42 protein-coding genes (1 of these 42 cut by a window edge) are annotated in these 57,671 nt (G+C 39.5%); 15 read left to right on the forward strand and 27 right to left on the reverse strand.

All coding sequences use genetic code 11. From position 1 onward, the window contains the following. Window positions 1–30 precede the first annotated feature (30 nt). From PL9631_RS21155 to PL9631_RS21165, 3 genes are all read left to right on the forward strand, one after another. Window positions 31–1,542 (forward strand): AAA family ATPase, encoded by a 1,512-nt coding sequence (locus PL9631_RS21155; protein WP_083624285.1) that lies wholly within the window; start codon window positions 31–33, stop codon window positions 1,540–1,542. A 61-nt stretch (window positions 1,543–1,603) separates the two neighbouring features. Continuing rightward, window positions 1,604–2,062: an SH3 domain-containing protein gene (locus PL9631_RS21160; protein WP_083624287.1), complete on the forward strand. Its 459-nt coding sequence runs from the start codon at window positions 1,604–1,606 to the stop codon at window positions 2,060–2,062. A 186-nt stretch (window positions 2,063–2,248) separates the two neighbouring features. After that, window positions 2,249–3,244, forward strand: a complete 996-nt coding sequence (locus PL9631_RS21165) for a hypothetical protein (RefSeq protein WP_083623413.1) — start codon at window positions 2,249–2,251, stop codon at window positions 3,242–3,244. Between the two features lie 17 nt (window positions 3,245–3,261). On the opposite strand, the gene PL9631_RS21170 is transcribed toward PL9631_RS21165, so the two are convergent. The 6 genes from PL9631_RS21170 to PL9631_RS21195 all read right to left on the reverse strand — a co-directional run bounded on the left by PL9631_RS21170 (window position 3,262) and on the right by PL9631_RS21195 (window position 16,280). Beyond that, the gene (locus PL9631_RS21170; RefSeq protein WP_083623414.1) at window positions 3,262–7,611 is read right to left on the reverse strand and encodes a transporter substrate-binding protein; all 4,350 of its coding nucleotides are present in this window, start codon (window positions 7,609–7,611) and stop codon (window positions 3,262–3,264) included. A 312-nt stretch (window positions 7,612–7,923) separates the two neighbouring features. After that, window positions 7,924–9,840 (reverse strand): N-acetylmuramoyl-L-alanine amidase, encoded by a 1,917-nt coding sequence (locus PL9631_RS21175; protein ID WP_197046484.1) that lies wholly within the window; start codon window positions 9,838–9,840, stop codon window positions 7,924–7,926. A 202-nt stretch (window positions 9,841–10,042) separates the two neighbouring features. Continuing rightward, complete coding sequence (locus PL9631_RS21180) at window positions 10,043–11,716, reverse strand: mechanosensitive ion channel family protein (RefSeq protein ID WP_083623415.1); 1,674 nt, start codon at window positions 11,714–11,716, stop codon at window positions 10,043–10,045. Window positions 11,717–11,769: 53 nt separating this feature from the next. Further along, entirely contained in the window at window positions 11,770–13,995 is a 2,226-nt protein-coding gene (locus tag PL9631_RS21185) for an ATP-binding protein (protein WP_083624290.1), read from the reverse strand. 382 nt (window positions 13,996–14,377) lie between these two features. Beyond that, window positions 14,378–15,649: a phosphoribosylamine--glycine ligase gene (purD, locus tag PL9631_RS21190; protein ID WP_083623416.1), complete on the reverse strand. Its 1,272-nt coding sequence runs from the start codon at window positions 15,647–15,649 to the stop codon at window positions 14,378–14,380. Between the two features lie 172 nt (window positions 15,650–15,821). After that, the gene (locus PL9631_RS21195; RefSeq protein ID WP_083623418.1) at window positions 15,822–16,280 is read right to left on the reverse strand and encodes a hypothetical protein; all 459 of its coding nucleotides are present in this window, start codon (window positions 16,278–16,280) and stop codon (window positions 15,822–15,824) included. Between the two features lie 295 nt (window positions 16,281–16,575). Here PL9631_RS21195 and PL9631_RS21200 point away from each other — a divergent pair, with 295 nt between their 5' ends. From PL9631_RS21200 to PL9631_RS21210, 3 genes are all read left to right on the forward strand, one after another. Then, window positions 16,576–17,016, forward strand: a complete 441-nt coding sequence (locus PL9631_RS21200) for a KGK domain-containing protein (protein ID WP_083623420.1) — start codon at window positions 16,576–16,578, stop codon at window positions 17,014–17,016. Window positions 17,017–17,254: 238 nt separating this feature from the next. Continuing rightward, the gene (locus PL9631_RS21205) at window positions 17,255–17,857 is read left to right on the forward strand and encodes a hypothetical protein (protein WP_083623421.1); all 603 of its coding nucleotides are present in this window, start codon (window positions 17,255–17,257) and stop codon (window positions 17,855–17,857) included. A gap of 261 nt (window positions 17,858–18,118) precedes the next feature. Further along, window positions 18,119–18,343, forward strand: coding sequence for a DUF4327 family protein (locus PL9631_RS21210; protein WP_083623423.1), 225 nt, complete (start codon window positions 18,119–18,121; stop codon window positions 18,341–18,343). A gap of 159 nt (window positions 18,344–18,502) precedes the next feature. On the opposite strand, the gene PL9631_RS21215 is transcribed toward PL9631_RS21210, so the two are convergent. From PL9631_RS21215 to PL9631_RS21275, 13 genes are all read right to left on the reverse strand, one after another. Continuing rightward, entirely contained in the window at window positions 18,503–19,714 is a 1,212-nt protein-coding gene (locus PL9631_RS21215; RefSeq protein ID WP_083623424.1) for an FHA domain-containing serine/threonine-protein kinase, read from the reverse strand. 107 nt (window positions 19,715–19,821) lie between these two features. After that, entirely contained in the window at window positions 19,822–21,852 is a 2,031-nt protein-coding gene (locus tag PL9631_RS21220; RefSeq protein WP_083623426.1) for a serine/threonine phosphatase, read from the reverse strand. Between the two features lie 129 nt (window positions 21,853–21,981). After that, the gene (gene recJ, locus PL9631_RS21225; RefSeq protein WP_083623427.1) at window positions 21,982–24,360 is read right to left on the reverse strand and encodes a single-stranded-DNA-specific exonuclease RecJ; all 2,379 of its coding nucleotides are present in this window, start codon (window positions 24,358–24,360) and stop codon (window positions 21,982–21,984) included. Between the two features lie 4 nt (window positions 24,361–24,364). After that, window positions 24,365–25,174, reverse strand: a complete 810-nt coding sequence (locus PL9631_RS21230) for a PD-(D/E)XK nuclease family protein (protein WP_083623429.1) — start codon at window positions 25,172–25,174, stop codon at window positions 24,365–24,367. Between the two features lie 33 nt (window positions 25,175–25,207). After that, window positions 25,208–26,863: a hypothetical protein gene (locus tag PL9631_RS21235; RefSeq protein WP_083623431.1), complete on the reverse strand. Its 1,656-nt coding sequence runs from the start codon at window positions 26,861–26,863 to the stop codon at window positions 25,208–25,210. Between the two features lie 112 nt (window positions 26,864–26,975). Further along, a complete protein-coding gene (locus PL9631_RS21240) occupies window positions 26,976–28,337 on the reverse strand; it encodes a DCC1-like thiol-disulfide oxidoreductase family protein (RefSeq protein ID WP_083623433.1) in 1,362 nt (453 codons plus the stop codon). 150 nt (window positions 28,338–28,487) lie between these two features. Beyond that, on the reverse strand, window positions 28,488–28,997 hold the full coding sequence (locus PL9631_RS21245; RefSeq protein ID WP_083623435.1) for a hypothetical protein: 510 nt from the start codon (window positions 28,995–28,997) through the stop codon (window positions 28,488–28,490). A 117-nt stretch (window positions 28,998–29,114) separates the two neighbouring features. Then, window positions 29,115–30,473 carry a DCC1-like thiol-disulfide oxidoreductase family protein gene (locus PL9631_RS21250; RefSeq protein ID WP_083623437.1) on the reverse strand — a complete coding sequence of 453 codons (1,359 nt, stop codon included), beginning with the start codon at window positions 30,471–30,473 and terminating at the stop codon, window positions 29,115–29,117. 57 nt (window positions 30,474–30,530) lie between these two features. Continuing rightward, complete coding sequence (locus PL9631_RS21255) at window positions 30,531–31,040, reverse strand: hypothetical protein (RefSeq protein ID WP_083623439.1); 510 nt, start codon at window positions 31,038–31,040, stop codon at window positions 30,531–30,533. Window positions 31,041–31,098: 58 nt separating this feature from the next. Beyond that, window positions 31,099–32,400 carry an NAD(P)/FAD-dependent oxidoreductase gene (locus PL9631_RS21260; protein ID WP_083623440.1) on the reverse strand — a complete coding sequence of 434 codons (1,302 nt, stop codon included), beginning with the start codon at window positions 32,398–32,400 and terminating at the stop codon, window positions 31,099–31,101. 369 nt (window positions 32,401–32,769) lie between these two features. Then, a complete protein-coding gene (locus PL9631_RS21265) occupies window positions 32,770–33,696 on the reverse strand; it encodes a glycosyltransferase (protein ID WP_083623442.1) in 927 nt (308 codons plus the stop codon). 15 nt (window positions 33,697–33,711) lie between these two features. Further along, a complete protein-coding gene (mraY, locus tag PL9631_RS21270; RefSeq protein WP_083623444.1) occupies window positions 33,712–34,818 on the reverse strand; it encodes a phospho-N-acetylmuramoyl-pentapeptide-transferase in 1,107 nt (368 codons plus the stop codon). A 68-nt stretch (window positions 34,819–34,886) separates the two neighbouring features. Then, a complete protein-coding gene (locus PL9631_RS21275) occupies window positions 34,887–35,126 on the reverse strand; it encodes a DUF3134 domain-containing protein (RefSeq protein ID WP_083623446.1) in 240 nt (79 codons plus the stop codon). 152 nt (window positions 35,127–35,278) lie between these two features. Here PL9631_RS21275 and PL9631_RS21280 point away from each other — a divergent pair, with 152 nt between their 5' ends. From PL9631_RS21280 to PL9631_RS21300, 5 genes are all read left to right on the forward strand, one after another. Continuing rightward, entirely contained in the window at window positions 35,279–35,872 is a 594-nt protein-coding gene (locus tag PL9631_RS21280; RefSeq protein WP_083623448.1) for a PAP/fibrillin family protein, read from the forward strand. 44 nt (window positions 35,873–35,916) lie between these two features. After that, window positions 35,917–36,618, forward strand: a complete 702-nt coding sequence (locus PL9631_RS21285; protein WP_083623449.1) for a Uma2 family endonuclease — start codon at window positions 35,917–35,919, stop codon at window positions 36,616–36,618. A 677-nt stretch (window positions 36,619–37,295) separates the two neighbouring features. After that, entirely contained in the window at window positions 37,296–39,020 is a 1,725-nt protein-coding gene (ltrA, locus tag PL9631_RS21290; RefSeq protein WP_083616028.1) for a group II intron reverse transcriptase/maturase, read from the forward strand. A 297-nt stretch (window positions 39,021–39,317) separates the two neighbouring features. Next, window positions 39,318–40,613 carry an adenylosuccinate lyase gene (gene purB / locus PL9631_RS21295; RefSeq protein ID WP_083623450.1) on the forward strand — a complete coding sequence of 432 codons (1,296 nt, stop codon included), beginning with the start codon at window positions 39,318–39,320 and terminating at the stop codon, window positions 40,611–40,613. A gap of 119 nt (window positions 40,614–40,732) precedes the next feature. Beyond that, entirely contained in the window at window positions 40,733–41,431 is a 699-nt protein-coding gene (locus PL9631_RS21300; protein WP_083623452.1) for a M15 family metallopeptidase, read from the forward strand. Here the strand turns inward: PL9631_RS21300 and PL9631_RS21305 are convergent. Next, complete coding sequence (locus PL9631_RS21305; protein ID WP_083623454.1) at window positions 41,428–44,100, reverse strand: CHAT domain-containing tetratricopeptide repeat protein; 2,673 nt, start codon at window positions 44,098–44,100, stop codon at window positions 41,428–41,430. The two genes, PL9631_RS21300 and PL9631_RS21305, sit on opposite strands and share 4 nt — an antisense overlap. A 301-nt stretch (window positions 44,101–44,401) precedes the next feature. Between PL9631_RS21305 and PL9631_RS21310 the strand changes: the two genes are divergently transcribed. Together PL9631_RS21310 and PL9631_RS21315 are read left to right on the forward strand one after the other, a co-directional pair. Continuing rightward, entirely contained in the window at window positions 44,402–45,097 is a 696-nt protein-coding gene (locus tag PL9631_RS21310) for a FecR family protein (RefSeq protein ID WP_083624292.1), read from the forward strand. A gap of 296 nt (window positions 45,098–45,393) precedes the next feature. Then, window positions 45,394–47,268, forward strand: a complete 1,875-nt coding sequence (locus PL9631_RS21315) for a tetratricopeptide repeat protein (RefSeq protein WP_083623456.1) — start codon at window positions 45,394–45,396, stop codon at window positions 47,266–47,268. Window positions 47,269–47,363: 95 nt separating this feature from the next. On the opposite strand, the gene PL9631_RS21320 is transcribed toward PL9631_RS21315, so the two are convergent. Then, window positions 47,364–48,458 (reverse strand): CAP domain-containing protein, encoded by a 1,095-nt coding sequence (locus PL9631_RS21320; RefSeq protein WP_083623458.1) that lies wholly within the window; start codon window positions 48,456–48,458, stop codon window positions 47,364–47,366. A 235-nt stretch (window positions 48,459–48,693) separates the two neighbouring features. Here PL9631_RS21320 and PL9631_RS21325 point away from each other — a divergent pair, with 235 nt between their 5' ends. Together PL9631_RS21325 and PL9631_RS21330 are read left to right on the forward strand one after the other, a co-directional pair. Continuing rightward, window positions 48,694–49,473: a DUF928 domain-containing protein gene (locus tag PL9631_RS21325; RefSeq protein WP_083623460.1), complete on the forward strand. Its 780-nt coding sequence runs from the start codon at window positions 48,694–48,696 to the stop codon at window positions 49,471–49,473. 32 nt (window positions 49,474–49,505) lie between these two features. Further along, window positions 49,506–51,740: a CHASE2 domain-containing protein gene (locus PL9631_RS21330; protein ID WP_083623462.1), complete on the forward strand. Its 2,235-nt coding sequence runs from the start codon at window positions 49,506–49,508 to the stop codon at window positions 51,738–51,740. A 43-nt stretch (window positions 51,741–51,783) separates the two neighbouring features. Here the strand turns inward: PL9631_RS21330 and PL9631_RS21335 are convergent, their stop codons facing one another. The 6 genes from PL9631_RS21335 to fraC form a co-directional block, all read right to left on the reverse strand. Further along, the gene (locus PL9631_RS21335; protein WP_083623464.1) at window positions 51,784–53,436 is read right to left on the reverse strand and encodes a CocE/NonD family hydrolase; all 1,653 of its coding nucleotides are present in this window, start codon (window positions 53,434–53,436) and stop codon (window positions 51,784–51,786) included. A 163-nt stretch (window positions 53,437–53,599) separates the two neighbouring features. After that, window positions 53,600–55,108, reverse strand: a complete 1,509-nt coding sequence (locus PL9631_RS21340; RefSeq protein WP_083623465.1) for a methyl-accepting chemotaxis protein — start codon at window positions 55,106–55,108, stop codon at window positions 53,600–53,602. Between the two features lie 201 nt (window positions 55,109–55,309). Further along, window positions 55,310–56,131, reverse strand: coding sequence for an ATP-dependent sacrificial sulfur transferase LarE (larE, locus tag PL9631_RS21345; RefSeq protein WP_197046485.1), 822 nt, complete (start codon window positions 56,129–56,131; stop codon window positions 55,310–55,312). A 34-nt stretch (window positions 56,132–56,165) separates the two neighbouring features. Continuing rightward, window positions 56,166–56,939: an ABC transporter permease gene (locus PL9631_RS21350; protein WP_083623469.1), complete on the reverse strand. Its 774-nt coding sequence runs from the start codon at window positions 56,937–56,939 to the stop codon at window positions 56,166–56,168. Between the two features lie 69 nt (window positions 56,940–57,008). Then, on the reverse strand, window positions 57,009–57,575 hold the full coding sequence (locus PL9631_RS21355) for a DUF5357 family protein (protein WP_083623471.1): 567 nt from the start codon (window positions 57,573–57,575) through the stop codon (window positions 57,009–57,011). 1 nt (window position 57,576) lies between these two features. Then, window positions 57,577–57,671: the 3' portion of a filament integrity protein FraC gene (gene fraC / locus PL9631_RS21360; RefSeq protein WP_331281282.1), read on the reverse strand. Its footprint extends 412 nt past the window's final position; 95 of the gene's 507 nt are visible here — the last part of the coding sequence; its start codon lies beyond the right edge, outside the window; it ends in the stop codon at window positions 57,577–57,579.

Genomic DNA, 57,671 nt, shown 5'->3' on the forward strand with positions numbered 1-57,671 from the left:
GCTCCCCCTGCTCCCCCTGCCCCCCCTTCTATGAGTAAATTCAATGAGGAATTGAAGCTATTATTGCGATCGCGCTACGCTATTATTTACATTCCGACTTTAGAAGAAGAACGAGTCGAAACCATAATTAAACAAGCGGCAAAAGATCAGGGCAACCGAGGGGTTTATATCTGGGATTTTGTGGAAGGATATCAACAGGGAAATCCCAATGATTTAGGAGCCGGAAAACGCAATCCGTTACAAGCCTTAGAATTTGTAGAAAAACTACCGGAGGCAATGGCTGGTATTTTTATTTTAAGGGACTTTCATCGATTTTTAGAAGATATCTCAATTTCGCGAAAATTAAGAAATTTAGCCAAAAAATTAAAATCTCAACCCAAGAATTTGGTGATTATTTCTCCCCAAATTTCGATTCCTTCTGATTTGAGTGAAGTGTTAACGGTTTTAGAATTTCCCTTACCCAATCTAGCAGAAATTAAAACGGAAGTTGAACGGCTATTAATCACAACAGGAAATCCGTTAGATCCTCGTTTATTAGATGAAATGGTGCGTTCATCTCAGGGGCTATCTATTGAAAGGATTCGCCGAATTTTAGCCAAAGCGATCGCCACCCATGGAGAATTACAGGCCGATGATATTGAATTAATCTTAGAAGAAAAACGCCAAACTATTCGTCAAACTCAAATTTTAGACTTCTATTCTGCCCAGGAAAATATCTCTGATATTGGCGGATTAGATAATTTAAAAGATTGGTTATTACTCCGGGGAGGAGCGTTTTCAGAACGGGCGAGACAATATGGTTTACCCTATCCCAGAGGGTTATTATTAGTCGGAATTCAAGGCACGGGAAAGTCCTTAACGGCAAAAGCGATCGCTCACCATTGGCATTTACCCCTATTAAGATTAGATGTGGGGCGGCTATTTGCGGGATTGGTCGGAGAATCGGAATCTCGCACCCGACAAATGATTCAATTAGCCGAAGCCTTAGCGCCTTGTGTATTATGGATTGATGAAATTGATAAAGCCTTTTCGGGATTAGATGGTAAGGGAGATTCAGGAACCAGTAATCGGGTGTTTGGAACATTTATTACTTGGTTAGCTGAAAAAACCTCCCCGGTTTTTGTCGTCGCCACGGCAAATAATATTCAAACCTTGCCCCCGGAAATGTTAAGAAAGGGACGATTTGACGAAATTTTCTTTGTGGGATTACCCTATCAAGAAGAACGAAAAGAAATTTTTGAAGTGCATTTAACCAAACTACGTCCTCAGAATATTAAAAATTATGATATAGAACGATTAGCTTATGAAACCCCGGATTTTTCTGGGGCGGAAATTGAACAAACCTTAATTGAAGCCATGCACATTGGTTTTAGTCAAAACCGAGATTTCACAACGGATGATATTTTAGAAGCAGCGAGTCAAATTGTCCCCTTAGCCAGAACTGCTAAAGAACAAATTGAGTTTCTGCAAGAGTGGGCAGCGGCTGGGAAAGCCCGTTTAGCTTCTCGACAGAGTAGTTTAAATCGTCGCCTATCCGGTTGATGGTATTATAGTTATCTTTAAATTCGGTTTAAAACTCATGTATAGAAATATTCCCAAAACTATGAATCTTTATGGTGTTTTTAAATTTATTGTGGGTTTTTTCCTGGCAATTTTGATTTTAGCGGGTGCAACCGTCGCCACAGCTTTATATTTCGCAGCCCGTTTATCCGAACTTCCAGAACGTCCGACTTTTCCCAATGATAACCCGCAAACAAAAATAGCAGCAAAGCCAGCCACTCCCCAAGCCGCGGTCAAGCCCACCCCAACGCCAACTCCAGAAGCAGAAAAGCTTGAACCCGGTGCTTATCGGGCGATTGTCACCCAGCCGATTGGTTTGATTTTACGCGATAGTCCCAGTACGGACGCGAATCGAATTGGCGGGATTGCCTATCAAGAAAAAGTGGTTGTCCTAGGAGAAAGTGACAATAAGGAATGGCAAAAAGTTAGGGTAATCAGCGATGGCGATCGCACGGGATGGGTTAAGGGTGGAAATACAGAAAAAGTTGAATCGGAAAACTAATTTTTAAGATTTTTGGGTTGAGTATCTGACCTTGATAACCTGTCTGAACAGCAGGTCAGGTTTGTTTTGCTGTTTAAACAGGAGGGTTGCTCACGGCTGCTAGAAAAGTTGGACATTTTCAGCTTCCAAGTTAAGATAAGGTTAAATTGCAGTTAACCCTGTCTTAACCTGGAAGGAGAAAGTCAAATGATTCAATCTCAATTAAATTTTTATGAAAATGATAAATACAAAGATTCCATATCAGAAAATCAAGTTTCTAAATTTTATCAAGTTCTCCATGAATCTCTCCATCAGGTATTAAGTGATCGCGTCAGCATCGGAGAGATCTTGATGTTTGGTCAGCCCAAAGGTGTAAAAGATGAGACTAGAAAATTCCTAATTAAAGATCAGGAAAACCGCAAGATAGCTGTAGCGTTGTGTTCTTCCCCTGCATCTCCAAAGATAATTGCACGGGGGGTAGAATCTTCATATTTAGCCAAGCAGAGAGTAGGTTCAAAATTAGGATATCATATTTTAGGGGCTTTATGTGAGGGGGAAGTTGATGAATTAAGTTACGCTGTCCTACCCTATTGTCAGCCGTTAAGTGATTCACGGCTTTTGTGGTATGCTCAACGTTTTTTATTACGTCCCTCCTTATTCAAATGGTTAACTTGTATTACTGAAGCGACAGTAACAAAAGTCAACTCCGATGAAATAGAAGAAAACTTTATCGTTCCACTTCAGCATTTAGTGGAGTTAGAAACGATTACCGATCGCGTTCGTGTTGCGGCATTAGACACTCTCGAACGTTTGGCTAAAGGAACTTGGCATCCTTGTCATACGCTGATGCACGGTGATCTTTGGAAAGGTAATGTTCTGATCGCTCCTCCTTCCCTGGGCAGCGCGGAAAACCGACCATGGCAAGAGCGTTTTGTGATCATTGATTGGCCCGGTGGCATGATTAAAGGATATGGGATATATGATTTAATTCGACTAGCCCAATCTTTTAAATTAGGAAAAAAACAACTTCGTAAACAGGTAAATGCCCATTGTGAGATATTAGATTGTGAGTTCACTGATGCCCGTTGCCATCTTTTGGCAGCTTTGAGTTACCGAGGTATGCACCTAGAAAACTTCCCGGTGTCAAGATTTGCTAAAATGGCAGATTCTTGCCTAAAAACACTTGAAGAAATAGGAGGTTAATTCTAGGATTTATGTTGTTAGGGAAATCGCCGTTTACTTAACCAGTAGGTGAGCATTTCTCCTCGACCTTTAACATCAATTAAACCCCGTTCTTCAAAGTCATATTTACCATTTAAAAGGTTTTTAGTGGCGGCTGTTACTTGGATTTTACCCACTTCTCCTTGGGATTCCATGCGAGAAGCAATATTAACGGCATCTCCCCATAAATCATAGATAAATTTTTTCGTGCCAATGACACCCGCCACCACTGGCCCGGTATTAATTCCGATTCTTAAATTAAAAGATTGACCCATTTGTCCTTGAAATCGGCGAATTTCCGCCTGCATATCTAAAGCCATTTCTGCAATAGCTTCTACATGGTCATGGCAAGGAGTGGGCAAGCCACCAGCAACCATATAGGAATCTCCAATAGTTTTAATTTTTTCTAAATGATGTTTCTCGGCTAATTCATCAAAAGCAGAAAAAATTTGATTCAAGAAATTGACTAATTCTGAGGGAGAAATTCGAGCAGAAAATCCTGTAAAATCTACAATATCTGCAAACATAATCGTAGCTTGTTCAAAACGTTCGGCAATAGAATGATGATTTTGTTTCAGTTGTTCGGCAATAGATTTCGGCAGAATATTGAGTAATAACCGTTCCGATTTTTCCTGTTCTGCTTTTAACGCTTCTAAAACTCTTCGTCTTTCGGTTGTATTTCTTGCTACCCAAATGACACAATTATCTGGCATGGGAGAAACCGTTGCAGCAAACCAAACTTCATCTCCAAGATTCAAAGGGGATGAATTAGTGCCATGATGTCCGGGTTGATATTCAGCAGAAACTAAACTATATTCAATATTTAAAGTTTGCTTGGTGTTTAATACTTCTTGAATTTGATTATAAAATAAACTGGCATGACTAGCTGGAAAAACTTCAAACACAGTTTTCCCCAGCAGTTCTTCTGTCGGACTATATAAAACCTCGGAATTGGTGGTGACAATCTTTTTATATTTTCCTTCAGCATCAAACACCGTAATTACATCCGTCATCGCAGCAAATAAAGCTCTAAGTTCGGCTTCTGACTCTCGCAAAGCATTTTCAATCCGTGTTCTTTCCGCAACTTCTCGAACTAATTGATGGTTGGCTTCCCGCAGAGCAGCGGTACGTTCTTCCACCCGAATTTCTAACTGTTCCATTGCCCTTTGTAGGGCTGCTTCCGCTTGTTTTCGCTCGTTTATATCTTCAACGGTTCCTTCATAATGAAGTAGGTTTCCGGCTTCATCTCGGACTGCAAAAGCATTTTCTGAAATCCAAGTTAACTGTCCATCTAAGCGTCGGATTTGAGATTCATAACCAACAATTGCCCCCTGTTCTGCCAATAGTTTAACAAACTGTTGCCGACGTTGGGGTTGAACATAGAGTTGGTCTTGAATATCCGTTAAATTTTGGATTAATTCTTCAGGAGATTCATAACCGTAAATTCGAGCTAAAGCCGGATTTGCACTTAAATAAATCCCCGTAGATGTAGTTTGAAATATGCCTTCAACCGCATTCTCAAAAATACTCCGATAGTTAGCTTCTGCTTGTTTTAAGGCTTCTTCCGCTTGTTTGCGTTCTGTAATATCAATTCCCACAAAGAAAGCCGCTTGATTTTCGTTATATTTATGGGCAACAATTAAATAATTTCGAGGTTTACCTTGAATGACAGACATGACTTCTTGATAGGAGTCTTTGTCGGGATGATCAAAAAAGTTTTGAACGAAATAATTAAACTCAAAACTAGCTTTTAAAAACCCAATATCTTGATTGACAAAATCTTCGGGTTTGAGGTCAAAGGTCGATGCCAAATAACGATTCACTCCCAAATAACGTAAATCTGAACTAATCCAAGAAACCGTACCCGGAACCACATCTAATACTGCTTCTAATTGGTCTTGGGTTAGTCTTAATGCTTCTTCGGCATCCCGGCGTTCAGTAATATCAATTCCCACTACAAAAGCCGCTTGATTATTATTGTATTTTTGGGCAACAATTAAATAATATCGTAACTTGTTATTCAGGACAAATGAAACCTCTTGAAAAGCATCAATAGAGGGACTATCAAATAAATTTTGGATAAATTCAGTAAACCCTGAATGATTGCCTAAAAAACCAATATCTTGATCAATAAAAGTTTCTCTAGGCATACTAAACATATCTGCCAACCGTTGATTCACCTCAATATAACGCAAATCTGAATTAATCCAAGAAACCGTGCCGGGAACCGCTTCTAATACTGTTTGTAATTGATTTTTGGCATTAATCAAAGATTCTTCCGCCTGTTTGCGATCGGTAATGTCAATTCCGACGACAAAAGCCGCCCGATTATAATTATATTTTTGAGCCACAATTAAATAGTGACGCCATTGTCCGTTCACCTGATTTCTGACTTCTCGATAGGCGTCAATTTCAGGACTATCAAATAAATCTTGGACAAAATCTTGGAATTCCGAACTGGTTCCTAAAAATCCAATATGTTGACCAACAAAACGTTCCCGAGGGAGGTTTAACATATTAGCTAATTGTTGATTGACTTCGATATAACACAAATCTGAATCAATCCAAGAAACCGTACCGGGAACCGCTTCTAATACTGTTTGCAATTGATTTTTAGCATTTCTGAGAGATTCTTCAGCTTGTTTGCGTTCAGTAATATCAATTCCGACGACAAAAGCCGCCCGATTATAATTATATTTTTGAGCCACAATTAAATAATATCGCCATTCCCCATTCACTTGATTTCTAACTTCTCGATAGGCGTCAATTTCAGGACTATCAAATAAATCTTGAACAAAATCTTGGAATTCTAAACTGGTTCCTAAAAACCCAATATGTTGACCAACAAAACTCTCCCTGGGGAGGTTCAGCATATCCGCTAATCGCTGATTAACTTCGATATAACACAAATTAGAATCAATCCAAGAAACCGTCCCTGGAACCGCATCTAAAACCGTTTGCAGTTGATCTCTCGCCATGCGTAGAGCATTTTCTGATTGTTGATGCTGGACAATTTCTTGGACTAAATTATCATTCGATTCTTTTAAGGCAGCGGTGCGTTCTTCCACCTTTTTTTCTAACTGTTCATTGGCTTTTTGCAGAGCTAATTCAAACTGTTTGCGGGTTTCAATTTCCTGCTGGAGTTGTGCTTTTGTTGCTTCGAGTTCAATCGATTTTTGTTCTAATTGTTCGGCTCGTTCAATCCCTTGACTCACTTCCGATAATAACTCAAAAACAATACCAGAAGCATTAAAATTATCTTCATTAAACCCCAACCAAGGCAACGGTTTAATCAGTTTTTCACTGGTATATAAAACCTCAAATTGTTGATTAGGTAATACCTGACCAATGCGACAAACCTTAGAAACATGATGATTAGGTTCTAAACGAACTAACCCCCCAGGAGACAAAAAACGCTGTCCATAAGCTGCAATCCTCACCCGTTCTATATCAAAAGATTCAGCTAATTCAACGGCTTGTTTCCAGAGATGAATTTGAGTATGGGCGGTTGCCATAGAGTTATTAATAACCCGTTCTTCTCCATAAAAGCGTTTAAAAGTTTGAACAAATTGATGATTTTCTGGGGTATTTAAACTTTGAAAATAATGAAAACAACTGAAGTGACCAACGGCGGCCTCTTGAAGTTTTTGCGCTTCTGATTCTGAGAAGGATGTGGCTAAAATGGGTAAATCAGAAGCCCTAATTCCACTTTCATAAAATTGGCGATAAAAACTTAAATTGCGATCGCCTCTAAGGGTATTAATAATAATATCGGGTTGTGCCTGTCGAATTCGAGTGATAATCGGTTGAAAATCTAGGGTTGAAGAAGGAACATAGGCCTCTCCCACCACCTCCCCCCGATAATGTTTGAGGTGCACTTTCATCAATTTATTCAGGGTATGGGAAAACACCTGATCCCAACCCAATAAATAACACCGGGTTTTCTGGTTTCGCAATAACCAACTAATGGTTAATTCAACTTGCTGATTCGCACAAAATCCCGTATAGAAAATTTGGCTACAATTCTCCAACCCTTCGTAGGAAGCCGGATACCAAAGTTGAGCATTGAAGGCTTCGAGCACCGGTCTAACGCCGTGACGACTGGCGGAAGTCCAACAGCCAAAAAGGGTAGTAATACCATCTTGTTGAATTAATTTTTGGGCTTTCTGTTCAAAGGTGAAGCAGTCTGAGGCACCATCCTCAATCACGGGTTCAATGATTTGCCCTAAAACCCCCCCCTGAGCATTAATTTCGGCAATGGTCATTAATTCCGTTTCCAGCAACAGCCTTTCCCTATAGGCCATCGCTCCGCTCAGAGAATGCAGTAACCCGACTCGTACACCTGGCATAGTTGATTAACGGCTGGTAGAACTAAATTTTCGACTTAGGGTAAGATAGCTGCACCCTCAAATTCTTTACCCTTAATACAACTGACAAGATAGACCTGTCCTATCACAATAGTCTAAGCTACGATCGGCTTAAATTCCTAATTCAACAATATTGGGATGAATTAACATCATTTGATCGGTAGCACAAATGCTCCCCTACTGTAGAGATTTACTGGAACGTCTCCACAGGGAAAAAACCCAGAAGTGTTAATTTTTTTCTGGATTTCCTCTAATATTTTCCTCTGGGGATATTGTTGGTTAACAGTCCATCTTTTAATATCGGTTATCCCTTAAATATTGGAGAATCCCCTGGGCGATCGCTTGGGCCATGCGACTGCGTTGAGCCGGATCACCCAACATATAGGCATCATAATTATTAGTGACAAATCCCGTTTCGACTAAGACCGAAGGCATAGAGGTATTTCGCAGCACATAAAAACGCGCTTGTTTTACCCCACGATTGGGCAGTTGGGAAAAACTGGCCATCACACTATTTTGCACATATTGGGCCAGACGAGAACCACTGCTGTAGTAAAAGGTTTCAATCCCACTCGCTGCTGCATTCGTGGCGGCATTGGCATGAATACTGACAAATAACGTCGCATTCATCCGGTTAGCCATATCCACCCGGGGTTCTAACTCAATGGTGCGATCATCCAAACGAGTCATCACCGCCTGTACCCCATTTTGCTGCAAAATCTGGGCTACCTGTTGAGAAATCGATAGAACAATATCTTTTTCTCGCAGTCCCCCCACACCCACCGCACCGGGATCACTGCCCCCATGTCCAGGATCGATAATCACCGCCACCCGACCATTAGGAATCGGATTATTAGAGGGAGGATTAGCGGTACGAGGGGGAAAGGGGAAGGGATTGGTATTAGTTCGAGGGGGATTTGTCCGGGGGGAGAAGGGTCTAGGATTAGGAGTGGGAACCGTGGCGACGGGGGGACGGGCTGCTGGAGTTCGACTTCCTAAACCCTCTCCCACAAAAGCTAGGGCAAGCTGTTGAGGACTGCCTTGGCTAATTTGTCCCACTTCAATCCGGGTTGCCGGTTTAATTAATAGGGTAAAAGTCTCTGGGTCTTCCCGACGTACCCTTGTCCAAATAATAGGACTTCCGACCTGCCGTTGGGGTAGGGCAATTCCATCGGCCAGGGCCGCGGAGAAAAACGTAATACTATAGGACTGAGTTTCATTGTCCCAACCGCTACTATAGTTCAGAGGCTGATCGGCTTGGATCAGAAGTTGTTGATTGCGGATTTCGACCGAACGAATTTTGGCAAATCCTCCCGACAATTGGACGGCGGGGGGAGTGCTTCCCTGGGGCCAAACCGCTATCCCTCCGGCCGATGAGCGGGCTTGCCAATTTTGACTCCGTTTTGGGGTACTCATCGTAACCCGAACAACAGGAGGGTTACTCGATAGTTGGGTGACTTGAGAAATCGTTACCCCATCTCGGTTAACCTGTTTTCCGGTACTGTTTGAACGGGATGCTAAGGTGGCACCCAAAATATCCAAAGTCATCCAACTACGATCTTGACTTTGTTTAAATTCAATATCGGCCATTTTGCCGGTGGTGTGGAGCACAATTCCATTATCCCGCACCTCGACTTGAGCTAAGGTGGTTTGAGGTTGCTGGGGAATGGAACGATTAACGGTCTGTTGAGGTAGGGGAGCAGGCACACGAGCCGGGGCAGGAGGCCTGACAGATGGGGTTTGAGGTAAAGGTAGGGAAGGACGGGTTGCGGTTGGGGGGGGAGGAGCAGGAGCAGGGGCAGGTGTGCCTAGAGATCGAGGCGAGGGCAGTTGCACCGTCCACTGAGTTGGGGAAATCCCCCGAAATTGGACTCCTTGAGGATCGAGAGTATAACCATCGGCTAATTCCACCACAATCCGGGTGGTTTGGTTATCGACCTGACCCACTCGAATTTCCCGAATCGCTCCCCCAATTAATTGCTGACGATTGACACCTCCTAAGCTCGTGCCGGGCAAATCAATCACTAATCGGGCAGGGTTGGAGAGCAGTTGAGCTTTGGGTTGTACCCCGCCATCGGTTGTAAAGCTGAGGCGGTTTTGAGAACTTTCAAATTGCCAAGATTGCAGACTGGCTGCTTCGGCGGGAGAGGTCAGAATAAAAAAGCTGACTAAACCGGGCATTAACCAACGCGAAAATAGAGTTTTTCCCATTCGTGACACGCTAAGAACCTTAATTAACAATAGAATTTGGGTCAAGGTTTGACACTCCCACAGCCACACCAAAAGGAGATTCTAAGATGTCGTCGGTCGTTGCCGGACAATCCGAAGCTCGAATCCTAACACCATCACCAAGCACTGTGATTTGTCCTTATGGACAGAATCAACAAAGCGAGTGAATCATATCATATTATTATCAATGTTTTTCAGAGGTTGCCCCATTGATTCGGTGAGAATCTGTAAATTGAATACTTTGTTGGGGAATCCCAATCGAAATATTATGCTGATCAAAGGCAATTTTTAAACGTCGCCGATATTCCCGTGCTACAGGCCATTGTTCCAGGGGTTTAGTCTTAATAAAAATCCGAATCCCGATGCCACTATGATCAAGTTGGTCAACGCCCAATACCCGGGGCGGTTCTAAAATATAGAAACTCCATATCGGATCTTGATTCATCGTTTGAGCAACTTGATCAACGACTTGAAGGGCTTGATCTACATCCGTATTATAATCAACATTTAAGGTTAAATCTACCTGTGACCAACCGTTAGAAAAATTCTGAATACTGGTAATAATTCGGTTTGGTAAAGTAATCAAATTTCCGTTGGTACTTCGGAGTTGAGTAATCCGTAAATTAATATTTTCTACTTTCCCAGATAATTCACCAACGGCAATAAAATCCCCCACGGCAAATTGATCATCAATTAAAATAAAAATCCCATTAATAATATCTCTAATTAAATCATTAAAAATGATGGATAGAGCCAAACCAATTAAACTACCTGCGGCTAAAATACTGGCGGAATTGACTTCTAAAATCGTGAGGATAGTGATGATCCAAATTGTTAACCAGACAACGACTGCAATACTTTTGAAGGCGCGGGTTAAAGTATAGGCGCGTAAAGTTCTACGGCGAGATACATCAGGGTTAGCAACTAAAAAAGAAGAATCTTCTAAAGCCGTTATGAATTGGTCAACAAATATTAGAGTTAAACGGTTACAAATATAGAAAATTATTGTGATAATTAGCAATGAGTTCATGGCACTTAAGATTAATTGAATAGATCGAGTTTGAGGAAATAATCCCAAAATCACAAAAAAAACAGTATATCCAATAATTAACTTAAAAATCTGTGCTGCTTGACGTTGTAGTTTATTAAAATCAATCTTTTTTTGATAACTAATAAATGCTTTTGTATGCTCATCAGCATGGGGATTCAAAGGTTTAGGTGGAGCATTTTCAGAGAGGATTTTCCATTGATTCTTTAACTGATTTTCTCGCCAACAAACTAAGCCAGTAATCAAACTCATTCCTAATAAAAGTACAAAAGCAATCCCTAACTGTCGCTGTAAAAATTCAGGTTTACGTTCTAATTTTGCTTGAATAATACCCTCGTGAATAATCGGAATTAATTCCATCACATGGGTTTCCGAATCAATCCCATTAATTTCGGCATCCAGTGGAGTAACGGTCATTAATTCATAGGGTCTTTCTCGACCTTCCCAGGCTGCATAAATAACGGGCAAACTATTTTTAATTTTATAAAAAATTTGTAAACTATTGATATCAAAATCACTATTAACAACAAATGAAAGTCTATTTTCTATTTTTCCAACTCGGCGATTAATTGGTGGATGTCTACTTTCATCCTCACTAACACGAGGTGCGGTAATTTGAAACAATTCCTGACCGTCTAATCTTACAGTTCTTTGGACAATGACCGAATCATCTACAGGATTCAACAAATTGTTTAAAGAGTTAACAGGTATAACTTGTCCCCAAGCCTTTGGTAAAGTAATTAAACCGCAAGTCAATATAATTAAACTGAGCAGAAAAATTGCCTGATATTTTGATTTAAAAAAACGCATTTTAACTAATATTTTAATTCAACACTTAATGAGTATAGCGGTATTTTTTGCCTCTATACTTTAGAAATTGATATGGATTTTCCCCCCATAAAAACATCATTGCTAAAAGATATGGATGGTGTTTCTTCCTGGGATACTGACAGGTCAAACCAAAATGTGGTTCCGATTCCTAACTCACTAATTAAATGAACTTGACTGCGATGTTTTTCAATAATATTTTTCACAATAGACAACCCTAAACCTGTTCCTTCTAAGGTATGAACCCGATTTTCTACCCGGAAGAAACGAGTAAAAATAGCCTCTTGGTCTTCCGGTGCAATTCCGCTTCCAGTATCGGAAACTTCTGTTCTAATATAACGAGTTTTAGGGCGATTTTCAGCTAAATGCAAATCAATGGGACGGGGAGGAGGAGGGGAAATAATCCAGCCTCCTTTGGCAATTTCTTCTACTTCTTGGTTTTTCTTCAGATTATCTTCTTCTAATAGATAAACCCGAATAATTACCCGTCCTCCCGAAGACGTAAATTTTAGGGCATTTCCGACTAAATTGGTTAAAACTTGCAACAATAAATCATAATTTCCTACAACTAATGGTAAATCCGGTTCTATTTCTCGACTCAGTTCAATGCCTTTATCCTTAGCATTCAGTTGATAAGTTCTCAAGGTTTGTTCTACAACTTGCGCCATATCAACGGGTTCAAAATTATAGATGCGACAGGATTCTAAACGAGACAAATCTAACACATCATTCACTAAACGAGTTAAACGATCGGTTTCATGGTTGGCGGTGGCTAAAAACTCCTGTCTTTCTTCTTCGGTTAAATCTTCGCCATAATCATGGAGGGTTTCAATAAAAGATTTAATATTAAATAACGGGGTTCTTAATTCATGGGAAATATTACTAATAAACTGACTCTTAGCATCATTTAACTCGACCTCACGAGTAATATCCTGAATGGTCATCGCAATTCCCTTTAAACTTTCTCGATATTTCCCTTCTTCGATAGGGGTTGACATCAGATCATATTCTTGTGTCTGATTTTCATATAAAGTACATTCCTGAACATTGGGACGTTCTGACAATTCACAGGTATTTTCTGTGTCATGAATACAGCTATGACACAGGGGTTCAATCCCCGGAGATTTATGTAATAAAACCGTGGTTAATAAAATCCGTAATGTCCGATTTGTTGGTTCTCCCAAAGAACAACGAAATTCTCCTCCCTCTAAAGTTCCACTAGCAATTTTTTGTAACGGTTGTGATAATTCTTCTGTTACCAAACTGGGCAAAAAGTTAAGTACATTATTCCCAATTACCGTTTGACCTTCCCATCCAAATAAGCGTCGGGCGGTGGGATTGACTAAAATTAAATTCAGTTCAGCATCAATTAAAACTGCTCCATCGGCAATGGTGGAAACCAAGGTTTCTAACTTGGCTTTTTCTGCGGTTAATTCTTCAATATTTTGTTCTTCAAAACTTTCTAGGCGTTCCGCCATTTCATTGAAACTGGAAATTAATTCTCCTAACTCTCCCCCAAAGGGTAAATCAACCCGTTGATTAAAATTTCCGATGGCAATATTTTTAACTCCCTGAACTAATTCTTTAATCGGTTGAGTAATGGTTAAAGCATTAAATACTGCCCCTAAAATTACCATCACCCAAATCGAAACAAATACCGCTAATGTCACATCCCGGGTTAAATTTGATGATACAACAACGGTAGGATTGGGATTAATTCCAATGGCTAAAATCCCTAAATAACGACCATTGTGCATCATCGGCACAAAAACATCCGTCACCTCTCCTGCGGGGGTTAAATGTTGTCTGACCATGGGCAAATCTGCAAAATTTCCCGATTCCACACTGGCTAAAAAATTATCGGGTAATTGCATCCGCCGCCGCAGGGTTAGGGAATTTTGTACCGCCGAATCAGAAAAAGGTAAACCTAGATAAATTTCCCCGTCTTGATCTGCGTATAACATATAACGAACACTGGAGGTACTGGTGTAAAATTGACGAGAAAATCGTGCAACTTCATCCCGTTTTTCTTCCGCAATTAGAGGCGCCACATTAGCGGCTAATAGTAATCCTAAATCTCGACCATAGCGAGTATCATTAATCCGAGCATCTTCTTGAATGGTATTGACCGCCCAAAAAGTTAAACTACTCATCAACAGAGAAACTACCAGGGTCGCCCCGGCCATTAATCGAGTTTGCAGGGTAAACTCAGACCACCATCTGCTAATAATCTCACCTATTTTTTTGAGGAGTTTCAGCATTTGTTGAGGATTTGGGGGTTGACGGTTGTGGGGTAACTCTGAGTTCATCGGCTATACGGTAATAATTCGGTGATTTGTCTACACACCATATTGGCCTGTAGAAACCCAGAGTTGTGTCCCAATACAGCGTTAAGTTTTGTTAACACATACTATACATGGTAACAGCAGACGGGGAAAGCGGGAGCGGGGGGAGCAGGGGAGGCAGGGGGCACTTCGACAGGCTCAGTGGCCGCAGGGGGAGCAGGGGAGGTGGGGGAGGGAAGACGATCACTGACAATTAATAATTGATAATTGATAGTAAATTATTGTTTATAGCGAGCGAGGACGCTCGCATTGCAGGAGTTGTAGGATTTTGAAATCGCGAATTTAGATGCTGAATAGCTTAACCATCAACCGTCACTCGGCAACCGATATCTCGACGATAGTAGAGCCCTTCAAAATTGATACAATCAACGGCTTTGTAGGTTTGGGTGATGGCATCTTGGAAAGTAGACCCAACGGCCGTAACCCCTAAAACTCGTCCGCCATCGGTGAGAATTTGGCCGTCTTGTAGTTTGGTTCCCGCATGGAATACGATCGCTCCCGATGCTTCTGCGTCTTCTATCCCGGTGATGACTTTGCCTTTTTGATAGGAACCAGGATAACCACCCGAAGCTAATACCACACACACAGAAACCCCGGATTTCCAGGTTAAAGGAACCTGTTCTAGCCGCTGTTCACAACAGGCGAGTAGGACTTCTTCTAAGGGGGTTTCTAAGAGGGCGAGAACCGTTTGGGTTTCGGGGTCGCCAAACCGACAGTTAAATTCTAAGACCTGAATTTCTCCTTCCGGGGAAATCATCAACCCGGCATAAACCACCCCCCGATAGTCAATTCCCCGTTGACGCAAGGTGGCTAAAGTGGGTTCTAAGACCGACTGTTGCACGCGAGACAGCAGTTCGGGGGGGAGAATGGGTGTGGGAGCATAGGCCCCCATGCCCCCCGTGTTGGGGCCAGTATCCCCCTCTCCGACCTGTTTATGGTCTTGGGCCGGAACTAAGGGCCGAATAGTTAACCCGTCCGTTAGGGCGAGTACGGATACTTCCTGTCCAGTTAGAAAGTCCTCCACCACTACCCGCAGGTTATCCTGGCCAAATTCCCCGGCGAAAATAGTATCTATCGCTTCATAGGCCATTTCCACAGTAGTCGCAACGGTGACGCCCTTTCCGGCGGCTAACCCATCGGCTTTGACTACAATAGGCGCCGTTTGAATATAGGCTTTCGCGCTGGCTGCATCGGTAAAGACGGCCGCCTTAGCTGTGGGAATTCCGGCGTCTTCCATGAAGGCTTTAGACCAGGCTTTACTGGCTTCGAGTGCTGCCCCGGCTTGGTTGGGGCCGAATACTTTAATATTGTGTTGTTGCAAATAGTCGGTAATTCCTAGGGCGAGGGGTAATTCTGGCCCGACTACCACTAGGGAAATATCCTGATTTTGAACTAAATTTTTGAGCGCTTCAAAATCTTCTACGGAAATCGGATAATTTTCACAGCCTTTGAGGGTGGCTGTCCCACCATTTCCGGGGGTACAAAATACTTTTTCAACGTTGGGCGACTGGAGTAATGTCCAGGCGAGTGCGTGTTCCCGTCCCCCATTTCCAACTACTAGAATTTTCACGGTTTTTTGTTCTCAAATTGATTAGCAGTTTTTGATTGTACAATTGTGGCGGTTGTTTTTACATCGGTTGAGGATTGCTATAGATTGAAATTGGCTATCTATAATTTAGTATAATTTAAAAATTAATTTGCTTCTGAGTGGCACTGTAAGTTTTGATTGGTAGAGCATTGTCTTACTCTTTAATTTCATTCATTTTCAAAATTTTAAACATCTCAAAAGGAGGTTCAGGACGTAACTCCAGATAAACATCTCCTGCATTCAAAAGTTTAATAGGAAAAAAACAAAATGTGACTTTAACATCGAATTCCACCACAGCCCGACATAAGCTATTTGTACTTTCTATAACTCTTAAAATTTTGATCGTTAAATTTAAACCACATTGTTGAGGGAGGTTTTCAAATCTATCTTTAAATATTTGAATCAATTCTTCTTTATTAGTCGCTTCTAACAGATTTCCCGAATAAGAATCTGAAATGAGTTTGCGTATTTGCTCAGAGCTTTTATTCTCATAAGATTTCTTAAATCTTTGAAAAAACACTAAAGTCTCGCCACTAATCCCATCAGGATTGCTGCCTCTGTTTGCCAGCCAATAAATATCTTTGGATACTTTAACCAAATCAGAAATATCCATATTTTTGCTTGTTAGATAGGTGGTATGGAAGTTAGAGTTTGCTTTGTGAGTATTATACCATGCTCTGTGTTACAGCAATTTTCAGATGGATGAAGATGAAGTATAAAAAACCCGGTGTCTCGTTCCCTGGTTCAACCAGGGAATGTATTTTTGAGGCTCTGCCTCAAGTTAATAGCAGGCGAAGCCTGCCCTAAGACATTGCTAGGTAGAACCTAGCAACGAGAATTAACTCTTTTGTGGGTTATAATTGTTTGATAATTGCTATATTAGATCAAATTTTGAGGATAATATCAAAATGAATAATACCTTTTATCTGTTAAGTAATGATGATATTTTAATGTTCGACAAGAATACATTTACTGTCGAAAATTTTAAAGAAATCCTGATAGATATTCTCAACAAAAAAACCTATGTCAAAGGGTATAAAACCGATGGGGTAACCTCTTTCAATTTTCATATATTAGAAAGAATTAACTCCGAATATAATATCGAAGAAAAAGTGATTTTAACAGTAAATCAAAGTAGCGTCAATACCGTTAGTGAGGAAATTGATTGTAAACTCTTAAAATTAGGTGCAGCCTCTTGGAAAACTGGGAAATTGAGATTTAAAGCGATCGCCGACTATAATAACTTATCCGAACCTCAACTTACCATTGAAATCGAACTAGAATTCTGTCCCGACCAACCCGAACTATCAGAAACCTCTGATTCTACATTGGATGAATTGAGAAAATAACTAAAAATTGATAAATAATACTATAATTTTCGGATATTTCAGAAAACCTAAATCTATAATATCCCTAGATAATCCTTCTTAGTGCCTTAGTGTCTTTGTGTTTACTGATATGATCATAAGCACCATAAAAACCCAATTAATTCTGTTAATTTTTATAATATTTTCTGAAAATAATCTTGTGAGTTTTTAAAGACTACAGTAAAGTGGATAAAATATTCTTATCTGGAGATCTAAATTGATGTTAGTTCCTAATCGAGACCAATACCGTCCTTCCGAGGAAGAAATTGAGCAAATGTGGCAGGAATTACAAGTAGTATATACCCCCTCAGAAGATCCGGCAATTAATAAACTCCTACAAGAGTTAAGAAAAATTCTTGTTAACGGGGGTGCGGAGTTTGCTAGATTTAAAATTTCTCCTCACGCGGTGTTAAATTGGTTTGGCTCCAGGGACTTACTGAATGAAATTAATTTTTTTGAGCAATTTGTCAGCTTACCCCAGGTGATGGATGGTTTATCAGCTTTAGAAATTGAAATCCCCTTAACAGCAGAGCTAGACCTGACCGAAGATACCAGCGCCTTCACCCTGGATGGAGAATTAGCAGAAGCCTTATTCTTAGGTGGAGCCGATGAAGAATTTGAAGGGACAGCCAAACAAGCGAAGGATATTGGGATGAAATTTTGTGAGGCTTTGTTTGGGAGTCGCTATGATGAAGTGCAGATGTATATTTCTCAAGAGCCTTGGACAGAGTGGTTTGCGGGTGTTTCTTGGGATGTGACTTGGTTTGGAATTGATAAGCGAAACTATCAAATTTGGATCTTGTGTATTACGGATACCGATTAATTAGAGATCGATTCCTGGTACTATAAGTTTGGGACGACAATTATTTGTTTTCCCTGCTATAATTGCCTTTAAGGCACAGTTAAAGCCCCCGTAACCTAAAATTAACCTCGAAATTTAAAAAAAAGATTGCTTTTTCAAAGTTTATGCTATACTCATGATCGAGGAAGCCGCTTTGAAGGGCAAAAACCCTGTATGCAAAGAAAAATCATTCAGGTTGGAAATTGTTAACCATTTAGAAATTAGAACAATTTAAGAGGTATTATGAGCCAAAAGGTTATACACCCGATGGATAAGTTACAACGTCAGGTGCATTCCCTGGTCAAGTCTGACATTATCAAACCTTCCGATAGTCTATGGAAAATCGCCCTTCTCTATGGCGATGACTGGAAATATTGGAAACAGGAATTGTTAGAATTTGGTTTCTCCATGCAAGATCCCCTCAGCGAGCTATTAGCCGTTGAAGCTTGGGATGAAGACGAAGGTTAGAAACCTATTTTTCAAACCCTCCCTGATTTAAGTTAGTCTGTAATCAATCAGGAATTCGCCCTTTAAAATTCCACTGTTTAAAGTTTTGTATTCATTTCTATCAATAGCTTTTAGTCCTTTGCCCTTTCCTCCTGCTTTGCATAAATCTTCCTCACGATTTTATGAATTTAGGCACTGGGCTAGAGCTTGAGATAGAGATTGAGCCGTTAGATAGCGATCTTTAGGTCGGTATTCCGTGGCTTGTTCAATTACTTTTCGCAGTTCGGGCGTAATCGTGGGAACGTTGTTGAGTTCAAAACCATAACTGTTTCCTCGTTTACCATAGAATTTGAGGGGTGTTTCGGCGGTCAGTAAAAAAATTAAGGTTGTACCGATCGCATATAAATCCGATTGAGTCAGGGGTTGGCCTCGATCCTGTTCCGGGGCACTGTATCCTTCCGCCCCAATACGGGTTCCGGGGGGGGTTCCGATTTCCTTCACGGCTCCGAAATCCAAGACCACAATCCGATGATCTCGGCGTCGCAAGAGCAAATTTGCCGGTTTGATATCTCGGTGGATTAGAGGCGGATCAAGTGAGTGAATATAGTCCAAGATCTCACAGGTTTGGATCATCCACTGAATGGCTTGTTGGGGAATGACTGGCCCCCGTTGATGGATATACTTTTCGAGATCCGTTCCATGGATCATTTCCATCACTAAATATTTTTTGCCATCTTCCACGAAAAAGTCATAAAACTGGGGAATTCCCTCATGATTTAAGGCTTTAAGGGTACGGGCTTCCCGTTCAAATAGTTCTTGAGCCTTGGCAATTTGCGCCATATCCGCATTCATTTCTTTGAGAACAACGACAATAGGCACAGCAGATTTAGCCGTGGTAGAATCCCAGGCTAGGGTTGTTGTTCCCATTCCGCCCTGTCCGATAGTTCTCAAGACTTGATATTGTCGGACTGCGCGCTCAACTTGTATGGGAAATCCACAATGAATACAGAATAAATTCCCTGGCGTATTCCCCTCATGCTTACAGGAGGGAGGATTGGCCGCAATAGCAATTACACTGGCTTGGATTTGGATTTGTAATAAGGTGCCATCTTTTGCTAATTCAATTAAAGCCCCATCCCCGACTAACCCCTGATTCGTGAGAACCCCATTCACAAAAGTTCCATTAGTCCCCTTACTTACCAGCAACCACAGGGAACTCTGGGTTTCATCCGTGGGACGGTGTAACTCCAGATGGTAACGGGAGACCAAGGAATCAACGATTACGACCTGATTATCCGCCGCCCGTCCAACCCGAATCACCGCCTCCTGTGCAAATGTCCACTGTCTCAGGGGCGTTTTTTGTTGGGGGTCTAACAACGTTAGGGTTAACATAAATCAGTTATTAGTTATCGGTTATCAGTGGGCCAGACGTACCCGAGCGCAGCGATGCCGTAGGCTATTGGCACGTCTGGCCCCAGTTATCTGCTTCGCCCAATTAACTAAACCCAAGCTCGAACCACAATAGCCGTAATATTATCGTGACCATTATGTTGATTAGCCAGAGCAATTAAACCGTCTACGGCGGTGGCTAAAGGGGTTTCAGGATTGAGTAGGGGATTAAGTTGAGTTTCACAGAATATTTCTAAGAGGTTATTATCGGTTAAACCATCGGACGCTAGGATTAGAACCGTATCTTCCTCAATGTCCAAAAACTGAACATCGGGGTGAACAAACTGCTCCTCCCTTGGCCCTAGGGCTTGAGTTAATTGATAGGCGTCGGGGCGAGAGTAGGCCAGTTCTGGATTAATTCCCCGTTCAATTTCCCGTTGTCCAACTTCATGATCAACCGTAATTTGTTGTAACCCCTGGGTGCGAGTTAAACGATATAATCGACTATCTCCCACATGGGCAACCACCGCTTGATGATCAACCACCAAAGCCATCACTAAAGTTGTCCCCATGCGACCCACCCCCGAACGCACCCCTTGTTGATTTTCGGTATAAATTACTTCGTTGGCTTGAAGAATTGCATCGTGTAGGATTTCTTCCGTGGGTAGTCCTTCGGGATATTGGTTTTGGAAATAGTCTTTCAGGGTATCAACGGCCATTTGACTGGCGACTTCCCCTCCGGCGTGTCCGCCCATCCCGTCACAGAGAATATATAAACCCCGGACTGAGTTGGTTTGTCCCCGAGGTGTTTCTTCGAGCTTGATTTGGGTTGCCATGCCAAAACAGTCTTCATTATGATCCCGTTGACGTCCGACATCCGTGCGTCCCACCGCTTCCAGGGATTTGAGCCGTTGAACCGGAATTACGGTTGGAGCTTGATTTAGGCTCAGGGGTGGGGGTTCTGTGGGGTCTTTGGGTCGGGGATAGGCGGTCGAAGGACAATTAATTTCATCTAAAACCACCATGAGGTTTTTTTGTAATTGGGCAACAGTTTGAATTTTTCCTTCAATTAAATCCCGTAATATTTCTGTTAAGGAACCCACTAAAGTTCGTTGAGATTGGTGGAATAACTCCTGCCATAACAAACCTAAATTCGATAAACTCAAGGTAGAATTGGGCGGATCAAAGTATAGTTGTTTTAAACATAGCTGTTGAGAATCTTGGGGAAATACCCTTAAATTTTGGGAATCTAATAAACTTTGACGACAGCCCCAGGGTTCTAATAATTCCCAGAGTTTGACTAAATCCCCTAACCAATCAACTATTTGTTTAGGTGTAGTTTTTTTATTACTCCACAGGTCAGACAAGAGGGGAAAATCGGCAAAATCTTCTAACAGAATTACACGATAAAAAGACTGTTCCCAAGCATCTTGTAAGCGAGGAAAATATTTGGAATTCTCAGCAGCTAAGGAAAAATAGGGTTGAGCATCCGCAATAATAAAAGTTTCTAATTGTTGATCTGAGGGGGTAGAGGGTTGTTTTTCCAGGGCTTTTAGGGGAGACACCTGCAAGGGCTGGGTATCTAAAACCTTAACCGTCAGGGATTCTCCTGATTGTAGGGGGGGTAAGGGTTCTAGGAGTTGATACCGCTCTTGCGGGTCTAAATAGGCTCCCACGGGTAGTTCTACGAACTGAATATCTTTTGGTGGCGGTTCGGGGATCGTACTCAGGGCATCCCGGGGGGCAATGGGAATGGGTTCGATGTCTGTTGGTGAGAAAATTTCTTCTTCGAGTTCAAGGGGAGAGGGTGGCGCGTCTGATAATTCAGGGTCTTCAGGGGGGGGAGGTTGGGTATCAATTCGATCTAAAACCGATTCTGTGACGGTACCCCCGCCCTCTAAATGGTCATTATTTAAAGATTCTGCTAAGGGTTCAGGTTGAGGCGGAACTAGGGACAAAGGGATAACTACTGCTCGATAAACCGTTCCGGTTGCTGTGCCACAGTTATGACATTCCAGGGTATTAAAAGCAACTGTTGCCCCACATTCAGGACAATATTTCTGGGTCAGAGAACTACCGCAGCTTTGACAAAACTTATTTAGACTGGGGTTTTCAAATTGACATTGGGGACAAACGACCATAGTTAGATTCCCCGCCTTTTTACAAATTATACAGGGATATTTTAAGAGTACGATTTTTTATTGTACAACAGGATTAGGAAAAATGGTTAATTACCTATTCTAAAATTTTAAATCCCTAAAAATTAGGGATTAATCTAAGTTTTTGTTTGCCTCTTTGATCATGGTTTGAACCGCAATTGATTCGAGAGTTGACAACGGAATTTTACAAAAATATTGGCGGCGAAATTGTTCTTCTTGAACGGCAGCAAGAAAGGCTTGGATTAATTGATTTAGGGTTTCTGAGGGATTACAAACCGATGATTTTTGCCAACTGATATAAAAAGCCTGGTCTTGATATTCAATCTTAAATCCTAAGATAGTTAAAATTTCAAAACCAATTTTTAAGGGAATTACTCCTAGGTTTAATTGATGGCAGAGTTTTTTAATACTAACGGGTTGATGGGTACGACTGAGATATTTGGCAACGCCGATCAGTTGTTCCCAAATTTTTTCAGGCGGTAATAATTGAGGTAGAGTATAGGCGATCGCTAAAGGTTGTTTTTCAGCATAGGCGCGACGAAACCAAGAGTTTAAATCTTCCCAACAGGTGGGACAGTCATTGAGAATTAATAAGTGTTCAGATAAGGGTTGATTAAAGTTTTGATTCCGATAATCTAAAATAGGATTATTAGCAAGATTAATAGATGCTGGGGGAGTCTGAGCTTGGGCAGATTGTAATTCTAATATCCGAATTTCATATTGTCTTTTAAAGGTATTAAAATCTAGTTCTACAATCACATCCGATCGTCCTTCGGGTAGCTCATCTTTATAATGTCCCCACCATACCCCGGGAAATCCAGTTGATAGGGACTCATCCCACAATTCAAAGGTAGTTTTAATATATTGAACTTTTTGCCCTCTTAAATCCTTTTCTGAAGTATTCCAAGCATTAGTAAACCAGCAATTTTGAATTAGAATTTTAGGGACAGGGTTGCCCATTCCACAGGGCTCTAAAAGTTTTAACTCTTGAAATAAATCAACTCCTAATTCAGCAACGGTACAAACTAAATCAACTTGAATATTCCGTTGTCCAATTTCCTGTATATTGGATTTTAATTGTTCTCGCATCTGACGATTAATTGCATCTATAAATATCGGGATATTTTCTATCGTCAAACTCAAGCCAGCCGCAAAGGGATGCCCTCCAAATCGATGCAAAAGATGGGCTTGACTTTTGACTAATTCATACAAATCAATTTGATTAATAGAACGAGCCGAACCCCGGGCTAATTTAATTTCTGAATGATCGCTTAATTCCTGCTGATAATTACTTAAATCTATTGTTCCTTCTGTACTTAATAAAATAGTAGGTCGTCCATATTCTTGGGCGACTTGACCCGCCACTAAACCCAAAACTCCTCCTTGCCATTGAGGATCGGATAACACAATAACCTGAGTCGTAGATAGGTCTATTTTCTTTAATTTTTTCATCACATCACGACTGACTTCTTTTTGTAATCCTTTGCGTCGAGTATTGGCTAATTCGGTTTCTATAGCTAATTCTTGACAGCGTTTTTTATCCCTACTGGTGAGAAGTTCTACACAGAATCTAGCATCTCCATAAATGCGACTTACAGCATTAATTCGAGGGCCAAGACCAAAGGAAATATCGGTGGGGCGATCGCCTGTTCGTTTACACAAATCTAACAGTTTAGCAACCCCTGGACGGGTAGGATTTTTTAATTGTTGTTGTAATTTTTCTATTCCCAATTGAGCTAAATAGCGACAATCTCCTTTAAGTTGGACTAAATCTGCAATTAAACCAATGGCAACTAAATCTAATAAATCTTCTAAGGGACGTTGGGGAATATCGGGTAAAGTTTGATATAAAGCTTCAATTAATTTATAAGCAACTGCTACCCCAGATAAATGATATAAAGGATGATCTAAGGATAAATAACGAGGATTAATAATAGCAATTACTGGAGGTCTTTCTTCGAGTAAAGTATGATGATCGGTAATAATAATATCAATGCCTAATTGATTAGCATATTCAATTTCTTTTAAATTGGTACTTCCTGTATCGCAAGTCACAATTAACCGACATCCCTGTTGATAGAGTTGATCAATTCCGGCACAATTTAATCCATGGGATTCGGTTAACCGATTAGGAATATAATAGGATAACTGCTGATTTTCTCGGTTAAAAAATTGTCCTAATCCATCCCATAATACAGAAGTTGCAGTAATACCATCGGCATCAAAATCCCCCCAAATTGTCACATTTTCTTGGTTATTTCTAGCTAAAACTAATCGTTCAATTGCTTGTTCCATCTCCATCCCAAATTCAAACGGACTGGATGGTTTATAGGAATTAGGGTTTAAAAATCCCACTAATTTTTCAGGGGTTTTTATCTCTCTTTGTAATAATAATTGAGCAATATATTTTCCTGAAATTTGAGGTGCGTACTCTTGAATAATTGGGATAATCCAATTAGGAATTTCTAAAGTAGGTTGAATTTGCCACATAGGTTTAAATTATAACTTCTTGGAATTGATCAATATTATATAGATTCAGGGAATTTAAAGGTTGATCAAGAGTTAATTCTCCAGAAACTCGCTGACAACGCAGAGCAAATTGACAGGATTTACAATGTCCCTGACTTTGATCAACTTGCGGGAAAGATTCCCCCTCTTGATAACGGTCTAAATAGTTATGAAATTGATCAAAAAGTTGGGTTAAATCCTGTTGATTTTTCTCATGTTGTTGTGAAGTATAGGGGAAGTGTAAAAATTCCGGTGGTTGTTGTCGGGAAGACTTCACAAACCAATAGGTCATTGAGACTTTTTCGGGTAAATATTGACTGGTTTCAACTAAAATATAAGGATATAAACGAGTTTGCCAGTTATTTTCTAAAAGCTGGCGATTTTGAGGACGAGGATAGGTTTTCCAATCAAAGATTTGAGCTTGTTTTTCTTCCGCTTTAATTAAATCATAAATAACCACTAATAAATCACGATTAAAATTTAAACTACGGTAATGTTCTGCTTCTCTAAAAACAAAAGTTGAGGGATCGGAATTTAACCTAAAAATATCCGACGCCACGGTTAAAAATTCAGTATAACAGCGTTTTAATTCTGGATTTCCGGTGAGTAAAACATCCAGAGGAAGTCCTAACTCATGTTGCTGCATCAACAAGTGAAACTGATTTCCCCAGGTGATGCGCTCCTCATTTTCTGGAGAAGGGGGTGAAACTAACTGATCTAAATAGGTATATTGAAACTTTCGGGGACACAGAGACAACAAATTTAAGTGTTGTTGAGAGAGTCTAAATCCAGTCATGGTGATTTGATCAACAAACAGGTATAATCTGAATTATCCCCTAAAAATGGTTAAAACAGTTGTGATTAATCCTCCGACGATTAAACCAGTAATTCCATAGAATAAATAATTGGGTTGAGTCTCGGAGGTGGGAACGGAAGTTAGGGGCGTTCCTTGATAGAAATGCACTGCAATATCATCGATAAATTCAGGTAATTGCACTGCCACTTTTCCCTGTATTACCTCTATTTTTTGGCTCGAAAGTACACCTTGATCGGGTTTAAAAATATCCATTTGATAGAGTCCATCGGTTAAAGATAGATCTTTTAAGAATATTGTTTGTTGGGGGAAGCTAATATCTTGTGTACCAGCTTCAGAAGATAGATAGGCGATCGCTTCTTCGGGAGAAGATAAGACATAGCGATGGGATGCTGTTTCTGATTCTAATTGTCCATTAAACCACAGATTTGGATAGTCTGTTAAGCGGTTCCAAAAGTTTCTTAAAACTAACGTATCTTTTTCTAAAGGGTTCCATCCATAGGGATTATAGTTATGATCGTATCCCGGTTTTTGATCTTTAATTCTGGGTTTAATATAAAGATCCATTTGCTGACATTTTGCCATCATAAACTTCCAGAAAAATTTACGGGTTCTGGCTCTAAACTTAGGCTCTCGATACCCATATTTAGAGTTATTTTCATCCCAGGATTCTTGAGGAATATAGGGTTTTTTGTATTTAATTCGCCAATCTTTAGCTTGTTGAAAAGTATGTTTTTTACCATAAATCAGGAGATCAAAATTAGGATGGTTAAAAATCCAATCCCGTTGAAATAGGTTTAATCCTCCGGTATCCATACCTAAAATTATTTGTTTTTGGGGTTGCAATTCACCAAAGCGATCGCGGACTGTAGTTGACATTTGATCAATCCAAACCCTGACTTTTGACCAATCTTCATGGTTTTCGGCAACTTCATGCACTAAATCATAATAAACATTATCTAAATCTGCGGTCACTTCAATTAATTTATTAAACCAGGCTTTTTGAACTTCAGCTAATTCCGTTTGGTTATCAGCAACAGAATGATAAAATTTTAAGCGATTATCTTTTAAATGATCGGTAAAAGCATTAATATTGTTATCAGGATTAAAAAAATGCCCTCCCCAATTCTTTTCATTATCATCCATTTGCCAACCATTCATCATTAATAGATGAATAATGATTCCCTTAGACTCTAAATATTTAACCTGTTCTCGAAACCGTTTCCAATACGCTTGATTAAATTGAGTTAAATCAAACTGTCGGTTTCCCGGTTGTGTTTCTTGATAGGGAAATAAGACATTATTGAGAGAACCGCCATTATCTTGAGTAAATTTTTCAATATATTTCCAACTATAGGGTGGGTACGCTCTTAAATGATTCATCCCATGTTCAGCCGCCCAATTTGCCCACTGTCTATAATTATAGGCATCATCAGAGGCATAGAAAATAAAATCCGATAGTCCTCCAAAAGATAATAAGGGTTTTCCGTGATGGGTAAAATAGACTTTTTCTGTTCCGACTTTTTCTAGTTTTATTTCTGGGGTTTGGTTTGGGGTTTGAGCGACGGGATTTTGTGCAGCCAATTGCAGAGTTGGACTACACAAAATAATTCCTATAGCCAGAAAAAACAATAAAAAAAATCTCAACAAAGAACGATTATTTTTATTCATGATTTGAGTTTTTTAGGGGATATAGCAATCCGCCACGCGCGAGACGGAGGTTGTAACATTTCAATAATGATATGAAACAGTCAGAAGTATTACCCCTGTTCCCTGTTCCCTTTTATTTTAAAGAACAGCTATCAAAACTGCATCGTGTTAACCGTTTTCTGCGGGAAGCCACAAACCTATAAATTTTTGGCCCCAAGATGGCAGCCCCAGGAAAATAAAGTAAGACTAATAACGGCCACAGAGGCGGTAAATAGCGAATAATTTCGCGGAAGGCAAAGAAACCTTTTTGCACAGAACCATCAGGAAGAATTAGGTGCATTTCTGCTAAACAAGCATCTAAAGAAAGGTCGGGATGAGTCTTTTGAATACTCGCCCATTGTTCTTCCACCGGAGTATAACTTAATCGTTGAAACCAGTCAAAATAACACAGAATAGTCATGGAACGAATACACAAAGGACAGAGACCATCATAGAGAATTTCGGGTTTAGGTTGACCCGAAGAATGCAGTTGGCGACGAGAGAGGGTTTTGATCATCCCAGTCCAAGGCATGAACACAGAATATAATGCTATATATGTAAAAAATGGCGCTCGTTGTGCCAAATAAATTCCGGTATGAAATCCAATTCCGGCGGGAATATAAACCCAAACTAAGGAAGGGAAAATCAACACTAAAAAGAAAGTTCCCTCAAAAATAATTGCCATCCAAGCAAAAACCACCCCGATAATGCGGTATTGCCCTAACCAAACTCCAAGAGCACTTTCCCAAAGTAAACCATCATTAGTCAAGACATATTGTAGGGTATATCCGTTCATCCAATCGGTACTTATGATGCCCGCACCTTGAGTTAACTTGTGCAGGGCTGAGGATAAGTAAACGATGGCAAACAACCACTGAATTGTTAATAAGGGCCATCGAGCCAATTCACTTTTTTTGTTTAATAAATTAAAGGGTTTGAATCGCTGTTTTTTGATATTAGTTCGGAGTTTTTGCAACAAATCATCCAAAGACATAACACCGCCAGAAGGGCTTAAAGCTAAGATAAATAGTGCAATGAGTAGTAAAGCAAATCGATGGTGGTGGTGGTGTGACCCAACAGAAAAAATATAAGCCTCTAAAAAGAAATTTCCCATGGCAAAAACCATCAAACTGAGATTGGTTTTAAATCCGATCAAAGAAGTGATTCCGCAGATAAAAGTCAAGCAAAAAATTAGAGATAAAAACCAATCGGGAGGAATTTGTTGCGCTCCCCAAAGAAAGCTAAACAAGCTTACAATATGCCAAGGATTATAAGCTAAACCTGAAATGTCTCCTAGTTCGAGAATTCTGTGGTAATAATCTGTAAATATTATAAATCCCAACTGAAATCCAACAATAATGATCCGGCACAAAGCCAGATCAAATAGGGGCGCAGGTCTAAACCAATAAGCATTCCAAACTTTAGAGAGTTGTAATCTGGATTGTTGAATTTTCATGAATTAATCTTGATTTTTTTAAAGATAAGGTGAGTATTTTTTTTGTTTATAGCAATCAGCAGGTTAGTCTTTACAACTTTTTTGTGTCTTTGTGGTTAAATTAAAGTTTAACCCTTGTCAAGATCCGAGTGCGAACTGCTATAGTAAGATTTAGAGCATCAGATCAACAATTACTGTTTTTTCTACTGGATTTACTCCTTCACGAGTGATCGCTAAGGGATGATTCTCTAAGCGCAGTTTTACTAGCTTTTTTTGATGTTTTTGTTCATATATTTTTACATATTCTTTAAGAAATGGAAGATCTTTTTCCAGAACTTTAGGGAGTATCTCTTCGATAAAAAGATATCGGGAAACCTGTAGTTCTTGATCGGTAATGGGAATTTCTGTACCATCTTCTAAAACTCCAAAGAGCAAGTGTTGCCTAACCTTAATTCCCTCATATCGGGCTCTAGCGTACATGGGATAATTTAAAAATGGGTAGAAAGCAGGGTCTTTGGGCAGCCGAGGACAAAGACTTTTTAAGGAGAAAGAGGAGCTTTTTTTAGGACAAATTCCGAAAAATGCCACAGAAAATTGTACAAAAATAACGCTTATAATAAACATCGAAACAGAAACTTTGGTTACAGACCTATATTGTTTTTGAGTCAGGCTTTCTATCATAGGATTTACTTCAATTTTTGACTAGAGAAAATCCGTTAATCGAATTTAAGTTCAGAGATAAGTAAGGGAATGAACAGCACAACGAGGGGAGTTTTTATTCATAATTCTATTAACTATTTATTTAACAGAACAGCTATCAAAACTGCATCGTGTTAACCGTTTTCTGCGGGAAGCCACAAACGTATAAATTTTTGGCCCCAGAATCTCAGAACCCGGAAAATACATCAGGGCTAATAACGGCCAGAGAGGGGGTAAATAGAGAATAATTTCACGGAAGGCAAAAAATCCTTTGCGTACATAACCATTGGGAAGAATCAAGTGCATTTCTGCTAAACAGGCTTCTAAAGACAGATCAGGATGAGTCTTTTGAATACTCGTCCATTCTTCTTCAACTGAAGTATAACTTAGTTTTTGAAGCCAATCAAAATAACACAAGACAGTCATGGAACGAATGCAAATAGGACAGAGACCATCATAGAGAATTTCCGGTTTGGGTTGTTGAGAAGACTGCTGTTGGCGACGAGAGAAGGTTTTAATCATCTTAGTCCAAGGTATAAACACTGAATAAAGTACCATAAGGTGGAAAAATGGTGCTCGTTGTGCTAAATAAATTCCGGTATGAAATCCAATTCCGGCGGGAATATAAACCCAAACTAAGGAAGGGAAAATTAATACTAAAAAGAAGGTTGCCTCGAAAATAATTGCCATCCAAGATAAAATTACCGCGAGGGTGTGATATTGTCCTAACCAAACTCCAAGATCACTTCCCCAGCGTAAGCCATCATTAATTAAGAAATATTGTAGGGTGTATCCGTTCATCCAATCTGCACTGATTAAACTTCCATTTCCTTGAGATAATTTGTTCATAGTTGCAGATAAATAAATCAGTGCAAATAACCACTGAGCAGTCAATATCGGCCATCGAGAAAATTCACTTTTTTTGTTTAATAAATTAAAGGGTTTGAATCGCTGTTTTTTGATATTAGTTCGGAGTTTTTGCATAAGATTATCTAGGGAAAGAACACCTCCAGAGGGACTTAATGCTAAAAGGAATAGTGTAATTAGCAGTAGAGCTTGGGGATGGTGGTATTTTCCAAAGGAGAAAAGATAAGCTTGTATAAATAGATTCCCAATGGCAAAAAATATCAAACTTAGATTGGTTTTAAATCCGATCAAAGCAGTAATTCCAGAGATAAAAGTCAATCCAAAAGTCATGGATAAAAACCAATCCGGAGGAATAGTTTCTGTTCCCCAAGGAAAGGTTAACCATTGCACAATATGTAAGGGTTCGTAATCTAAACCCGGAATATCTCCTCTTTCTAGCATTTGCCGATGATACTCTTTTACCAGCAAATATCCAATCTGAAATCCAACAATAATAATCCGACACAAGGCTAGATCAAAAAGGGGTGCGGGTCGGAACCAATAAGCATTCCAAAGTTTAGATAAATTCAATGTCTGTTTTTGAAAGTTCATAGGTTGATTCAACTTTTGTAAATTTTGTAAAGAATCAGACGGGTGAAAAATGGTAGTTTATAGCTCCAGGTCAACCGTTACGATTTTGTCTCCTGGATTAATGCTTTTACGGGTAATGATTAAGGGATGGTTTTCTAACCGCAACTTTACTAGATTCTTTTGAGACTTTTGCTCATAAATTTTTACATAAGATTGAATAATCTCAGGATTTTTTTTCTCGATTTCAGGTAATATATTTCTCAAGAATTTATATCGAGATGTTTGTAAGTCTTCGTTGGTAATCGCAACTTCTGTTCCGTCCTCTAAAACGCCAAATAGAAAGTATTGATTAACATTAGTTCCCTCATATCTAGCTCCAGCATACATGGGATAATCTAAAAAAGGATATAAAGCTGGATCATCGGGAATACTTGGGCAAATAAGTTTTAATAGGAAAAAATCAGAGTCCAAATAGGTACAAGTTCTAATGTTTCCAGCTAAAAATTGTAAATAAATTACCCCTAAAATGGTCAAAGACACAGAAAATTTAGCCAGAAGTTTGTAATTATTTTTGTTGAGGGTATCCATAATTTGATCAACTCTAATTGTTTTTCAGAGACTGAGTTTAGAAATGGCTGAGTCGGAGTTACAGTGGTTTATGGAAGTTGAATTTAGACGATTTCCAGGGTATTTTAAAAAGGTTTTTAATTCCTTGTTTCCATCGATATTGAGTTACTTGTAAACGATGATTTACCGTTGGCATTCTCAGCAGAATATAAACCCAGGTTCTCACCCAACAGGCAATTAAACCACTTAAATTAATCCCAAAACTAGATACAATTGCCTCTCTAACCCCTAGGGTTAGCATTTCTCCGAGGTGAACATAATGAAATGCTTTTAAAGATTTTCCCATGATTAAAGCCTTGAGATTATCAGCCGTAGCAGCACCTTGTTGAAAGGCAGCTTGAGCCGTTGCGGGAACTTGTTGCCCCTGCAAATTGCGAATATCGGCTAAATCTCCTAGGGCAAAAACTTCAGGATAATCAATAAATTGTAAAGTGGGTGTTGTTAAAACTTGACCCCTTTTATTATGCTGACAATCCAGGTGATACAGCCATTCTCTGGGTTGGGTTCCGACGGTTTCAATGACTAAATCAATCGGGATTTTGTGTTGCTGTTCGGGTTCAATTAAGGTGATATGATGGTGATCAACCGATTGAATCTGAGTCTGAAATTTAAGTTGAACTCCCCTAGATGCTAAGGACTGATAAGCAACTTTTCGGCTAAAATTTGAAAAGCCTTTCAGAATTTGTTGACCTCGAACAATTAAATAAATTTGCCCTCGCTTTTGTAAACGGTCGGCTAATTTTCCTGCTAGTTCTACGCCATTGGGCCCTCCTCCAATTACAGCAATGGAAATTTTGGGTTTTGGAGATAATTCTAATCCAGATAATCGCTGTTTGAGTCGTTCAGCATCCGCTAAAGTTCGGAAGGGATAGGTTTCTACTTCCTGCTCAGAAACAACACTAGAAAAGGTTTTTCGACCTACCGATAAGACTAAATAATCATAGGTTAAACACTCTTGGTTTTTTAGATGAATTTCCCGTTGTTTTAAGTTAATATTCTCAACGGTTCCTTGGCAAAATTTAACCTTAACTTTAGCCAGCAATTTCTGGAAACTAGGGGCAATTTCCCAGTCTCTAAATTCATCCGTAATTAATTCATAAAGAAAAGGTGTAAATAAAAAACGCTCCTCTTTATCAATTAAGGTGATGTTAGGAATTAGGGATTTATGCCAAGATAAACGCGCTAAGGACAACGCGGTATAAAGTCCAGCAAAACCTCCCCCTAGAATACAGATTTTAGTGGGTGTTTTAGGTTGTGAGATGGATATTGGAAAACCTTTGTTTTCGGGATCATTAAGATTGGCGCGAGACTGATAGCTCATTTTGATATCAGCAATGGAGAAACTGCTGAATCTATCCCAAATCTGGGATAGGATTAATCTTCCCAATATAGCAACTTTATTTTCAATTGCCGATGAACGGTTATCGCGGTTGTCCCCAATATTAAATAATATATTTTTATACTTTTATTGATTTTATTTTAATTTTTTGTAATTTTCGATACAAAATTTTTAGACAAAGGATTAATTTTTTTCCGATTTTAGCTTGACTTTAGGGATTCAGAATAGTTCAAACAGTAATTTTATAATTTTATCTTATCAAAATATAACTCAGGATAGAATAGGAAATTTTACATAAGGGGTAGATTTATGAAGCTCATCCGTTAATATTTCCAGAATAAGGCTTCTAGTTTAAAGGTGTTCAATCACTTTCGCTGCTTCTGATAATTTCGCCTGTTGTTGTCCTTGGAAACGGGCATTTCCATTAAATAAGGAGATGGGGGTACTAATTAAATCCACAATTTCGGCTTTTCCGGTTAATAGTTTGACCGTACCCAGAGGTAATTCCTTTAAAACCCAACGTCCTAACCGATATAGATAATCAGAAGGAGTTAAGGATGCCATTAAATTAATCCCATGGAGTTCATGTAAATACCGATTTGATTCTCCGTAACGTCGCCACTGACTTTTTAAGGCTTTTAAGGTAGACCGATGACGGTGTTTAACTATTGCTTGGGATGCCAATTCTAATTGATAATCGGTTTGTTGTTGAATCCGCCAACACATATCCGCATCTCCCCCAGTGGTTAGGTAGGGACGAAACAAACCCACCTGTTCAAAAATTTTACGCCGAATCGCTAAATTAGCGGTTTGACCGTAGGGTAAAAAGCTATTATTTAAGGTGTGTTTTTGGGATAAAGTTTCCTGTTTATCGGCATATTTTTCTAATAGGTTTTGACTGGGTAAGGCGATAATTTCACCCGCCACCAAACCGATATCAGGATTAGAAAAGGGTTGAATTAACTGCTCTAACCATTGGGGTTCCGGTCGGCAATCCATATCGGTAAATGCGATAATATCACTGGTTGCAACTCTAATTCCGGCATTGCGAGCGGCATAGGAACTTTGGATATTATTTTCTGATAGGGAATGAATATTAATTGTACTAGATCTGGCTAATTCCTGAACAATAGAAACAGAATTATCCTGACTATTGTTATCAACTAATAAATATTCTACTTGATCTGCCGGATAGGTTTGCGATCGCAAACATTCAATTAAATCCGGCAAATCCGTCTCGCCATTATAAACCGGGATCACAACAGAAAGGTTAATCATGAGCAGGCAAAATACCTAGAAAAAATTGTATCCCAGGAAAAGGGTAATCAACACTAAGATAGCATTAATTAAATAGAAACTCCCGACCACTTGGGTTTCATGCCATCCTGATAATTCTAAATGGTGATGTAAAGGCGCCATTTTGAACAGACGTTTTCCCACACCCTCGGAATTTTTTGTGGCTTTATAATAGCTAACTTGAGCAATTACAGAGAGGGTTTCCACAAAGAAAATTCCACTAATGATTAATAACACCCATAAACTATTAGTTAATAGGGCTACCGTTGCTAAACCTCCGCCCAATGCCAAAGCTCCCGTATCTCCCATAAACACTTTTGCCGGGTTGCGGTTGTGGGTGACAAATCCTAAACAACTGCCACTCATACAAGCACAAAAAGTGGTTAATTCCGGTGCAGTCGGGGCAACATAAGCACCTAAACCGATAAATGCGATCGCGCCTAACCCGCCCATTAACCCATCAACACCATCGGTTAAATTGGTGGCATTACTTTCAGCTACTTGGACAAAAATTGCTAGGGGCCAGAATAATAATCCCAAGGGAATTGCTAGTCCTAAAGGTAAAGCAATGGTGCTTAAAGTTGAAGATTCAGTTACAGCTAACCACACACAAAATAGCGTCGCAAAACCTACCTGCAACGCCAACTTCATTCGAGGAGAAATTCCCTTATTTGATTTACGTCTTAAAATCTGCCAATCATCTAACCAACCAATAAATCCATAGGCTAAAGTCACGGCAGAAACCCCGATTACATTGGGATTAAATTGAGTTAAAATTAAAGCGATCGCCAATCCCACAGGAACAAAAAATATCCCTCCCATGGTAGGAGTTCCAGCTTTTTGTAAATGGGCTTGGGGGCCATCTTCTCGGATGAATTGTCCGGCTTTAATCTTGACTAAAAGCGGAATTGCCCAATATCCTAAGATAGAAACGGCGATCGCACAAATCAAAGCGGGTAAAAATAACGATCCTTGAACTTGAAATAAATTATGGTTCACCCGGTCTAAACTGAAGGCAAACACACTTAAGCCTAAACTCAGGAAAAACAATAGGGTTTGTCCAGACCCATTGAATGATTTAACCGAATAAAGTTTGCTATCCACAAAAATTTTTAATCCTCAACACCACACTATCAAAATCCTAAAAATCGCTAGTTTCCTAGCGTCTATTTCTAGCTTTCTATCTCATCATCATCATCATCATCATCCTCATAGGCGGAGTCATCGACGGAAATCAGATCGGCGATTTCTTCTTCTTCCTCCAAGTAGTCAACGGTTGTAGTGCTGACGGTATCTCGCTCGATTAGACGTCCGGTGGACTCCAACCAAGCAATTAGTGAAATTTCTTGTTTGGAAGGAATCACATCAGCCGGTTCATGGGCGGGAATTTCTCGTAAGGACGGATTAAGCATTTTTAGTTTCCGGTGTCAAATGAAATTGAGTTAGAGTTAATTTAATTTTACACAATCATTGGTTATGGACAGTATCATATTTTTTAAATCGATCTTGAGTCTTATAGATTTAAAAAAGCTAACCAATAATTCATTAAACATAAGATAAAACTATGATTAATCAAAAAAAAGCCCTGCTGTTAGAAATGATTGCTGGGAAAAATCGCGGTCTACTCGCCACTCCAGGGGATAAAGCAGCTATTTTATCCGCCCTGACTCAACTGGAAGAATTTAACCCGAACCCCCGACCCTTAGAAGTTCCTGAACTCTTAGAGGGAAATTGGCGATTATTGTATACCAGTAGCGATGAATTACTGGGCATTGGTCGATTTCCCTTGCTTGAGTTAGGGCAAATTTATCAATGTATTCGGGTGAGCGATCGCAAAATTTATAATATTGCAGAAGTTCAAAGTTTACCCTTCTTAGAAGGATTAGTGAGTGTCGCCGCCGAATTTGAACCCGTTTCAGAAAAACGAGTTAATGTTAAATTTAATCGGTTTATTATTGGTTATCAACGGTTTATCGGGTATCAATCTCCTGATAGTTTAATTGGGGATATTGAAAGGGGTAAAAAGTTTATTGCCATTGACTTTAGTTTACAAGCACGAGATCAAAAAGGCTGGTTAGATATTACTTATTTAGATGAAGATTTAAGAATCGGACGGGGAAACATCGGGAGTGTTTTTGTATTAACAAAAGTTGTTTAATTACCCATTCGTAATTCGTAATTCGTAATTCGTAATTCCCCCTTATGCTATTAAAATACAATCCTGGTCTTTGTTTACCTTCGGCGGAAGATTTGCCCGACTCCGATGATACGCCTGTGGATAACGAACTGCAAGATTTAATCCCTGGACTGTTAAAAATCCTCCTTGCTTCTATTTGGTCTGAACGCATGGATTGGTTTTTTGGCGTGGATATGGGAATTTATTATGATCCCGAACAACCTGCTATTGTCCCCGATGGTTTTTTAAGTGTGGGAGTTCCTCGAATTATTGATGAAGATTTACGCTTGAGTTATGTACTTTGGGAAGAACAAGAAGTTCCTATTTTAATCATTGAGGTTGTATCCCATAAACGTCGAGGAGAATATACGAAAAAGAAACGGTTTTATGCAGAAATGGGGGCTTTATATTATGTGGTTTATAATCCCCTACGGAAACGCAAACCCCCTTTAGAAGTTTATAAACTGGAAAACGGTGAATATCAATTACAACCTGGGGAACAGGTTTGGTTGCCGGAATTACAATTAGGAATTGGTCGAGAACGGGGAACCCATGTAGGAATTACGAGGGATTGGCTATATTGGTATAATCCACAGGGAAACCGTTATTTAACTGCCGAAGAACGTCTGCAACAATCTCAAGAACAAACCAGTTTAGCCGAACAAAGAATACAACAACTGGAAGAACAGTTACGAAGTTTAGGACTTAATCCCGATCAAGTCAATTAATATTAATTGGGGGAAATTATTACGCATAAAATCATTGTGGAGACGTACCATGGTACGTCTCCACAATAATTGGAAGTGCGATTCGTTTAACCTAAAATAAGTTGAAAAAGACTTATGGGACGGTTAACCCAGTTATTAAGACTGGTGATAACTGATTACATTTGTGGGTGAAATTCGGTGAATTAAGTCCCACCCCTCAAGTGCTGAGGTGAAAGCATAACCCCTAGTTTGATTGGGTAGCAACCAACAGATTAAAGCGGGGTTAAAAGGTAGAACTACTGGTAGCCAAAACTGGTAACTATCGAGCAAGAAGTCCATGCGTAGCGCAAGCAAAGATGTATCTGAATCATCGTTAATTGTAATGGTGTAATGGCTAAATCAAGGTTAAAAACTTGATAAACACCAAGCCAAAAGGCAAGGATAGGGCATAAGCGGTTTTCCTTCCGACTTATAAGCACCGCCCAATAAACCCGGTGGATAACATCACGCTAAAGACTTCAATAATGTGTAATCGGAACGAAGTAACCCCTATATATCTCTGGAGAGGTCGAAATCCAGTAAGTAGCTAACGAACGATATATAGGGAAGGGATGGTATCAAAAGCGAATGCTTTGCTGTAATGGCAAAAGATATGCAGACAGATACTCGGTAATTCCAAAGAAATAGAACAAGTAGCAATGAATATATCTAAAACGCAGAACAATCTGACGGTGGAGTGGAAAGACCTTAACTGGCGCAAACTGGAAAAGGTAACTTTTAAGTTGCAAAAGCGCATATTTCGAGCGAGTGAACGAGGCGATGTTAAAGCAGTTCGTAAACTTCAAAAGACCCTGATTAATTCCTGGAGTGCTAAATGTATCGCGGTTCGCAGGGTAACACAAGATAACCAAGGACGAAATACGGCAGGAGTGGACGGAATTAAATCCCTAACCCCGAAGCAACGTATGAACTTGGTAGGACGATTAAAGTTAACCAATAAAGTTAAACCAACTCGCAGAGTTGAAATACCTAAACCTGGTACAACCGAAACCCGTCCATTAGGAATACCCACAATCAACGACCGCGCATTGCAAGCGTTAGTAAAACTAGCGTTAGAACCAGAATGGGAGGCTAAATTTGAGCCAAACAGTTATGGTTTTAGACCAGGACGTTCATGCCACGATGCAAGAGAAGCAATATTTTTGAATATTAGATACAAGTCCAAATATGTACTTGATGCTGATATCTCCAAATGTTTCGACCGCATAAACCACAAAGCATTAATCTCCAAAATACACACATACCCTACATTAAGCCGTCAAATCAAGACATGGCTCAAGGCAGGGTACATGGACGGAAAAGAACTTTTTCCTACCAATGATGGTACACCACAAGGAGGGGTAATTTCACCCTTACTTGCGAATATTGCCCTACATGGTATGGAAGAAAGAGTTAAGCAATACGCCGAAACTCTAAAAGGGAAAAAAGCGAGAAATCGTCAGGCTCTTAGTCTAATCCGTTACGCTGATGATTTCGTAATAATCCATGAGGATTTAAACGTAGTCAAAAAGTGTCAAGAGATAATCGCTGACTGGTTAAGTGACATGGGATTGGAATTAAAACCAAGTAAAACAAAACTAACCCACACCCTCAATGAAATTGATGGGAATGTTGGATTTGAGTTCTTAGGATTCCATGTACAACAACACAAAGTAGGTAACTACCGATGTGCCAACAACCCGAATGGAATACCACTAGGTTTTAGTACATTAATCACACCCTCAAAAGCCAAAATAAAGACTCATCTTGTCAAGATAGCTGAAGTAATAGACTCCCATAAAACCGCACCTCAAGCTGCCTTAATTAGTAAGCTGAACCCTATTATTAGAGGTTGGTCAAACTATTATTCAACAACAGTTAGTAAAGAAACCTTCTCAAAGGTTGACCGCCTAACTTACGACAAGTTAAGAGCTTGGGCAAGAAGGAGGGGAAAAGGGAACATCAATAAAGACAAATACTGGAAAACAGTAGATGACAGAAATTGGTGTTTCAGTACAGAAGATGGATTAGAATTACTCACCCATAGCAGTACGCCAATCGTAAGGCATACAAAGATTAAAGGTGAAGCTAGTCCGTTTAATGGAGACTGGATTTACTGGAGTAAACGACGAGGCGAATATCCAGAAACTCCTAAAAGAGTGGCAACACTTATTAAGAAACAAAAAGGTATTTGTCCTCACTGTGGTCTGTATTTTACAAGTACAGATATTGTAGAAGTTGACCATATTATACCTAAATCGTTAGGTGGTAAAGATACCTACGATAACCTTCAACTTCTACACAAACATTGTCACGACACAAAGACGGCTAGTGATGGTTCTTTAACTAAAACAGTTGAGAATTATGACAATCAACCGTTTTGAATCGTACCTATAACAAAGGTGGAATTATCAAGGAGCCGTGTGAGGTGAAAGTCTCAAGCACGGTTCTGAAGGAGAGGTAGGAGTGGTAACGCTCCTATCGACTCTAACAACTTTTTGAGGGGTTGCGATCGCTGATCCACATCAAAAGTTAAAATAGGACAGTTGTGCTAAATGGGATGTGAGTGACCTACCTCGGATGCAGTAGATAGGAAATTGGGCTACAACTGTTTCACCCGTCTACTGTTAAACGATTAAAGTCTATTTGAACATCAAAGCGATCAAATCCAAACCCAGAATATGATAGAACGGTATACTTTGCCCGAAATGGGCAATTTGTGGACAGAGACTTACAAGCTACAAACTTGGTTACAAGTGGAAATAGCCGTCTGTGAGGCCCAGGCGGAGTTAGGATATATTCCATCGGAAGCCGTTGATGAAATTAAGGCTAAGGCGAATTTTGATATCAAGCGGGTGCTCGAAATTGAAGCCGAAGTCCGCCATGACATGATTGCCTTTTTAACCAATGTCAACGAATATGTCGGGGATGCCGGACGCTACATTCATTTAGGCTTAACCAGTTCCGATGTCTTAGATACGGCCCTCGCCTTGCAGATGGTGGCCAGTGTGGATGTATTATTGGAACGCACAGAAGCCTTGAGTCAGGCCATTCGTTACCAAGCGCAACAACATCGAGATACAGTAATGATCGGCAGATCCCATGGGATTCACGCGGAACCGATTACCTTTGGGTTTAAATTAGCCGGATGGTTAGCGGAAGTTTTTCGCAACCGAGAACGTTTAGTCCGTCTGCGTCAAACCGTGGCAGTCGGTAAAATTTCTGGGGCCGTGGGAACCTATGCTAATGTCGATCCGAGGATAGAAGCGATCGCCTGTCAAAAATTAGGACTCGAACCCGATACCGCTTCCACCCAAGTCATTTCCCGGGATATTCATGCGGAATATGTGCAAACTTTGGCATTATTAGCCGCTAGTATTGAACGGTTTGCGGTGGAAATTCGTAACCTGCAACGTACCGATGTTTTAGAAGTAGAAGAATTTTTTGCTAAGGGTCAAAAAGGGTCTTCTGCCATGCCCCATAAACGCAACCCGATTCGCAGTGAACGCTTAACGGGAATGGCGCGAATTATTCGGGGAAATGCCGTTGCTGCCTTAGAAAATGTTGCCCTGTGGCATGAACGGGATATTTCCCATAGTTGCGTTGAACGAATGATCTTACCCGATTCTTCAACGGTGGCTCATTTTATGTTAGTTGAACTAACAGATTTAATCAAGAATCTGTTAGTTTATCCCGAAAACATGAAGCGCAATATGAACCTTTATGGCGGTGTAGTCTTTAGTCAACGGGTGCTATTAACCCTAGTGGAAAAAGGCATTAACAGGGAAGAAGCCTATAAAATTGTGCAATCTTGCGCCCACACCGCTTGGAATCAAACCGATGGAGATTTTGAATCTTTAATTAGAGAAAATGACGAAGTTAAAGCAACATTATCTCCAGGGGAAATTGATGCTTGTTTTGATCCTAAACATCACTTAAAAAACCTCGACCAAGTTTACCAACGGTTAGATATATAAAAACAAACCAGGTTTTTAAATCTAATTCATCGTAGGGGCGAGGCGCGCCTCGCCCCTACAGGATTCTGCACTAAATCAACCCGGTTTCTAACTAATTACATCATCATCATTTTAACCCTATGCTTTCTAAACTCCTGATGCGATTATTCTTATTTTTATTCCTAATTTTGGGTATTAACTGTAATCCTGTTCACGCTAAAAATTTAACCCCGCCTCCTGCGTCTCCTCCTCCTTTAGTGATTCAAGACTATAATCAAGTTCCAAATACAGATAAATTAGTTGATATTAAAAGCGTTAACCCGAATATTCGCCATGATATTCGCTACGCCACAACCAACAATTTTTTGAAGAAAAAACTCTATGCGGTTCCCCGTTGTTTTTTACGCTCTGATGTCGCCCAACGTTTATCAAAAGTACAAAAAGATTTAGAAGAAATAGGGTTAGGATTAAAAGTCTATGACTGTTATCGCCCCCTGTCTGTCACTCGTCAAATGTGGGAAATTCTACCCGATACTCGTTATGTTGCTAACCCCGCTAGAGGGTCTCGCCATAACCGAGGAGCGGCGGTTGATTTAACCTTAGTTGATTTACGCACTGGGGCAGAGTTACAAATGCCCACGGATTTTGATGATTTTACCGATAAAGCTGCTAGAGATTACACTGGAAATTCTCCCCAAGTGCGTCGAAATAGTGATTTACTCGCGGCTAAAATGAAACAACAAGGATTCATTTCCTTAATTACAGAATGGTGGCATTTTGATGCACCCGGATGGGATAAATACGGTCTTTTAGATGTGCCTTTGCAAAATATTCGTTAATCTTGAATTCCTCGCCATTCTCCTTGTAAAGTAAACCCCGACCAATAGTAAGGGGGTATCCATTCTGAATCGTTTTGCATTTTGATTTGAGCTTGTCTTAAAGCCGCCCCAGGAGCTAATCCTTCCTTTAACATTCCCTGATAAAACTTAACCATTAATTCGGCGGTTGCTTGATCATCAACTTTCCATAAACTCACCAGCACTCGATTCGCTCCCGCATACATAAATCCCCGGGTTAAACCTACTAATCCTTCCCCTTTGATCTCCTGACCTAATCCGGTTTCACAGGCACTTAACACGACTAATTCCACTGGTAAATTCAAGTTAAAAATATCATAAAGTCGTAAAAATCCATTCTGAGATTCTCCGGTTTGATTTACTAAAGAAAAAACCAAACCGGATAATTGGGGATTTTCACTATTGAGTAAACCATGGGTGGCAAAATGCACAAAACGGTATTGACTTAATTCAAGATTAATTGCAGTTTCTCGACTGGCATTAAAGCCGACTTCTTGTAAACTATATTCTTCAGGAACTAAGGCTAAAATCTGAGTCGCTTCTTCCTGGGTAAAGGGTAAACGATCAAATAAAATTCCCGATTCTCTGGCGGAACGTTCTAACTCTGGAGGAAGGGCTTTAATCGCTTGAAAAACAACGGATTTTAAGCGATCATCTGTAGAAGCAAAGACCGGATCAGCTAACACCGCTAGGATTTTTTCTGGGGGTTTGCGATTCTGATTTTCTCCGCGCATAATCCCTAAAACCGAAGCCGAAGGTAAGGTTAATAATTCATGATTAATAATTAAAGGAATTGCCTCGCTATCCCCAGGGGTTCCCGGTTCAGGAAGGGCGGCAAAAGGAACATATTGTAAGGCTCCATCGGCGACAATTAATAATCGTTTATTTTTGATAGAGGGGATGGGGGGAAAAGCAATTTCAGTTAGGGCTTTTCCGGTTTCTTCGTAGAGCGATCGCCGTATCCGTTTACTCGGGGAAAGTAAATTATCTCTAAAGGTTTTAACGGCGGTTTTAAAGGTAGCTTCTGGGGGTAATTCATAAGTTTGGATTGAGTTAGGAGTCACCGCCCATAAATAACTGCGTTCTTTGCCGAGGGAATATTCTAATAAAACCGTCTGGTCATCTAATAATTTTTGAATTTCAGCTAAAGTTAAAGGTTGGGGTTGAGTTAGGGCCGCATAATGGGGATTATTCACCCGAATCGTATCTAAAACTTGGCTATATTGTTGAATTAAACTTTCAATTTCTTGATTGAGTTGCCGTTTCTGTTCATTCGTATGGGACTGGCTTAAAAGTTTAACTCGCTGTTCTTCTAAAGTCGATAATTTTTGTTTTAAGGTTTGTTTTTTATTTAACAGTTTTGGGTCAACTCCAGAGGTCACATCTCCTTGAGCTTGGGCTAAAATATCTAATAAAGATCGAGCCTTAGCCCGTTCACTAATTTGTAATGCTTTTCCATCCCATCCTTGATCCGGTTGTTGTTGATTCAGTTGCATTAACAAATCAATATAGAATTGGTAGTAATCCTGTTTAGATCCTAAAAAAGAAGCTCTTAGGTCTTGACTATTAATCTTTATTCGTAAATCTTCAATAATAGTTAAAGCCGTTTCAATTTGAGCGATCGCGGCTTCAAAATTACCCTGTTTTCTTTCAACCGTTGCCACTCGATATCGAGATAAGGCTTCTTTTGGGCGATCGCCCACTTCCTGACGAATTTTTAAAGCTTGATGATATAATTCTAAGGACTGATCTAACTTATTTTGTTGAAAATAAATAAAGCCGATATTATTTAAGGTACTGGCTTCTCCCGTGCGATCGCCTATTTTTTGCCACACATTCAAAGATTGATTATAGGTGGTTAAAGCCGAATCCATTTGATTCAAATTTGCATAAACAAATCCAATATTATTTAAGGTTGCTCCCTTACCTCGTTGCACATTAACCGCCGCACTATCCCCAAATTTATTAATCACTTCGTCCCATAAACTCAGTGCTTGTTGATAATGCTTGAGGGAGATTTCAAACTGATTTAACTCCGATTCTACCTGAGCTATATTATTTAAAATTGCCGCCACATTAGTCGGGTTTCCCAACTGTTTAACGATAACTAAAGCTTGATTATAATAGTTTAGAGCTTGTTGAAGTTCCCCTAAATTAAAATAGATCAATGCCATCTCATTTAACGTGGCAACTTCTCCGGTTTTAAAATTAACGGTTTGCCAGAAAGTAAAGGTTTTATTCAGAGTATCTAAGGCTTTTTGATATTCGCCTAATTGACTATAAATCTTAGCAATAGAAATTAACGTTGTGCCTTGGGTTTGTTGATCTTCTAAGGTTTGAGTTAAAACCAATAATTGATTATAACAATTAATCGCCTGGGGATATTCTCCTAAACTACTATAAACAGAACATAAAAAATTTCGAGTCATCGATTCTTGCTGAGGATTATTAGCTTCTCGCCCCAGACGTAACCCTTCTTCCCACTGTTGAATCGCCGCCCGAAACCCAGCTACTGTCCCCTCTCGATAGCGTTTCATCCCTTGATTAAAAATATCTTCCGCTTTAGAATTAGAATTAGTAATTTCTGTGGATTGACCTTCCTGGGCGATCGCCGGGACAACAAATCCAAAAACCAAAAAAGACGCCAGCATCAGGAGGCAAAACCAAACCGTAAAAAACTTATTTATGCGTCTATTATTGTGTATCATGATTCAATTCCTGCTACAACTCAAATCTTGACGATGAGGTGATCAAAGGTTTAGGATTTATTATACAGATTATTTTAACCTGATCCGTGTTCAAGAGTTTCTGATCGTTGAAAGTTTCTCATTTTCTGCTTAACCTATGTTCACTATTCCTGTTTTTTTAAGATCAATTATTGGGCTCCAACCTTTTCGGGATTGGAAGCGAATTCTAATCGGTTTCAGCACAGGATTTTTCCTGATTTTGAGTATGGGACTGTTTCAACAACCTACTATTGCTCAAACTAATCTTGCCATCATTCAAGAAATTATCGATGGTAATCAAGTCTTTATTCAAGAAAATCAAGCTAAGGTAGAAGACCAAGCGGAATTCGGACAAATGATTATCACAAAAGACTCTCGCGCTGGAGTTATATTTAATCAGGGGGCGTCGGGACGGATGGATAAAAATTCCCAGATTACCGTTGGTCAATGTGTAGAAATTCAACGGGGACAAATATTAGTAAGTGGCCCGGTTAATGGATGTATTGCGGGGCTGACGGTGGGTGTTCAAGGAACTATTTATATCCTAGAAACTACCGACGGAAAAACGGGTAATATTAAAGTTTTAGAAGGAACTGTAGAAGTGATTCCAGCCGATGGAACTGGAGAACCTATCACAGTTAATGAAGGAGAAAAAGTACCTATTTTAAAAGGAATTTTAAGTCAAGTCGTTCCCATGACATTGGAAGAAATTTCCTCCATTTTATTAGGTGAATTATTCACGGGTTTCAATATTCCCGTTACTCCCGAAGGGGCATTATCTTCTGTTTGTTCTCGTCTTTTACCCGGGTTTACTTGTTCTCAAAATGGTATTCCTACCCCGGCAATTCCCACGCCCCCAATTCCCACGCCCCCAATTCCAACTCCGCCGGTTTCTGTTCCAATTCCGCGTTTCCCATTCTAAATGATTTAGGACTTATGCAGAAACCAGCTTTCTGAACAAGAAATCTGGTTTTCATCCGCAAAATCAGGGCGAGAAACCCGGTTTCTTTGCTCTTGTGCGTCAGTCCTGGGATTGATAATTAATAGGTAATGGGCAATAAAATGATAACTGGTAGAGACGTGCCCATAATCGCGGCGATCGGGCGCGTTCCTATACTGATAACTTAATCATTCAAAAGGCAAAATTAATCTTTCTCTTTTGACGGGTTTTTGATTAAATGATAGAATCTATAACTGTAAACAATTGTGCCAAAAAATATGACCCAATCTAATCCAGAAGATAGTTTAATTATGACTGAATCTACCCATCCCTACGCTGACTTAATGACGGAATTATGCCAACAGGCGATTCAATATCAAGAAAGTGAGAATTTTAACGAAGCGATCGCCTGTTACCAAAAAATAATTAATCTTGAGCCCAAATTTCTCCTAGGATATCAAAAAATTGGCAATCTTTCCCTCAAAACTCAAGAATTTGAACAAGCCATTACAGCCTATCAAAATGTTATTGAATTAAGTCCTAATGATTTCTGGGCTTATAATAATTTAGGAGAAGCCTTAATTAAATTACAGCGCTGGGAAGCTGCAATTCCCATCTATGAAAAAGCGATTCAACTCGACCCCAATTGTTTTTGGGGTTATAATGGTTTAGGCGAATGTTTAACCCAAACTCACCAACTAGAAAAAGCCGTCCCTATTTATCAAAAAGCCATTGAATTAGACCCGAACTTTTGGGGAGTTTATCAAAAATTAGCAGAAGCCTTAACCACCTTAGAAAAATGGCAAGAAGTCATCCCCATCTATCGCCGTGCGATTGAATTAAAACCCGACTTTTTTTGGTCGTATGCTAGTTTAGGAAAAGTATTAATTCATTTAGAACAATGGGAAGAAGCCATTCCCATTTGTCAACAAGCAATTTCCATTGACCCTAATTTCTTTTGGTCTTATATTAATTTAGCGGACTCCCTATTTAATTTAGAAAGATGGCAAGAAGCCATTGAAGTCTATACCACAGCTAATCAAATTAAATCGGATTTCTTTTGGTCTTATAAAAATTTAGGGGATGCGCTTATTAAATTGCAGCAATGGCAGGAGGCTATTGCCGTTTATCGAAAATCTTTAGAACTAAATTATACCGAACCTTCCTGTTATTATAACTTGGGTTTAGCCTATCTAAATTTACAACAAAAATCCGAGGCTATTCCTTGTTTTGAAACCGCTTTAAAACTGAATCCAGATTATAGTTTAGCTCAACAAAAATTAGATGAAATTCTCGGAATTGATTCTACTTTCTCTCCCCATCCACTCGAACCAATTGACTGGTTAAAATATTATCCGAAATCGGGACAAGCTCCCTCCTATTGTTTACCTAAACCCAATATTTTAGGCAAAAATCCCCAAACCGGAAAATGGCAATTTCCCGTTCCTCCTCAAGATTTGAGGTTAGTTTTTGCAGAGAATGAAGAATATTATCTCAACTCAGGAAAAACGCAAGTTCAGGTGATGTTAAGTGTATTGCGAGAGTGTGGATATTTCCTCAAAACTGGAAGCCGAATTTTAGACTTTGGTTGTGCATCGGGACGCATCCTCAGAGAATTAGCCGATTTATCAGAAATTTGTGAAATTTGGGGAACCGATATTAGTGCGGATTGTATTGCTTGGTGTCAACAAAATATGAGTCCCCCCTTTCATTTTTTTGTCGGGACAACCCTGCCCCATTTACCCTTTGAAGACCGCTATTTTGATTTAATTTATGCGGGTTCTGTTTTTACCCATATTGATGATTTAGCCGATGCTTGGCTGTTAGAACTGCGTCGGATTTTAAAACCTGGGGGATTAGCTTTTATTACGATTCAAGAACAGTATATTTTTGATAAAATTAAACAATTCCCCGAAGTCTGGCTGTCTAATAATAATGTCTGGCCCCCAGAACAAAAACAGACTTGTATTCAAAACTATTTTGAATATATCAATCAAGATTTTTCCATGTTCACCCTGGGACGGGATACCCGTTCTCTGGTTTTCTATGACGTGAATTCTTTCCGCGAAAAATGGAAACCCTTCTTCCAAGTTTTAGCGGTTAAACAAGAAGCCTATTATTGGCAAACAGGAATATTATTAAAGCGCCTGTGATTTATAGTAGGGGTAATTCATGAATTACCCCTTACCCTGTTACTGAGCGAAGTCGAAGTATTACCCCTTAGTAATTAGTAATTCGTAATTCGTAATTACCCATTACCCAACCCTGTCCCAAATACCTGCGTCCAATAGTGGTTCCAATTTTCAAACCCCGTATCATTTTCTAAATAGAAATAGCCAATGCCAATTTCGGCGTAATTGGGGTTAAGCAGGTTTTCCCGGTGTCCTGGACTATCAATCCATCCCTGAACCACCTCCTCGGGGGTTTGATACCCCGCACCAATATTTTCACCGATAAAAGAAAAAGTGTATCCCTGGTCTTGGGCACGGCTGGCGGGGGTGGAACCATCTAAGCCGATGTGGTCAAAAAAGTCTTCCTGCGCCATATCTTGACTCTGTTCTTGGGCGGCGGCGTTTAACTGAGTGTTCAAGGTTAGGGGCGGTAAACCATTTTGGCTACGGAATTCATTGGTTAAGTCTAAGACCTGTTGAACAAAGTCAGAGGTCGGAGGCAAAACATTATCGGTGTTTAAGGTAAATCCCTGACCGATAAAATCACTGTCCCGTAAGTTCGATGGCACAATCCCGTCCAGGAGGGCGATTTCTTCGTTCGTAGCACTCACCACCAGGCGAGTTTGATTACTGCCTACGGCTTGGACTTGCACTTGGCCCAGGTTATCGGGGAGTTGAATTAAATCGATATTCGGTTCAAAATCCGTAATCCAGTCCCGTCCTTGACCTTGTTGTTGTAGCAGAAATACATCCTGACCAATGCCTCCGGTGAGGGTATCCGCCCCTAAATCCCCCGCTAGGGTATCATTTCCGCCTTCACCGTTCAAGACGTCATCGCCTTTCCCGCCAAATAAACTATCAAACCCCTCACCCCCAAAAAGGGTATCGGCATCTAGGTTGCCAAATAGGAGATCATTTCCCCCTTCTCCCTCCAGGATATCCCCCTCCTTACCTCCAAATAGGGTGTCGGAACCCTCAGCACCCCATAACTGATCAAAACCTGTATTTCCTAAAATTAACTCATCATCACTCGCACCAAATAGGGTATCGTCCCCACCGAGTCCTAACACCCCGCCGGGATGGTTGAATAACTGTCCTGAAAATAGGGAAATCAATTCGGAGGATTCATTTCCAATTAAAGCACCGATAGCAGCATCAGGAATTAAACTCATGGTTTTAGTATTGATAAAGGTTATAGTTTCGTTTTAATTCGGTAGTTTCTTTACTCTTGATTATATCTATTCTTTCAAAGTGGCAACTTCTGAAGTAATTAAACAGTCTTACAGGAATGAATCCCCGGAATTTACCAATTTGGTGTGGAAATTCACCCCAATGGGATATAAATTTTTTTTCTGTGACGGTGCATCATAATGATCATCATAATAGATATTAAAGAGGCATAATCTCATGGTTATCAAGTCTGTTGGTTTTTTAAGTCTGGTTTTAGGGATTCTGTTACCCACCGCAGCCAGTTTAGCAATAACTACTTCACGCATAGGGATAAAACCTCCGGTTAATACTCCTATGCAAATCAGCTTACAATTTCCCCCGGCCCCCAAAGGAGATGGGCCAGTGAGTACCGCCGGGGGAGGAACCCGCACCGGTGATACCCTTTCGGCGAGTCAATGTGGAATTGGAAATACAAAAATGACCGCCTTAGTCCCCAGTCAGAACACTTTAACGGTTTCTGCCCATCCCACCTTCTTTATTTATGTTCCTGAATCTAAGGTAAAAACGGGTGAATTTGTTCTGATTAATCAACAAGGAAAAGATGTTCATAATACCATGGTTCAACTCCCGGCAAAACCCAGTATTGTCCAGATTCAACTGCCGAAAACCGTCGCCCTAGAAACGGGAAGTCAATATAAATGGAGTTTTTCTATTACCTGTGAAACGGACGGACAAGAATTTATCGATACCTTAAAGGTTTCTATTCAGCGAAATGAATTGAATATCTCCCTGAAAAACGCCCTGGAAAAAGCTAAAACTCCCTTAAAAAAAGCGGAAATTTATGCCCGAGAAAACCTCTGGCAAGATACCTTAATGATTATGGCTCAGATGCGAAATTCTGAACCGGAATTATGGAAAGAACTTCTTACCTCTATTAAAATCAATCAAGAGATTGCAGAAGCCCCTTTTGCACCGGAAGCAACGGTGAGTAATTCGGATCATCAATCCACACCCTAGAAAGGTAAAGCATAAATCCTAAAATAAGTTGAATGAGGGCAAAAATTAAACAATTAGTATGGGAGTGGCGTGGCGTTTGGATTACAACCCCAGTCATGGCAGGTCTCGTAATCCTGCTGCGTTTTTCTGGGGTTTTACAATCCTGGGAATGGGCGGTTTATGACCAATATATGCGTCTGCGTCCCCTAGAAACCCGGGATCAGAGAATTGCGATTGTCGGGTTAGATGAAGCGGATATGAAATATATTGGTCAAGGTTATGTTCCTGACCAGGTTTATGCGGAATTAATCGAGAAATTAGTTGCGATGAAACCGACGGTAATCGGGTTAGATATTTACCGAGATTTGCCTTTTGAACCCGGTCATCAACGGTTAATTAAACTATTAGCAGAAACTCCTAATTTACTCGGAATTGAAAAAGTAGTTGGGGATGAATCCTTAGAATCCGTGGCCGCGCCTCCAATTTTAAAAGAAAAAAATCGAGTAGCGGCGAATGATTTGATTTTAGATGAAGATAATATTATTCGACGGGCGTTATTAGTTGTTAATAATGATCAAGAACAACCAGTATATAGTTTGGGGTTGTTTTTAGCGATGTTTTATTTAGATGCTCAAGGAGTGGCCCCAGAAATAGTGCCGGGTACTAATAATTGGTGGAAATTTAATGATACTGTTTTTAGACCGTTTGCTAAAAATGATGGGGGCTATGTGCGGGCTGATGCTGGGGGCTATCAAATCTTTTTAAATTATCGAGGATATAATCGTAGTTTTGAAATTGTTTCTTTTCGGGATATTTTAACTAATAAACTACCTGAAGATTGGGGAAAAAATCGAATTATTTTAATCGGTTCGGTCGGAGAAAGTTTTAAGGATTTAATGTCAACTCCCTATACGTTGTCTGCGAATCAACGCATGGCTGGAGTAGAAGTTCATGCCCATATTACCAGTCAAATTATTAGTACGGCTTTAGATGATCGTCCTTTAATTAAAACCTTATCTGATCCTTTGGAATGGCTTTGGATATTGATTTGGTCGGGAGTAGGAGCGATTTTAACTTGGAAATTTCGGGCAACGGCTAAAGTACAATTATTAATTATTCGCCAGGTTGCAATTTCGATTTTAGCCACGGGAATTTTACTCGGAAGTACCTATTTTTTGTTTATTCAAGGGTGGTGGGTTCCGGTAGTTCCTCCCTTTTTGGCGTTGGCGGGTTCGGCGATCGCGATTACGGCTTATATTGCCCGTTCTGCTTCGGATATTAGAAATATTTTCGGACGTTATTTAAGTGCTGAAATTGTCTCTAATTTATTAGAAAGACCTGAAGGTTTAAAACTCGGAGGAGAGCGCCGAAAAATTACAATTTTAACCTCGGATTTACGCGGCTTTACGGCCCTTTCTGAACGGTTAAGCCCGGAGGAAGTGGTTAGAATTTTAAACTTTTATTTGTCCTGTATGGCCGATGTAATTACGGTCTATCAAGGAACCATTGATGAGTTTATGGGGGATGGAATTTTAGTTTTATTTGGTGCTCCTACTTTACGCGAAGATGATGCTCAACGGGCGATTGCTTGCGCGGTGGGGATGCAATTAGCAATGCAGAAGGTAAATGAACAATTACAAAAGTGGGATTTATCGGCTTTAGATATGGGAATTGGAATTAATACGGGGGAAGTTGTGGTGGGAAATATTGGTTCAGAAAAACGCACAAAATATGGGGTTGTGGGGAATCAAGTTAATTTAACCTATCGAATTGAATCCTATACAACCGGAGGACAAATCTTGATTTCTGAAATGACTTTAAATCAAGCTGGTCGGGATTTAATTAAAATTGAAAATCAGAAATTAGTTCAACCCAAGGGCGTTAAAAAACCGATTACTATTTATGAAGTGGGAGGAATTGCAGGTAAATATAATCTTTATATTTCTAAACAAGAACAGCATTTTTATCCGATTCCAATTCCGATCTTATTACAATATTTTATTTTAGATGGAAAACATATTGGTGATAGTATTTTAATGGCTAGTTTAGTTGAATTATCGGAAAAAGGAGGGCTGATTGTGACTGAGGCAAATAATGATATGATTCCTGGGGCTTTAGCCAATTTAAAACTTAATATGAAGTTAGAAGCAGACCAATGGAGTGATGACATTTATGCAAAAGTTTTAGAAAAATCGGCGGAAACCGGAGCTTTTTATGTGGGGTTTACGGCTAAACCTCCAGAGGTTGAAAAATATTTTAATCAACTTTATAAAAATATTAAGGTATAGTAGAGATAATTCATGAATTAACCCTACTACCCTAAACACAATTCTAATCTGGATTTGATAATATAATTTTTGAAGGGAAATTACCTCCAGTATAAATAGTTAAGGTAATAATTTGATTATCGATTAGGTGGGTTTGATTTAGAGGTTTTTGGGTTCCTGAGTTGACGGGATAGGCTGGGAAACAAGCTCCACTAATACTTAAACGTAAACAATGATTTTGAGGGATTCTAATACAAGTGGCTTGTAGTTTTATTGGGTAGCAATTTATATTTTTATCTTGAATAAAATCATTATTTATATTATAATTATTATCAATCTTTCGATAGCCTTGACTGAAATTATATACACTACCATCGGGTTTAAGTTCTGATAACACCGCAGATAAATCAAAACTAGCTGTGTCCGCACTGCAATAAATTTCCACGGTTAAATTCCCAGCTAAATATAAATCTTGAGTCAAGGGTTCGGAGGTATAGGTAACAATATCAGTTCGACAGTCCAAGCCAGAACGGTCAAAGGAACCCGTGGGATTAATTGCATGACCTCCGAGGGCTGGAACCGGGCGCCAAGGGTCATGAACAAAGACATCTTCTTGAGGATTTTCAGGACAATTTAATGTTAATATTCCAGCATCTTCTCGTAAACTAGCGAGTCCATTAGTTGATAAATAATAAATTTGGGAAGACGATGACGGCCATTGTTTGAATTCTCGCCAAACTTGAGTTCCCATCTCAAATAAACAAACCTGATTTTGATTAAAAATTGGGTTTTCTTTACCTTTTAAAAAAGTATCAAACCATTGAATTTGCAGACTATCAATCAAGCTGGATGCGGTTAACCCATAATTCACAGAGCCCACTTTTCGCCCCCACGGAAGATGAGCCCAGGGGCCAATAATTAAATGTTGGGAGGCGGGGCTACGCTTCACCATTTCTTGATAAAAATGAATTGTTCCTCTTAAATATGTATCAAACCATCCCCCAATATGTAGCATCGGTAAGTCTAAATTGTCTAATTTTGGGGATAGAGTTTCCCAATATTCATCGGGTTGATCATGGGCTAACCATTCATGATAAAATGAATCTGGATCGTGATTTTTTAAAACTTCTGGACTCGCTGGAATAGCATCAAAAAAGGGTAAATTGCGAGAGGCTTGATACAGGGAATTATAGGCAGTTTTATCCTGCTTTAATCGGGCTGTTTCGGCAGAAATTTGCATCGCCCATCCGAGGTTAGCAGATAAACAAAAAGCCCCGCCTTCATAGGCCCAATCTCCGTATAAATCATGACTCATCATCGCCGGACAAATGGTTTTTAATGCTTTTGGATGGTTAGAAGCGGCATAAACCTGAGTTAATCCTTGATAGGAAAATCCATACATTCCCACCCGACCGTTACTATAGGAAAAATTAGCAACCCAATTAATAGTATCTAAACCGTCTTCTATTTCATGAGTAAAAAGTTTAAATTTCCCTTGAGAAGTTCCCCGTCCTCTCACATCTTGAATTACTACAATATACCCCTGTTGAGCATACCATTTTGGATGGGCATAAACAACGGTCGAGGCGATCGCTCTCCCATAGGGTTGTCGCATTAATAAAACGGGTAATTTTTCCTCTGTATCGGGTCGATAAATATCCGCATCTAGTCGAATTCCATCCCGGGTAATTAGAGAGGCTGTTTGTTGAATAATCATCTTTTTCAGTTATTTATCTATCAATAAGTTGGGTAATAGGTAATGGGTAATGGGTAATGGGTAATGGGTAATACTTCGACTTCGCTCAGTAACAGGGTAATGGGTTAACTCTTACACCGATAACTATTAACTTTTACACTGATAACTGATGACTGATAACTGATTATCGTGATGTTTCTTGGACAATATCTTTTAAATCAAAAGCCGCATCGCTGAGTTTTTGAATCCCTAACTTAATTTGACCCATACCCAGACTGGTATCCTGAGCATTTTTATTCAGATTATTCATTGCTACTACCACCTGTTGAATAGCTACGGCTTGTTGCTTGGAATTTAATGAAATTTGCTGAGAACTTTGAACAATATTACTCAGTTCTTGGGACATATTCCGAAAGGCAGAAGCGGTTTGTTTGGCTAAATCAACGGTATTTTCCACGCTCTTGATTCCTGCTTCGGTAACGGCTCCAGTTGAATTATTCGACTGTTTAATTCCCAGGACTAAATTATTAATTTGATGGGCGGATTTTTGACTTTCATCGGCTAATTTCCGAATTTCTGAAGCCACGACCGAAAACCCTTTTCCATATTCTCCGGCTCTCACGGCTTCTACGGCAGCATTGAGAGCTAACATATTGGTTTGATTGGCTAAATCTCCCACCACTTGAGAGATACTTCCAATTTGATTAGTTTGTTCACTTAAACGTAAAATTTGTTCGGCAATGGCTTCAACTTTTGCTTTCATTTGGTTCATTTCTACCAAAGTTTGTTGCACGAGTTCATTGCCATTATCTGCTAGGTTTAAAACTTGTTTGGCTCCTAAGGTAGAAGTTTCCGCCTGTTCGCTGGCTTGTTTTGCCGAAAATTCTAATTCATCCATCGTGCGAGTGGTTTCATTCACTGAACTCGCTTGACTGCTGATAATTTTTTCCTGTTGGTCAACGGCTACATTAATTTCCAAGGAAGAATTATCAATAGCATCAATAGCTTGAGTAATTTTACGACTGACTAAGGAGGAAATTAACCAAGCAATCGTAAAAGCGGTTAAGATAGAAAGAATTGAACCAAAGATCAAAAGATTAATTGCATTTTGTAACGTATTTCTCGCTTGCATATTTTCAGTATTGAGTCTTTGAATTTCTGTGGTATTAAATTCAGAGTTAAGGGTTAAAAATTCAGCGAGCAGTTGCTTTCCTAAACCCTCTTTAAAAAGATCAATACTCTCTTTTTTCTTTCCCTGTTGTAGTAAGCCAATTACCTGATTTTGATAAGTATTATAACTTTGGGCGATTGTTTTCATTTTTTCAAATCTTTGCTGTTGCTCAGGAATAGTAATTGCATTATTCAAACTTGCACTAGCTTCTTGAAAACTTTGCCAGTTTTGTTCATATAATTGTAAAAACTCTTGATCTGGAGTGATCAAATAGGCTCGACTATTGGCAACCATATTACTACCGGCTAACACCATAATATCAGTTCCAATAATCGTTTTTTGAACTTTCTCAACTTGATCAAATGCCTCAAATACCCTATTAGAATTAATATAAACAATATAGGTAGAACCCGCAAACATAAAAACGGGAATGGCATAACCAAACAGCATCTGAGTTCTGAGCTTAAATTGACTCAATAAATGCCTTTTATCACCAGAATTTCGTTCAAAACGACTCGCCATGTTCTCAACTCCTAATTTCTAATTAATTTCGAGTAATTTTCAGAATAACTTGATTGAGGATAGATAACTGTATTCTTTAAATTAAGAACCTAACTTGATAGTCTCTAAGATATTTGATAATTGCTGTCATACAACACTGGATCATTTTGCCTCCTTTGTCTGGTTCTGAGTTGGGGTTTGGGGTTAAAAAAATTTATTTATCTAGGTACGAATTAACTCCGAAGGCAAGACTTGGTTTAATTTTCCACTTTGATATCCCTCCAAATCTAAAGTAACATAAATAAAACCAAATTCTTGAAAGGCTTGTACTAATTTAGGCAATTCAGTCATCGCTACAAAGTCTTGAATCTGTTCGGGCGATAATTCTATCCGGGCGGTATCTTTTTCCGAACGAACTCGCAGATTTTTCCAGCCTAATTTTCTCAAATAAACTTCTGCTCTGCCCACCCGTTGTAATTTAGAAATTGTGATTTCTTCCGTATAGGGAAACCGTGAACTTAAGCAGGGTTGGGCAGGTTTATCCCAAGCTGTTAAACCCAGATATTTAGCAATTTCTCTAACTTCGGTTTTAGTAACTCCTAATTCGGCTAAAGGTGAACGCACACCTCGTTCTTTTGCTGCTTGAATTCCCGGGCGATAGTCGCCTAAATCATCCGCATTAACTCCATCAACAATATAAAGATAACCCCAGGTTTGAGCTAAGGGTTTGAGGTGATCATGGAGTTCACTTTTACAAAAATAGCACCGATTTACGGGGTTTGATGTATAGTTAGGATTAGCCATTTCTTGGGTTTCAATTTCTTGATGTTGAATCCCAATTTCCGCGGCTTGAATTCGAGCATCTTCTAAGTCTTCGGGTAACAAAGAAGGAGAAACAGCCGTTACTGCTAAAGCCTGATCTCCTAATACATCATAGGCAATTTTAGCAACTAGGGTACTGTCTATTCCTCCAGAATAGGCAATTAGAGCCCGTTCCATTTCTTGAAATAGGGCTTGGAGTTGTTGTAATTTTTCTGTGACTATCATGGTGTAGACTAAACCTAATTATCTAATTTAACTAAAATTCTCTCTGCCCAAAAATTGCAATAGACAGGGATAATACAATAACCATATAAAGGATAGCATAAATTCCATTAGTTATTAATAATGAAGATGAGGGGAGATAACCATAAACCGCTTCATTTTTTAGATCCAGTCGTGCTAAGTCTGGTAAAATGATATAAGTGGTTTTCATGATCTGTTCTAAGGTGGGATTTTCGCTAATTTTTCCTAATGCAAGTAAGTCACGACTTAGACTTCCCATGGCATACACACCCAGGGTTAATAAACTGGCGAGTAGGGAACTGGTAAAGACTCCTAATAAAATACCGACTGCTGCAATTAAAGAGAGTTGTAGCCACATAAATACAAAAGCAATACTAAGACTGGCAAAAGGATAGGAAATTTTATTAAAACTGAGAATCCCAAAAAATAATAGGGTCATAACTAAGATTAAAACTGCAATAAAAGCCGAGATTCCAAAATGTTTTCCGATAATCAGTTCCGCCGGACTAACGGGTTTAGAAACTAACAAATAAACGGTTTTTTTATCGATTTCTTTGTTGATTAGATTAGCACTTACAAAAACTGTAATTAGTAAGCCTAATAAACTAATCATGGCGATGCCAAAATCTAAGGTAATTTTGTTTTCTAGTCCGGCGGAAACTTCTGGGAGTAAACGAATAGAACCCATTAAAAATAATACAAAAAGACCGATAATATAAAGAATGCGATCGCGAACAACTTCTAAAAAAACGTTGCTGGCAATGGTAAAAACTCTGTTAAAATTCATTTTAATTTTCCGGTTAGTATTATGATTGGGGTTGATAGAGTATTAGCAATTTCCTGATTTCTGGTTCCTTTAGAGAAAGAAATAGGATGGAAACACTGGGTTCATTTTAACAGAATTTGGTTGTAAAGTCTCCGGGTTAGGAAGAATATTGGGATCTCTTTGTAACCATTTTTCTGCTCGTATAGAAAACTCGATCCAGCAATAAAAATTAATATGAATCAGCAAAACAATCAGAAACCCCATCCGAACCAAAGGAGGGGAAGATTGAATTTTAAATTTATCTCGAATAAATTCCATAATAAAGACTAAACAAACTGCGACAATTGGCCAGGCTTTTATAGCAAAATCCGGTCTATTGATACCTGTTTTTTGATGAATTATTAAACATAATAAAGCCGCAGTAATCCAAGGACTTAAAGAAACTCGTCCCAGGACAAAAGGGGGGTCATTGGTTCTTATTCCAATAGAAATAGTCAGGCTCAATAAACTAAGCAAAGCCAAATTATTTCTGTTATAATCATCATTAGTTACGAAAAGAGAAATAGCCCAAATACCAATACTTATCAATAAAAATGTTCTCCAATCTAGGGGATGAGTCGGTTTAATGATATTCAAAAAATTAACTAGATTTTTCATTTCATTTAAAAATAAATAATGTAAATACTAAGAATAAAAATAAAGAATAACTTAACGTATGGGCTACTAATACCACTCTAAACTCCTTGTATTGTT

Origin of the sequence: Planktothrix paucivesiculata PCC 9631, from assembly GCF_900009265.2 — a bacterium.
Lineage (GTDB): Bacteria > Cyanobacteriota > Cyanobacteriia > Cyanobacteriales > Microcoleaceae > Planktothrix > Planktothrix paucivesiculata.

Excerpts from the sequence above, each read along its gene's own strand:
- PL9631_RS21180 (WP_083623415.1), bottom strand. The coding sequence starts at position 11,716 with ATGCGTTTTTTTAAATCAAAATATCAGGCAATTTTTCTGCTCAGTTTA.
- PL9631_RS21255 (WP_083623439.1), bottom strand. The coding sequence starts at position 31,040 with ATGGATACCCTCAACAAAAATAATTACAAACTTCTGGCTAAATTTTCT.
- PL9631_RS21215 (WP_083623424.1), bottom strand. The coding sequence starts at position 19,714 with ATGTTAACCCTAACGTTGTTAGACCCCCAACAAAAAACGCCCCTGAGA.
- recJ (WP_083623427.1), bottom strand. The coding sequence starts at position 24,360 with ATGTGGCAAATTCAACCTACTTTAGAAATTCCTAATTGGATTATCCCA.
- PL9631_RS21170 (WP_083623414.1), bottom strand. The coding sequence starts at position 7,611 with ATGCCAGGTGTACGAGTCGGGTTACTGCATTCTCTGAGCGGAGCGATG.
- PL9631_RS21305 (WP_083623454.1), bottom strand. The coding sequence starts at position 44,100 with ATGCTGGCGTCTTTTTTGGTTTTTGGATTTGTTGTCCCGGCGATCGCC.
- PL9631_RS21275 (WP_083623446.1), bottom strand. The coding sequence starts at position 35,126 with ATGCTTAATCCGTCCTTACGAGAAATTCCCGCCCATGAACCGGCTGAT.
- PL9631_RS21155 (WP_083624285.1), top strand. The coding sequence starts at position 31 with ATGAGTAAATTCAATGAGGAATTGAAGCTATTATTGCGATCGCGCTAC.
- PL9631_RS21165 (WP_083623413.1), top strand. The coding sequence starts at position 2,249 with ATGATTCAATCTCAATTAAATTTTTATGAAAATGATAAATACAAAGAT.
- PL9631_RS21320 (WP_083623458.1), bottom strand. The coding sequence starts at position 48,458 with ATGAGTTTAATTCCTGATGCTGCTATCGGTGCTTTAATTGGAAATGAA.
- PL9631_RS21205 (WP_083623421.1), top strand. The coding sequence starts at position 17,255 with ATGTTAGTTCCTAATCGAGACCAATACCGTCCTTCCGAGGAAGAAATT.
- PL9631_RS21350 (WP_083623469.1), bottom strand. The coding sequence starts at position 56,939 with ATGAATTTTAACAGAGTTTTTACCATTGCCAGCAACGTTTTTTTAGAA.
- PL9631_RS21185 (WP_083624290.1), bottom strand. The coding sequence starts at position 13,995 with ATGCTGAAACTCCTCAAAAAAATAGGTGAGATTATTAGCAGATGGTGG.
- PL9631_RS21175 (WP_197046484.1), bottom strand. The coding sequence starts at position 9,840 with ATGGGAAAAACTCTATTTTCGCGTTGGTTAATGCCCGGTTTAGTCAGC.
- PL9631_RS21220 (WP_083623426.1), bottom strand. The coding sequence starts at position 21,852 with ATGGTCGTTTGTCCCCAATGTCAATTTGAAAACCCCAGTCTAAATAAG.
- PL9631_RS21235 (WP_083623431.1), bottom strand. The coding sequence starts at position 26,863 with ATGAATAAAAATAATCGTTCTTTGTTGAGATTTTTTTTATTGTTTTTT.
- PL9631_RS21300 (WP_083623452.1), top strand. The coding sequence starts at position 40,733 with ATGCTTTCTAAACTCCTGATGCGATTATTCTTATTTTTATTCCTAATT.
- PL9631_RS21340 (WP_083623465.1), bottom strand. The coding sequence starts at position 55,108 with ATGGCGAGTCGTTTTGAACGAAATTCTGGTGATAAAAGGCATTTATTG.
- purB (WP_083623450.1), top strand. The coding sequence starts at position 39,318 with ATGATAGAACGGTATACTTTGCCCGAAATGGGCAATTTGTGGACAGAG.
- ltrA (WP_083616028.1), top strand. The coding sequence starts at position 37,296 with ATGAATATATCTAAAACGCAGAACAATCTGACGGTGGAGTGGAAAGAC.
- PL9631_RS21210 (WP_083623423.1), top strand. The coding sequence starts at position 18,119 with ATGAGCCAAAAGGTTATACACCCGATGGATAAGTTACAACGTCAGGTG.
- PL9631_RS21260 (WP_083623440.1), bottom strand. The coding sequence starts at position 32,400 with ATGAGCTATCAGTCTCGCGCCAATCTTAATGATCCCGAAAACAAAGGT.
- PL9631_RS21160 (WP_083624287.1), top strand. The coding sequence starts at position 1,604 with ATGAATCTTTATGGTGTTTTTAAATTTATTGTGGGTTTTTTCCTGGCA.
- PL9631_RS21200 (WP_083623420.1), top strand. The coding sequence starts at position 16,576 with ATGAATAATACCTTTTATCTGTTAAGTAATGATGATATTTTAATGTTC.
- PL9631_RS21250 (WP_083623437.1), bottom strand. The coding sequence starts at position 30,473 with ATGAACTTTCAAAAACAGACATTGAATTTATCTAAACTTTGGAATGCT.
- PL9631_RS21265 (WP_083623442.1), bottom strand. The coding sequence starts at position 33,696 with ATGATTAACCTTTCTGTTGTGATCCCGGTTTATAATGGCGAGACGGAT.
- PL9631_RS21310 (WP_083624292.1), top strand. The coding sequence starts at position 44,402 with ATGGGACTGTTTCAACAACCTACTATTGCTCAAACTAATCTTGCCATC.
- PL9631_RS21195 (WP_083623418.1), bottom strand. The coding sequence starts at position 16,280 with ATGGATATTTCTGATTTGGTTAAAGTATCCAAAGATATTTATTGGCTG.
- PL9631_RS21325 (WP_083623460.1), top strand. The coding sequence starts at position 48,694 with ATGGTTATCAAGTCTGTTGGTTTTTTAAGTCTGGTTTTAGGGATTCTG.
- PL9631_RS21315 (WP_083623456.1), top strand. The coding sequence starts at position 45,394 with ATGACCCAATCTAATCCAGAAGATAGTTTAATTATGACTGAATCTACC.
- PL9631_RS21330 (WP_083623462.1), top strand. The coding sequence starts at position 49,506 with ATGAGGGCAAAAATTAAACAATTAGTATGGGAGTGGCGTGGCGTTTGG.
- PL9631_RS21280 (WP_083623448.1), top strand. The coding sequence starts at position 35,279 with ATGATTAATCAAAAAAAAGCCCTGCTGTTAGAAATGATTGCTGGGAAA.
- PL9631_RS21245 (WP_083623435.1), bottom strand. The coding sequence starts at position 28,997 with ATGATAGAAAGCCTGACTCAAAAACAATATAGGTCTGTAACCAAAGTT.
- PL9631_RS21355 (WP_083623471.1), bottom strand. The coding sequence starts at position 57,575 with ATGAAAAATCTAGTTAATTTTTTGAATATCATTAAACCGACTCATCCC.
- PL9631_RS21240 (WP_083623433.1), bottom strand. The coding sequence starts at position 28,337 with ATGAAAATTCAACAATCCAGATTACAACTCTCTAAAGTTTGGAATGCT.
- PL9631_RS21285 (WP_083623449.1), top strand. The coding sequence starts at position 35,917 with ATGCTATTAAAATACAATCCTGGTCTTTGTTTACCTTCGGCGGAAGAT.
- PL9631_RS21230 (WP_083623429.1), bottom strand. The coding sequence starts at position 25,174 with ATGACTGGATTTAGACTCTCTCAACAACACTTAAATTTGTTGTCTCTG.
- PL9631_RS21335 (WP_083623464.1), bottom strand. The coding sequence starts at position 53,436 with ATGATTATTCAACAAACAGCCTCTCTAATTACCCGGGATGGAATTCGA.